Raw genomic sequence first — 57671 nt, 5'->3', positions numbered from 1 at the left:
GAGGACGTGTACAAGACGATCAGCGTGCTCGCGCAGTCAGGCATTGCAGTCGTGTATGCGACCTCGGAACTGGACGAGGCAATGGCTGTTTCCAATCGGGTCTTCGTGATGGCCAGCGGCAAGCTGACGGCGATCATGGAACGTGCACAGTTTGACAGCGAGCGCATCGTGCGCGCGTCAACGCCCGCGACAGCCGTAGTGTGAAGCACCTTGAGGTGGAAACCATGACTACTCAGAACAGCAGCACTCCTTCGATTCAACCGGTTCACGGCAAGCACAACCGGCAATCCGCTTACATGGCTTCGCGCATGGCGGTGAACCTGCTCAAGCTGCGAATCTTCATTGCGCTCTTTGCGATCATTATCGTGTTCTCGCTTGCAACCGAGAACTTCCTGTCGACAAGCAACATGCTGATCATGGCGAAACACGTGACTATCGTCGCGATTCTGTCGATCGGCATGACGCTTGTGATTCTGACGGGCGGCATCGACCTGTCCGTGGGTTCCATTGTCGGAATAAGCGGGATGGCGGCGGGCTATCTTCTGCTCGAAGGCGTGAAGATCGGTCATCACGTCGTGTTCTTCAACCCGTGGGGCGTGACGCTGATTGCATGCGCGCTCGGCGCGATCATCGGTGCGGTGAATGGTTATCTGATAACGGCGCTCAATGTCGCACCGTTCATCGCAACCCTCGGCATGCTGTATGTCGTACGCGGCGCAGCACTGCTCGTGAATAACGGCAGCACGTTCGCCGATCTCGGAGGCAATCCGGCTCTGGGCAATACGGGCTTCGAATTCCTCGGCAACGGCACAATTCTCGGCCTTTCCATGCCCGTGTGGATTCTCGTGATTCTTGCTGCCATCACCATCTTTGTTGCGAGGCGCACGCCGCTTGGCCGGCGCATCTATGCGATCGGCGGCAACGAGCAGGCGGCGCGCTTCTCGGGAATCCGGACCAACCGCGTGAAGCTGTTCGTGTACATGTTCTCGGGATTCTGTGCGGCGATCGTCGGACTGGTCATCACTGCGCAGTTGCAGACCGCTCACCCATTGACCGGCCAGACGTTCGAGCTGAACGCGATTGCCGCGGTCGTATTGGGAGGAACTGCGTTGATGGGTGGCCGCGGTACGGTCTTCGGTTCGGTCGTCGGCGCCTGTGTGATCAGCATTCTCGGCGACGGCATGGTGATGTGCGGTATCAGCGATTTCTGGCAGATGGTGATCAAGGGCCTCGTGATCATCTTCGCTGTGGTCATCGATCAGTTGCAGCAGCGCCTGCAGAGCCGCATGGTTTCGCTCACCGCGTGAGCGTCGCGAGTTGAGCCGTCTTCTGGAAAGCAACATGCAATATGTTCTGGCAATCGATCAGGGCACGAGCGGTACAAAAGCACTCGTGTTCGATGCGGAAGGGCAGGTGCACGCTCGCGGTTTCGTGGCCGTACCGTGTACGCATCCTCGCAACGGATTCGTCGAGCAGGACCCGCAGCTGATTTATGAGTCGGTACTGCAAGCGGTCTCCATTTGCCTCGGTGAATTCAAAGGCGACCGGAAAGAGATAGCAGGTGTCGGCATCTCGAATCAGCGTGAGACGGTCGTGCTGTGGGATGACGAAGGTCGCCCGATCGTTCCGGCAGTGTCGTGGCAGTGCCAACGTTCTCTCGCGATATGCGAGCGTCTGAAGCAGGAAGGCAGGGCACAGGTCATTGCAGAGAAGACGGGACTATTGATCGACCCGTACTTTTCGGGAACAAAGCTCATCTGGCTTGACGAAAACGATGAGCGGGCGCGCACGCATATTGCCGCCGGCACAGCTCGCTTCGGCACGGTCGATAGCTGGCTTCTGTACCGTTTGACAAACGGCGACGTGTATCGCACCGATTACACGAACGCGTCGCGAACCATGCTGTTCAATCTTGCAGGACTTGAATGGGATCGCGAACTGCTCGCCGATTTCGGTTTGCAAAAGCTGCGGCTGCCTGAATTGCGTCCGTCGGCATCCGATTTCGGCGCGAGCGATTTCAACGGCATTTTCGATCGACCCGTGCCGATCGTATCGATGATCGGCGATTCCCACGCTGCGGCCGTTGGCGAAGGCTGCCTCAGTCCCGGATTTGCCAAGGCGACAATGGGAACGGGCTCCTCGATCATGATGAACGTGGGCGGCAAGCCCTTGCCCGCGGACCACGGTCTCGTGTCGACGCTTTGCTTTGCCACCGAACAGCGGGTGGATTACGCGCTGGAAGGCATCGTCATTAGTGCGGGGTCAACGCCTTCGTTCCTCAAGGAAAAACTGCGCATCGTCAAGGATTTCGCGGAAGCAGAAGAGGCGTTCACGGAATACGATAACGGCGGCGTGTTTCTTATTCCGGCTTTTTCGGGAATCGGTTGCCCGCACTGGAAATATCCAGGCGGCGCGCAAATCGTCGGGCTGAATTTCTCGACGTCCTGGCAAAACGTCGTGCGCGCAGCTTATGAATCGATCGTCTATCAGATCAGGGACGTGATCGCAGTCATGGAGCGGGCTGCCGACGTCCCGTTGCGCGAACTCTTTCTCGACGGAGGACTGGTTCAGCGGCCATTCCTTCTTCAATACCTTGCGGACACATTGAACCGGCCGGTGAGCACGCTGACGCTGAGCGAGATATCGGCCGCGGGCGCAGCAGCGCTTGCCGCGTTGAAGCTCGGATTAATCAACTCGCTCGATGCCTATCGCGAGACTCGGGTGGTGGCACGACGCGTCGAACCAGGGCCAGGCGTCGAAGCGGCTGCAAGAAATCACGAGCAATGGTTGCAATGGATACGACGGCTTTAAGCTCCGTCGATTAGTGGAGATCGGCATATGGCATTCCAGCAGCGTTTCGAAAACAAGGTGGTGGTTGTCACTGGCGGCAGCCGGGGTATCGGATTGGGCATTGCCAGGCGCTTTGCGCAGGAGGGCGCGAAAGTGTGCGTGTCGGCGAATGAAAAAGCCGTGCACGACGCTGCCGCGCAGCTACGCGATTCCGGCTTCGAGGCCATCGCCGTGCAAACCGATGTCACGAGCAAGGAACAGGTTGTCGCGCTCTACGAGGAAGTGGCGGCCACGCTAGGTGAGGTTGATGTTTCAGTCCAGAACGCGGGCGTCATTACGATCGCGAAGCTGGAAGATCTGACTGAGAAGGAATGGGACAACGTACTTGCGGTGAACACCAAAGGCGTTTTTCTGTGTTGCCAGGAAGCGGCGAGACGGATGCTGCGTGCCGGGAAAGCGGGCCGTCTGATCAATACGGCATCGGGACAGGCCAGACAAGGTTTCGTCTATACCCCGCACTATGCAGCCAGCAAGTTTGGCGTTCTGGGCATCACGCAGAGCCTCGCGAAAGAACTGGCGCCAACGGGCATCACAGTGAACGCGTTCTGCCCCGGCATCATCGCGACTGACATGTGGTCGTATAACGACGAAGCGTGGGGCAAGCTGCTTGGCAACTACAAGCCTGGCGAACTCATGGCCGAGTGGGTCGAGAACATTCCCATGAAGCGTGCAGGTAGCGACAAGGATGTAGCAGGTCTGGTCGCGTTCCTGGCGTCCGATGACGCGTCGTACATCACGGGGCAGACCGTGAACGTCGATGGCGGAATGTTCATGTCCTGAGGCCGCGTTCGCAGGTCGCGAGACACGTTGCCTCGCGACTTTCTATCGGAATCGGTCCGCGAGTCTCAAGCAGTCTGCAATAGCGAAAGCTTATTCACTGTCTCGCCGCAGGCGCGCGCCACTTCTGCGCCCTTCACGACGAAGTGCTCAGTGAAGAACTTCACATGCTCTTCCCCGTGGTGGAAGTGGTGCGGCGTCAGCACGGCAGAGAACACAGGAACACCTGTTTCGAGTTGAACCTGCATCAAGCCTGAAATGACTGCTTGAGCGACGAATTCATGGCGATAGATGCCCCCGTCGACAACAAGTCCGGCCGCAACGATGCCAGCGTATCGACCGCTCAGTGCCAGCCGTTTCGCGTGCAGCGGGATTTCGAACGCGCCGGGTACTTCATAAAGATCGATGTCGCCGCTCGCATAACCAAAGTCCTCGATGACCTTAAGGAAAGAGGTTTTGCATTGGTCGACGATGTCGCGGTGCCAGCACGCCTGGACAAAAGCGATGCGACCGCGGTTGCTGCCGGAAACGAATGCTGCTTGTGCTTCGATCGAGTGAGATGTGTTCATGGAGTTCAGCCTGTTTTGTGTGAACAGGGCGAAGAACAGCCGTCTCCCGCCAGTGCGGGCATTGTGGCTGTTCTGTTCTCTTTCATCCGGACTATACCGTCGGCCCCGGAATCCAACCGGGTCTGCTGACCTCTGTTATCGCAGCAATATCGAAACAGAGCGCTCGCGGGCTACGTCTGCAAAAGACGATTACCGCCGGTGGGGAATCGCACCCCGCCCCGAGAACGTGTTCTTGAAGAACGGTGCGTAAATTACCACGTATCCGGCAAATCTGCTGCGTCACCCGCACCCCATTTCACTGCGTGCCTGCCTGAAATTGTTGCCCTCCAGGCAACATGGTGTACGCATTCGCGATGCTACTGGCGCTCGTCCCCGCTGACTACTATCTGTCACACGCTCCCTCCAAATGCAGGCAATACGGAGCGCGTGACACTCGTGGTCGTGCTCGTGAACCGCGTCGCGCGGTGCAGTGCGGCTCACCCCACTTAATCAATTGGACTATTGAACATGAGCGAAACAACTCGCAATGTGCGGCCGGTTATCGCCAACGTCGGCAAAGAAGGGTCAGGCGAACTCGTGTCTTCCCGCTACGGCGTGCGCGTGGGCGACGTTGACGTCGTGCTGATCAGCGATGGCGTTCTGCCGCTGCCCACCTCCACCATGTCGACTAACGTGAGCGAAGCTGACCGCAACGAATGGTTCGATGGTCGCTTCCTGCAGCGCGACATGTTCGACTGGGCGCTGAATATTGCGCTCGTGCGCAGCGGCGACCGCCTGATCCTGATCGACTCGGGCGTGGGCGACGGTTTCGAATACTTCACGCGCGCCGGCCGCTCGGTAATGCGCCTGGAGTCGGCGGGTATCGACCTCGCTGCGATTACCGACATCGTGATCACGCACATGCACATGGACCACGTCGGCGGCCTGAACGTTGCCGGCGTCAGGGCCAAGCTGCGCCCGGACGTGCGCATTCACGTGTCGGCGAAGGAAGTAGAGTTCTGGAAAAATCCGGACTTCAGCAGGACGGTGATGCCGGAAACTGTTCCTCCGGCGCTACGCAAGGCTGCTGCGACGTTCGCGGAACTCTACCGCGAAAACATCGTGCAGTTCGATCAGACCGTGGAAGTTGCCAAGGGCGTGTCGGCGCGCGTGACGGGTGGACACACGCCGGGGCATTGCGTCGTGGACGTCGCATCGAACGGCGAAAAACTGACGTTCGTGGGCGACGCGATTTTCGAGGTCAACTTCGACCATCCCGACTGGCAAAACGGCTTCGAGCACGATCCTGAATTGGCTGCGGATGTGCGTATCGCGCTACTCAACGAAGCCGCGGAAACCGGCGCTTTGCTGGCCGCAGCGCACGTCGCGTTCCCATCCATCGGTCACGTTGCGAAGACGGACAACGGCTTCCATTTCGTGCCGGTGGTGTGGGACTACTGATCGGTGCCCGACGATCAACCATCGCCGTATAGATTGCACTGACGTTTGTCAGAAAACCGCCACGAGCGCACAAGGCTCACGGCGGTTTTTTGCAAACGGTCACTTGCCCTGGTGTGACCGCGGCAGATCAATGCGGTGCCGTTGATACCGGTTGCACGCATCTTTCATCCTTCAACGGAGCGCATCATGAGAGTGAAGAGTTTGTTGCCCGCAATTTTATGCACGTCGATGGCGCTGGCGGTCATCCCCGCGATAGCCGGCGCCGAGCCGTTCACGATCAGGGTCGATGACCTGCGTGACGGGCACTTTTCGAACGAGCAGGTGTACGGAGGCTTTGGCTGTCACGGTAACAACGTTTCGCCGCGCATTTCATGGGCTCACGTTCCGCGCGGCACGAAGAGCATTGTCGTGACCATCTTCGACCCTGATGCGCCGACTGGCGGGCTCGGCTGGACGCATTGGGAGATCGCCAATATTCCACCTTCCGAGTCGTCGCTCGAAAAAGGCGCTTCCGGCAATCCGAAGCTCTTGCCGGCAGGCGCCATTGAGACGTTGACGGACTTCGGCGAATCCAGATACGGCGGACCGTGTCCGCCTAAAGGGGAATCGCATCGATATGTCGTGACGGCGTCTGCTCTCGACGTGGCGCAAATCGATGTCGCCCCGGCGGCGAGTCCCGCAGTCGTCGCCTATCAGATGCATGGGAAAGTCATTGCTCAGGCGAAGTATGTCGCGAGATATCATCGCGCGTCGACTAACGATTAACGACTGACGGGTGCAAGAACCAGGATATCGGCAACCGTTCCTGGCAGCTCGGCTGCCGGTGGAACGGTTGCCGTATTTCAAATACAAATCCTCTGCACGCCGTTCAATTGCACGATGCTCCGCTTATCGAGCGCAGGCTGATTGAGTTGTTCTCGTGCATAGATTCTTTCCGAAGCCGCGAGCCGATAGCGAGGCAAGTCGTCCGGTCCGGGCTGGATATGCAGCATGTGCTTTGCAACCAGACCTTCAACTACGTCTATCGCATTCGAAAGATCGCCCGTTCCATTCGTTCCGTTCGCCACCGCCGCGAGAACGGCATCGAGCGTTGCCGGCTGTTCAAACGACGACAACCGGCGGAAAGCGCACCTCTCCTCGTCCGACAGCAGCGCGTAACTCCATCCAATCGATGCGGCGAGACTCCGATGCCTCGCAGGCGCATTGCGGCATCCCTGCCATTGAAGACGTGAGCGGGTTCCGAGCAGCGTCATGGTGCCGGCCAGTCCAAACGTCGCGACGCGCGCCGCAGCAAGTTCGATTGCAAGCGCAACGCCTTCCAGTTCGCGGCACATCTCCGAAATGGCTGCATAGCTCTTGCTGGTCTGCGGGAATCTCGCGCCCGCTTCCAGAGCGCGTTGAATGAATACCTGCACGGCGGGATAAGTATGCGCATGTTCGATCGAAATCACCTCAGGTCCCGGCGGGACTTCGAGCGCAGGCAGGCGGCAGACGTGTTCGTATTTCACTCGTAGCGCCTCGCGACTTGTCAGCACGAAATAGGTCGCGGATGAGACCGCGAGGATTTGCGTTGTGAGCGACGTCACCTCGTCGATGACATGCTCGCAGTTATCCAGAATGATCAGCGCGCGCCGGGTGCAAAGATAATTGGCGATGCATGCGACGGGTATGTGGTGAAGATCGCCTAACCCAAGCAGACGAGCGAGCGTGAGCGCTACCGTATCGCCATGAGTAACTTCGCTCAAATCGGCGACGTGGATCTCCGAAGGAAACACTCCGGACAGTCTCTTCGCGAGAGCAATGGCGACTGTCGTTTTGCCGATGCCTCCCGGTCCCACAATAGATATGAGCCGATGTCTGCTCAAGTCGGACGCAAGCGTTCGCAAGACCTCGTCGCGACCTTGTGGGCACGCGGATCCTGGTGCGAAGTCGCCGGAATGTACTCGGGGACAAGGTTCAGCAAACCGGGAGCTGGATTCGACAACGATCCGTTCACGCGTAAGCTGACCAACAAAGCAGTAGCCGATGCCCTGAACGTTTTTAATGTAGCGCACACCGTCTTCGCCGTCGCCTAGTGCTTTGCGTAATCCAGCAATGTTCACGCGCAGGTTGCTTTCGTCCACGACGATATTCCGCCACGCATGCGACATCAACATGCGCCGCTCCACGACCTGTCCGGCGTTCTGAATAAGCGCAATAAGAATATCCAGCGCGCGGCTGCCTATTTGCACGAATGAACCTGACCGTTCGAGACGCCTCTCCGCCGGAAACAGTGTGAACGGACCAAACGATATGGCCTCGCCGTAGTCCTGCCGGTCGGTATTTGTCATCACGCCGGAACGCAAAAAATCTTCCTTGGCATTCATCTTCTCAGCAGACTCCGGATTGCGCGATTCAGGTGCATTGGAATAGACCCATCACCCCGGTCTCTCCGCGGCGAAACATTGCGTCACAAGCAATCCTAGTTGCGCCGCCCAGAACATGGAAGACGCCGGCGGGATATCACAGTGTTGCCGCCAGGACAACATCGGACCATCGAATGATTAGCGTACTAGCCCATTCACCGGACCTCATCTGCAGAAGCTGTTGATTGGGCATAGAGTGCCAGCGAGACCTGGTTTCGAACGAGGTTTGCGCCTCCGCGTGTGATCTGCTGGTGAAGCGAGAAGATAAGAGAAGAGAAGAGTTGATGCGGCGAGAAGCGAGAAACAACATCCAACTGTGAGACATGCCATGACAAAGATATCGGTTCCCATTATTTGCCTCGAATGCAACCCGGACGGAAGCTCCGTAGGGAATTCCGTTCTTTCTTCTGTTTTGCTGGATCTTCGACCCGACGGCGACGGAAGGTATAGATCCGAGTGCTCGCGCGGTCATCAGCAGATCGTGGCATTGCGGCAGCAGAAGTTCGAGATTCTTTTTGAACTCGCCGCTTACGCGATACGCGATGGACACTATCGACAATCGGTATCGTCCTGCACCGCGAGTCTCGAAGCCTTTCACGAATTCTTTCTGCGCGCGATGGCGTACGAGAACGGAATAAAGAAAGAGCGTTTCGATGCCGCGTGGAAGCTGCTGGGCATTAGCCCGCAGAATCGCCAGGAAGCCTACTTGCTGAACTACCGGAACTTCTGCGCGCGGCGTCCCGTTCTACTCAGCCACCAACAGAACGACTGGAAAGACTCGGTCATGCAGAAAGGAAAAATGCCGACGCGCGAAGAATGCGTGAAGTTTGGCCAGGCCGTATTGCATGTATTGCAGACGGCGGTGGGAGACACGAGGGTTGCCTTTCCCAATGGCGTAAAGCAGGCAATGCAGGAACACGCGGCTGCGGCTGAACAACACGCGTCCAGATCAGAAGCGCCGTGGAGCATTCGCACCATCGTGAATCTTGCCAAGGAGGATGGCGAACATCCCCATGCGACGCTCGAAGCCGAGCTCGCCAGAATGAATTGACGACATTGAAGTCGTCGATTGTTGTCCCCGAGACAACACGGTGATCTCCTTTGCGTGCCTACTGCCATTCGAACACCAAGTCTACGATTTGTCGTGACGGCGGGCGGCAGATGAGTCGGCCGCCGCGATCATTAGCGATCGTCGCGCAGCGCAGCAGGGCTCGGTTTGTCGTGAGTTCCGGTGCACATCGTCAACTTGGCAATTTAAAAACTTAGGGCAAGAATCATGTCGCAGAAGATCTTGATTGTGGGTGCCGGCTTCGCCGGAGTGTGGGGCGCGCTTGGCGCGGCTCGCGTGCGCGACCGTGCGGGCGCAACGGCTGGCGACATCGACATTACGCTTATCTCGCCGAAACCCGAGTTGGAGATCCGGCCACGGATGTACGAAAGCGAGCCGCATCTGATGTCCGCGCCGCTTTTGCCTCTCCTTGACGCCGTCGGTGTGAACTACGTCGAGGGCAGTGTCGACGAAATCGCTGTCGGCGAGAAGACCGTGCGTGTGATAGCCGCGAGCGGCGCAACCCGCACGCTCGGTTACGACCGGTTGCTGCTCACGAGCGGCAGCAAGTTAAGCCGGCCGGCGATTCCAGGGCTCGCCGAGTATGCATTCTCGGTCGATTGCATGGAGGACGCATCGGCACTTGAAGAGCATCTGAAGGAACTCGCGAAGCTGCCCGATTCAAGCGCTCGAAATACCGTTGCCGTGGTGGGATGCGGCTTTACCGGCATCGAGATCGCCACCGAATTGCCTAAACGGATGCGCGCGCTATTCGGCCCCGATGCGGCGATCAAAGTGATCGTCGTAGGTTCGCAGGCCGACATCGGTCCCGATCTCGGACCTAACCCGCGGCCTTTCGTCGCCGAGGCATTCGCTTCGCTGGGCATCGAAGCGGTATTGGGCTCGAGTGTCGTATCGGTCGACCCGAGTGGCGTCCGAACCGCCTCGGGTACACATATCGAAGCGCACACGGTGGTATGGGCGGGCGGCATGCGAGCGAGTACGCTCACAGCGCAGGTTTCGTCGCGACTCGACCCGCTTGGCCGTGTCGAAGTCGCACCTGACCTGCGCGTGGAAGAGGCACCCGGCGTGTTCGTCGCAGGCGATGTGGCGCGAGTGCGTAGCGACGATCAAGGGCACTACGCGTTGATGTCCTGTCAGCACGCAATGGTGATGGGCAAATTCGGCGGCCACAATGTCGCGGCCGATCTGATCGGCGAATCGACGCTTGCGTATACCCAGCCGTTTTATGCAACTTGTCTCGATCTGGGCGAGTGGGGCGCGGTCTATTCAGAAGGCTGGGACCGCCAGATCAAGCTGACGCATGCAGAAGGAAAAGCACGCAAGCAGATGATCAATACGCAGTGGATCTACCCACCGGCGCCGAATCGCGCCGATGCGTTCGCGGCAGGCGACCCGCTCGCGTCATTTGGCTAATGCGTTAGTACGTTAGTGCGTTCGGGCATCGCGGTTAGTCGTTCACAATGGCTCCGGGCGGGGGCGGCATGAGTACTCGTCAGGCGCGTTTTTCCCGTCGGAGCGTCCGTGAGCGATTCGCTGGTGTTCGGTTATGCCGTCGTTCTGATAGACGTGGCACTGTGGCGTTTCAAAGTGCCGAAGCAAGACGTTTCGCGTCTATTGCTTCGGCTCGCGATCTTTGCCGTGTTCACGGCGAGCATTTTCACCGCGGGCCTCAGCCCCTTCCGACAGGCTACGCATCTTGAAGCGTCGCTGCTTCACGAAGCGGCGCAGGCCCTGAAGATATTCTGGTGGCTGACAGGTGCCCGCCTGTTCACGCTTGCTCTCGACGCCCTTCTGCTGCCGCAGACCTGGCGCAAGCAGAGACTGTTTCAGGACGTATTCGGCGCCGTGGTGTTTCTTGCCGCGGCAGTAGCCGCGACGGGATTCGTTCTGGAAATACCCGTTCGCGGCCTGATTGCGACGTCGGGAACATTGGCCGTTATTCTCGGTTTGGCTATTCAAAGTACTTTGCACGATGTCTTTGCGGGCATCGTACTGAATTCCACGGAACCGTACCGCGTGGGTGACTGGATCTCGATTGATGGCGCCGAAGGCAAGGTGATCGAGATGAATTGGAGAGCAACGCATCTTCTCAATTCGCACGGCAATGTAACCATCGTTCCCAATGCCGCGGCGGCAAAGGCAAATATCACCAATACGAACCGGCCGCACGCTTTGCATGGCGTGACGGTGTCTCTGGAAATTTCGCCGGACGAGCGCCCCGCAACGGTGATTGCAGCGCTTGAATGCGCACTGGCTGCGGCGCGTTCCATTCTGCCGACACCGGCTCCCATCGTGCAGGCGAGAAAATCGACGATACATTCCATTCAGTACGAAGCAACGGCTTTCGTGGATGACACCGCGAAAAAGACGCCATTGACGAACGAACTGTACGACCTCTGCTATCGACACCTCACCGCCGCGGGAGTCGCTTTGCGGCCACCAGGCGTGCCATCTGTCACGGCCATTGTGGCAAACGCCGAGGAGCGCCTGCTTAGACGCATCGAACTGTTCGCCGCCATCGGCGACGACGAGTTGAAGATGCTTTCCAGTTGCATGGTGCGGCATGAATACGACGCGGGGCAGGTGATCTTCACGCCGGAAGTGGTGCCCGACAGTCTCGCAATCGTCGACTCGGGCGTGCTGAGTGTTTCAACGGAGCAATCTACCGGGGCCGTCGAAGTGGTGCGTCTCGGACCTGGCGATACGATGGGCGAGACCGGACTACTCGCGGGTTTGCCGGTTCAGGTGAAGATCGTGACGCTCACCCGGAGTGTCATTTACAGATTGAGTAAAGACGCTGTGACGCCTCTATTGAGGGATAGCCAGGAAGTGACTCATCGGATGTGCCGGCTGCTTTCCCAACGGCAAGACATGTTGCACAAGATGGCGATGAAGAACGCCGCTCATGCAGACGATGAGCACGCCAGCTTCCATTGGCTTCTGGATAAGATTCATCGGCTGCATGCGTTGAAGTTCTGATTGTTAAGCGTCGTTAAAGGAAACGGCTATTTTTAGTTGGGTGTACGTAGAAAGATAAACGGAGTTTTGCAGCGCTTAACTGGGCCGATAAACGCGTCGTCGTTACTCTGAATACTCGACCGGTAAGCAAGCCAATTCCCTTATCTCCCGGTCGAATAATTCCTGGACTTGAGCCATGACTAAAGACTTGGGACACGTTTCCCCCGACGCAAAACGCCGCAACCTGCTGATTGGCGGAGTTGCCGCAACGTTGACGACAACGGTGGCATCGGCCGCCGGCAAGCAGTCAGGACCCGGCGCGGCGGTCGCGCACATGTCGTCCGCAAACCATACCGGTGACGTTATCCGCACCCGGGACGGAGTGAGCCTGTACTTCAAGGATTGGGGCGCGAAAGACGCTCCCGTCGTCACGCTGAGTCACGGTTGGCCGCTCAACTCGGATAGCTGGGAAAACCAGGCCTTCTTTCTGGCGTCGCACGGGTTTCGAGTCATCACACATGATCGCCGCGGTCACGGCCGCTCGAGCCAACCGTGGGACGGCAACGACATGGACCACTACGCGGACGATCTCGCGACAGTCATCGACACCCTCGGCCTGCGCGAGATAGCCGTTATCGGGTTCTCGACCGGCGGGGGCGAGGTCGCGCGTTATGTGGGCCGGCACGGTACGTCACGCGTATCGAAGATCGGATTGATTTCAGCCGTGCCGCCGCTGATGGTTAAGACGCCCGGCAATCCGACAGGTGTACCTATTGAATCGTTCGATAGCGTTCGGGCTGCGATGATCGCCAACCGCTCGCAATTGTTCAAGGACATTCCCGCCGGTCCGTTCTACGGCTTTAACCGGCCGGGCGCCAAGGTGTCGCAAGGTCTGATCGACGCGTGGTGGCGTCAGGGAATGAGCGGTGGTTTCAAGAACGTCTACGAATCGGTCAAAGCCTATTCCGAAACCGATTTCACGGCGGATCTGCTGAAGTTCGACCGACCGACGCTGATCATTCACGGCGACGACGACCAGGTCGTTCCCGTGGATGTTGGAGCCCGTTCGAGCAAGAAACTCGTCCCTCACGCGATCCTGAAGATTTATCCCGGCGCGCCGCATGGATTGACCGATACCCACAAGGACCAGCTCAATCAGGACCTGTTGTCTTTCCTGCGAAGCTAGTTTGCGGAAAGCGTGATTCAAAGCAACCAAGGAGTGAGTCGTGACAAAAGACGATATCCGCAACCATGCTTTTTCGATGCCGCTGCACAATCCGGCATACCCGCGTCCGCCGTTCCGGTTCGTCGACCGGGAGTACTTCATTATTTCCTACGAGACGGATATTGAGGCGCTAAGAGCCGTCGTTCCCGAGCCGTTGAAGGTCGATAACGCGATCGTTCATTACGAGTTCATTCGCATGCCCGATTCGTCGGGGTTTGGCGACTATACGGAGAGCGGTCAGGTCATCTCGGTTCTGGACGAGCAGGGCAGAAAGGCGAACTACACGCACTCGATGTATCTGGACGACGAAGGTCCGATCGCCGGCGGCCGTGAGATCTGGGGATTTCCCAAGAAGCTCGCTTCGCCGCGGCTTTCGATTGATGGAAAAGACACCTTGCTCGGAACGCTCGACTACGGCACGCAGCGAATTGCCACCGGCACGATGGGCTATAAATATCGTCCGCTCGACGCCGCTGCCGAGCAACACAAGCTCGCCGACACACCTAACTATCTGCTCAAGGTAATACCGCACGTCGACGGCTCGGTTCGAATATGCGAACTCGTCCGCTTCTTTTTGCGCGACGTTCAGGTAACCGGCGCCTGGGAAGGGCCGGCCGCGCTCGAACTTCATCCGCACGCGCTGGCTTCGGTTGCGGACCTGCCCGTTCGCAAGGTAATCGGCGCGCGTCACGTCGTCGCCAATCTCACACTCGATGTGGGCGAGGTGGCGCACGACTACCTTGCCTCCGTCGATCCGATGAAACTCGTAGTGAACCAGTAACTCTCCCGGAGGATATATGGCATTGAAAGACAAAGTGGCGCTCGTGACGGGCGCGGCGAGCGGAATTGGCGAGCAATGCGCACGCAAGCTGGCCGCGGACGGAGCGACGGTCGTCGTAGCGGATCTGAATCTCCCGAGCGCAACGAAAGTGGCCGAAGACATCGTCCGCAGCGGTGGCCGCGCGGTTGCTCTCTCCATGGACGTGACGAACGAAGAGGCGGTCAATGCGGGCATTGCCGATACGGTAAGCCGATTCGGCAGCATCGACGTATTGGTGTCGAACGCCGGTATTCAGATCGTCAACCGGATCGAGGACTACTCGTTCTCCGACTGGAAAAAGATGATGGCTATTCATCTCGATGGCGCATTCCTCACTACTAAGGCAGCGGTGAGGCATATGTATGCATCGGGCAAAGGCGGCGCGGTTATCTACATGGGTTCGGTGCATTCGCACGAGGCATCGCAACTGAAGTCGGCTTATGTGACGGCCAAGCATGGGCTGCTTGGGCTTGCACGTGTTGTCGCGAAGGAAGGCGGGCCGCACGCTGTGCGCGCGAACGTGGTGTGCCCGGGTTTCGTCAGAACGCCGCTGGTCGACAAGCAGATTCCGGAGCAGGCGAAAGTGCTGGGAATTTCAGACGCGGAGGTCGTGAAAAACGTGATGCTGAAGGACACGGTAGATGGCGAGTTCACCTCGCTGGCCGATGTCGCCAATACGGTCGCGTTTCTCGCCGGCTTCGAATCGAATGCGCTGACCGGCCAGTCCGTCGTGGTGAGCCACGGCTGGTTCATGCAGTAAGGGGATAACCGTGAGATCGAGTCAGCGCAAAGAGTTGCAGCAGCCGTCTCCTTTCAGGCTGCCCCGGTACGATGAAATCGGACTTGTGCTCCAGGGTGGCGGAGCCCTGGGTTCGTATCAGGCCGGCGTATACGAGGGGATTGCCGAAGTAGGTATTGAGCCGACCCGGATCTCCGGCATATCGATCGGCGCGTTGAACACCGCGGTGATTGCGGGGAACGCGCCGGAAGACCGGGTGGAGGCGCTACGCGGATTCTGGAACACGATAAGTCAACCCGCGGATGTTTTCTCGCATGTCCGTTCCCTGCTGCCCGTCTATCCGGGCTGTGAAGACATGGCGCGCAAGTGGTCGAGCGCGTGGGCGGCAACGCGCACGCTGGTGGAGGGACAGCAGGGATTTTTCTCGCCGCGTATGCGCACGCTTGCGGCCGATCTCGTGAAGAGGCGTCCCGACGAAGTCAGCTATTACGACACCACTGCGTTGCGTGAAACGCTGATGAAGTACGCCGACTTCGACCGGATCAACGATGGAGGCATCCGTGTTTCGGTGGGCGCTGTCAACGTACGGAATGGCAATCTCGTGTACTTCGACAACTCGACGATGCGACTGAAGCCGGAGCACTTCATCGCGTCCGGCTCGCTGCCGCCAGGGTTTCCCGCCGTCGAGATCGATGGAGAGTTTTACTGGGACGGAGGGCTCGTCTCCAATACGCCGCTGACGGAGATTATCAGGGAGAGTCAGCACAGAGACACGCTCGTCCTGCAGGTCGATTTGTGGAGTTCGCGCGGCAAGTTGCCAGGTGATTTTCTCGACGTCAACGAGCGTGTCAAGGACATTCAGTATTCAAGCCGTACGCGGGCCGTCACCGCCTTCATGGCGCAGAACCAGAAGCACGCTCAATTGATCAAGGCACTGCTCGAACATATCCCCGAGTCCGCGCGTCGCGATCATGCGGTCATTCAGGAAGCGCAGAAGACGGCGGATGGCAGCGCGGTGAATGTGGTGCATCTGATCTACAAGAACAAGTCGTTCGAAGGGCACTATAAGGACTACGAGTTCAGCAAGGACACAATGAAGGAGCACTGGGCGAGTGGATTAGACGACATTCGCAATTCTTTCTGTTATCCCGAGTGGTTCGATATTCCCAGCCGTGAAGTCGGCTTTATCAGTCACGACGTGCATCGATACAGGCCGGGTGCGAAATCGTGACGCGGCCAATCCACTGCGGCTCGCTCGACGCGGGCCTGATCGCGCTTCTCGAGTTGCGCGCATCGCAAATCAACGGTTGTTTGCTGTGCGTTCAGCACGGCCTGCGCCTCGCACTCCAGGCAGCCGTCGCCACATCGAAGATCGAGCATATCGGAAGCTGGCGGCGCGCCGATGTTTTCTGTCATGCGGAGAAGGCCGCGTTGGCCTGGACCGAACATCTTTCGGGTGTCAGCGAACAATCGGCGTCCGATGAAATCTGGTCGCGCATGCGGAAGTACTTCAACGAGACGCAAATCTCAGAGCTGTTCAGGTACTGGAGCAGCAGCGCATTGTGGTCGACCGGCGAGGTCATCCGTTGTTGCACCGCCGGTATCGCGGTCAATTCCGCTGTTCCCTGGCACGTCCAATAGCACCCGGCCGTTCCCGGGTCAGGAGGCAACGTGTTTTCCCATGAACTCATCGCGCAATACGGCGCGCTCGTCGTATTCCTGAGTGTGCTTGGCGCGTCACTCGGTCTGCCTGTGCCCGCTATGCCAACGTTGATTACCGTCGGCGCCAGCATCACGATTGCAACCGGTGCTCAGCAATCGGCAGTGTCGCATTTCGCGTCGACGTTAGGGGCTGCCGCGTTGGGCGGAGTGCTTGGCGACCTCGTCTGGTATGAAGGCGGAAGACGATTCGGCGAACGCACGCTTCGAACGGTTTGTCTCTTATCGTCGTCGCGTGATAGTTGTGTGAGAAAAACCGAGCGGTTCTTTGGGCGCTGGGGCGTGCGAGTTCTGATCGTCGCCCGTTTCGTCCCCGGCCTGTCGCTCGTTGCAGTGCCGTTGTGCGGGGCAATGGCGGTGAGGTTGCGGTACTTCATCGCCTGCGATTGCGCCGGAGTGGCCTTGTGGGCTTCCATCGCGCTCGCTATTGGCGGAGCGTTCGCCGCGCAGATCGACCTGTTATTCGCGGTGATTTCGCATCTCGGCTGGCGGGCATTGGGTATCGTCGCAAGTGCACTCGCGCTGTATTGCTGCTATCGCTATTGCCGGCATCTCATGCTGTCCAAAGCGCTCGAAACGTCGCGGATCGATGCAGTGGAGTTGCACGGTTTGCTAACCGACGAACCGCGGCCGGTCATCTTCGACATTCGTTCTCCCGAGAGGCGGACGCTCGATCCGTTCGTCATCCCGGGCGCCGTATTCGCCGACGAACGCAAATGCAGCGAGATAGTACGGGCGTACGACGCGAACCGGACATTCGTCATTTACTGCTCGTGCCCGGGAGAAGTGTCCGCCGCATGGATGGCCGGCCGTTTGCGTCGCGCCGGAATCAGACTTGCGTTGCCGCTGACCGGAGGCATCGACGCATGGCGCGATGCGGGTTTCAACGTTGCCCCTGTACCAGCAGCCGGCGGCGAGCGCCGTGCGCAGTAAAGATTGGCGGAGGTGTCGGATTTCATGACGGTATACTGATCGGCGCGAATGATCGCGCGGGCGTATGTGCGCGGTTTGGTCATGCGTTTCTGCCACGGAAACGCAACAGATCCCATGTACTGTGCACAAGGACCGCTCCATGGACGACACCAGCGTTTTTGACAAGCTACGCCCGCGTTTGCAGGGCATTGCATATCGGATGCTGAGTTCGGTCGCAGAAGCGGAAGACGTGGTGCAGGACGTTTGGTTGCGCTGGCATTCGACCACACGGGAGACCATCGAGAACGCGGAAGCGTGGCTTGTCGCCGTGACGACGCGGATCTCCATCGACCGTTTGCGCGCCGCGAAAATCCAGCGCGAGCATTACACCGGCATCTGGCTTCCTGAGCCGCACGTTACCGACTATCCCGCAACGCCGGAGCAGGCGAAGGAGCGCGCTGACGATGTGTCCGTCGCGTTTCTGATGCTGCTCGAACGGCTGAGCCCGGAAGCGCGTGCGGCCTTCCTGCTGCGCGAAGTATTCGATGCCGACTACGATGAAATAGCAAAAGCCATCGGCAAGAGCGAAGCGGCCTGCCGGCAACTGGTGAGCCGCGCGAAGGCGCAGTTGCGCGACGATCGTCCGCGCTACGTCGTGTCGCGGGAGACGCATCATCGGTTGTTGCAGACTTTTGCGCACGCTTTGCAGCGCGGCGATTTTGCGGCGATCAATTCAATGCTGGCCGAAGATGCCGTGCTCATGGGCGATGGCGGCGGCCGGGTGCAGAGCTTTCCAAAACCGATGGTGGGCGGCCGGCGCATCGCGCAGCTTTTTTATGCGGCTGCGCTTCGCTACAAAAGCGGACTGCGCGTCGAACTCATCGTCCTCAACAGCCAGGCGGCACTGTTGCGCTTTTTCGACGGCGCACTCGAATCGGCGCAGACGTACGAGACGGATGGCGAGCGCATTGTGCGCATTCAGGTGCAGCGAAATCCCGACAAGCTGGCGCGCATCGCGGCCAGATTCGACGGCCGATGATTCGCGACCCCGCAAGGTCTGGACAACGTTCATACGATCAATTGCAATAGCAGCGAAATCGATGCCGCAACATTGCTGAACGGGAAGGGCGCGCCCGCCATCGCGCGGCTGAAATTGCGGGCGGACTGGCAGATTGTCTATCCCAGCGGATTCGTGAGCCCGGTTTGTCACAGATGACCGGGTTAAAACGTCTTGTCGAGTACGAAACCTTTAAATCGTGCCCGCCCATGTCCGACGATCATTCCGCCCGCCCCTTGACCGACAATTCGCTCGCGAGCAGCTTTGCCACGAGTTACGCCGGTGTCGTTTCGTTTCTCGCCGTGGCCAATGAAGGCAGCTTTGCCAAGGCGGGTGACCGCCTCGGCATTGGCCGCTCCGCCGTCAGCCGAAACGTGCAAAAGCTCGAAGCGCAGCTCGATGCGCGGCTTTTTCTGCGCACCACGCGCAGCACGTCGCTGACCCGCGAAGGCGAACTGTTTTATCAGAACTGTCATCCGGGCGTCGAACGCATCGTGCAGGCGCTCGAGGACATGCGCGAATTGCGTAACGGACCGCCGCGCGGCCATCTGCGTATCTGCTCGACACCCGGATTCGGCCGCAAGATCGTCGCGCCGCTGCTGCGCGGTTTTCGCTCCCGCTATCCGGACATAGCGCTCGAACTGTTGCTGAACGATCGTCCTGCCGACTTCATCGCGGATCGCGTCGATGTCGGGTTTCGCGACGGGCGTATGGAGGACAGCGAAGTCGTGGCAAAGCAACTGATACCCATGCAGATGATCGTCTGTGCGTCGCCCCAGTACGCGAAAAAACACGGTGTGCCGCGTCATGTCGACGATCTCGCCCAGCATCGGTGCATCAACTTCCGCAGTGCGTCGGGGCGCGTAAGCGATTGGGAGTTCAAGGTCGACGGACTCATACAAAAGCAGTTGCCGCGAGCGCAGCACACGTTCAACGACATGGACCTCATCGTGCAGGCCGTGCTCGACGGCGAGGGCATCGCTCAATTGCCGGCCTATCAGGTCTGCGATCTGTTGCGGAAAGAGCGCCTGGTTTCCTGCCTCGCCCAATATGCGCCGGACGACCGCGGTCACTATGTCTGTTATCTCAGCCGCAAGCATTTGCCCGCCAGAATCCGCGTGTTCATCGACTACATGGCGGAACAAACGCGCGCGCTCGACCTGCAATGCCTGAGCACCATGCTGGCGGTGCCGGCGCTCTGATTGGTGCTTTGGAGGCAACACGGTGCGTCGCCGCACAAGCCTTCCCGACGGGCGGCCGCGCACCTACGATGCACTCATACGCTGACGGCGCATCCACGCCGGTCCGGCGCACTACCTACAGAGTCGCGAACTCGCGCGCATGGTTCGACTGGTTGCGAGCCTCGGCGTGAGCCAACGGCTGTCGGACATACATGATGAGCCCTTTGCATCCGCCGCCCCTCACGCTGCTCGATAAGTACTTCGGGCCAGACTTTCAGTCACTGTATTCGACGACCGTGACCGCCACGGGCGGCGAGACGAGTCATGGCCGGGCATCCGGCGTAGTCCAGTCGGACGACGGCCAACTCCACCTCGACTTGCGCCTGCCCGCAGCGCTCGGCGGCCCGGGCGGCGGGACGAATCCCGAGCAGTTGTTTGCCGCCGCCTATGCCGCATGCTTTCACGGCGCGTTGAACCTGCTCGCCGCCAAGGCGGAGATAGCGATCGTCGACGCGAAGGTGGAAGTGACGGTCGATTTCGGGCGAGACCCCGTCGATGGCCTGTTCAGGCTGATTGCGCAGGTCCGCATTCATTTGCCGGGCGTTGAGCCGGCCATTGCGGAAGCACTCGTGCGCGACACCGAACGTTTCTGTCCGTACGCGAAGATGGCGCGCGAGGGGATCGTGAGCGTCGTCGCACTCGCGCGGCCGGACAGCGCGCCAAAGCGGTAAGCCGGCAGCGTCAGCCCGCAGCCATGAGACTCTAAAGCCAGAGGCGAAGCATTGTGCAGGCGATCGCCGCTGCAAGTCGCAGGAGAACCGGAGATGTGTGGACCCGACCCCTGGTCGCAAATTATCGGACGGCTGAGCGCGCATTGGCATGAGACTGCATCGGCGGTTTGCGAGGCGTCGGGGCGCCGCAACCGACGCAGCCGCCCGATGGCTGCGCATGCGGTGTTCAACGGCCGCCTGCCTACGATTCGAAGCATCGAATGGCAAACCGACACGACGGTGCTCGTTTCGTGGAGCGACGCCACGCGCGGCAGCTATCTCGATCAGACCTGGCGCGCCGGCTATGCGCGCGTCAGAGGTGTTTGCGCGCTGAGCGGCATGTCCGTCAAGCGGGGCGATGTGGTGTTCCGGCCGTTCCACCGCGGCACCGCACCGCCGTCGAATGCGCTCGAGATGATCCTGGCTTCGGTGCTGACGGGGTATGCGGAGAGGCTGCTTGTGCTGGGGTGATGTGTGGTGCGATCGGCGCTGCATCGTTCGATCCCGGCACCAACGCCGGCACGAAACCTTGCCGGGTGCCGCCGATACAGGTATCGACACTACCACCCAACTCCCTGTTTTTTATCGCTTTTTTGCATGGTTGCGCGGCCCACGGCGTGACTTCGCGTGGCATAATCGACCGACACAGTCAGCCCGCAGTCATTACTACCCCCGCATACCATGGCACAGACTCTCTACGACAAATTGTGGAACACGCACGTGATCCACACGGAAGAAGACGGCACGACGATTCTCTATATCGACCGTCACCTGCTGCACGAAGTCACCAGCCCGCAAGCGTTCGAAGGCCTGAAGCTGGCCGAGCGTCCGGTGTGGCGCATCAGCGCGAATCTGGCCGTGTCGGATCACAACGTGCCGACCACCGACCGTAGCCACGGCATCGCCGATCCGGTTTCGAAGCTGCAAGTCGACACGCTCGACTCGAACTGCGACGCCTACGGCATCACGCAGTTCAAGATGAACGACCTGCGCCAGGGCATCGTGCATATCATCGGACCGGAGCAGGGCGCCACGCTGCCAGGCATGACGATCGTGTGCGGCGACTCGCACACGTCCACGCACGGCGCGTTCGGCGCGCTCGCGCATGGTATCGGCACGTCGGAAGTGGAACACGTGCTCGCCACGCAAACGCTCTTGCAGAAGAAAAGCAAGAACATGCTGGTCAAGGTCGAAGGACCGCTGCCGCGCGGCTGCACGGCGAAAGACATCGTGCTCGCGATCATCGGCAAGATCGGCACGGCGGGCGGCACGGGCTACGCCATCGAATTCGGCGGCTCGACCATTCGCGCGCTCTCCATGGAAGGCCGCATGACGGTCTGCAACATGGCGATCGAAGCAGGCGCGCGCGCCGGCATGGTCGCTGTGGACGACACCACGATCGAATACCTGAAAGGCCGTCCGTTCTCGCCCGAAGGCGCGGAGTGGGACATCGCAGTCGATTACTGGAAGCAGTTCAAGTCCGACGAAGGCGCGCACTTCGACCGCGTGGTCGAACTGAACGCGGCCGACATCGTGCCGCAAGTCACGTGGGGCACGTCGCCGGAAATGGTCACCGCCGTGGACGGCCGCGTGCCCGATCCCGAGCGCGAGAAGGACCCGGGCAAGCGCGAGGCGATGGAGCGCGCGCTCAAATACATGGCGCTCGAACCGAATGCGCCGATCGAGTCCATCAAGCCGGATAAAATCTTCATTGGGTCGTGCACCAACGCGCGCATCGAAGACATTCGCGCTGCGGCTTACGTCGTGAAGAAACTGGGCCGCCGCGTCGCGCCGAACATTCGCCTCGCGATGGTCGTGCCGGGCTCGGGTCTGGTGAAAGCGCAGGCCGAACGTGAAGGCCTCGACAAGGTGTTCACCGACGCCGGTTTCGAATGGCGCGAGCCGGGCTGCTCGATGTGCCTCGCGATGAACGCCGACCGGCTCGATCCGGGCGAGCGTTGCGCGTCCACGTCGAATCGTAATTTCGAAGGTCGTCAGGGCGCCGGTGGCCGTACCCATCTCGTGAGCCCCGCCATGGCCGCAGCCGCGGCTATCGAAGGGCATTTTGTCGATATTCGCAAGCTGGGATAAATCGCATGATGAAGAACATGAATCGCACTACTCTACTGCGCCGCTTCGCGCTCGGTACTCTGGCTGGGTTGCTGCTCGGCCTGACCGGCTGCAACACGGTGCACGGATTTGGGCAGGACATGTCGCACCTCGGCAATTCGATCAGCAATCACGCTGAGAAATAACCGGTTTTTGATTTTTTGCCGGCGACGCAGCGAGCGGCTTTCGTGCCGCCACGCGCATCGCCGGTCCTGAAACAGGCGCAAGCGTCATGGATAAATTCATCGTACACACCGGCGTCGTGGCGCCGCTCGATCGCGAGAACGTCGACACGGACGCGATTATTCCCAAGCAATTCCTCAAGTCGATCAAGCGCACGGGCTTCGGTCCGAACGCGTTCGACGAGTGGCGTTACCTCGACCACGGCGAGCCGGGTCAGGACAATTCGAAGCGTCCGCTGAATCCCGACTTCGTGCTGAACCAGCCGCGTTATCAAGGCGCGTCGGTGCTGCTCGCGCGCAAGAACTTCGGCTGCGGCAGCTCGCGCGAACACGCGCCGTGGGCGCTTCAGCAATACGGCTTCCGCGCGATCATCGCGCCGAGTTTCGCCGACATTTTCTATAACAACTGCTTCAAGAACGGCCTGTTGCCGATCGTGCTGACCGAGCAGCAAGTCGATCACCTGTTCAACGAGACGTATGCGTTCAACGGCTTTCAGTTGACCATCGACCTCGACAAGCAGGTCGTGCGCACGGCGGACGGCGGCGCCGAGTATCCGTTCGAAGTGGCGGCATTCCGCAAATACTGTTTGCTGAACGGTTTCGACGACATCGGCCTCACGCTGCGTCACGCCGACAAGATCCGCCAGTTCGAAGCCGAACGCATCGCGAAGCAGCCGTGGCTCGCTCACCGCATCGTCGGATAAGACTCGAAGTCTCGAAGAAAATCACCAAGGAATTCGCATGAAGATCGCAGTGTTGCCGGGCGACGGCATCGGCCCCGAAATCGTCAAGGAGGCCGTCAAGGTTCTCAACGTGCTCGGCGAAAAGTTCGAACTGGAAGAAGCGCCGGTTGGCGGCGCGGGCTACGAGGCGAAGGGTCATCCGCTGCCCGATTCGACACTCGCGCTCGCAAAGGAAGCCGACGCGATCCTGTTCGGCGCCGTCGGCGACTGGAAATACGACAAGCTCGAACGCGCGCTGCGCCCGGAGCAGGCCATTCTCGGCCTGCGCAAGCATCTGCAACTGTTCGCGAACTTCCGCCCGGCCATCTGCTATCCGCAATTGACCGGCGCTTCGTCGCTGAAAGAAGAGATCGTTTCGGGTCTCGACATCCTGATCGTGCGCGAACTGAACGGCGACATTTACTTCGGCGCGCCGCGCGGCGTGCGTGAGGCGCCGGACGGTCTTTTTGCGGGCGCGAAGGAAGGCTTCGACACCATGCGTTATTCGGAGCCCGAAGTGCGCCGCATCGCGCACGTCGCGTTTCAGGCAGCGCAAAAGCGCGGCAAGAAGCTGACGTCGGTGGATAAAGCCAATGTGCTGGAAACGTCGCAGTTCTGGAAAGACGTGATGATCGACGTCTCGAAGGAATACGCGGACGTCGAGTTGTCGCACATGTATGTCGACAATGCCGCGATGCAGCTCGTGAAGGCGCCCAAGTCATTCGACGTGATCGTGACCGGCAACATGTTCGGCGACATTCTCTCCGACGAAGCCGCCATGCTCACGGGTTCGATCGGGATGCTGCCGTCGGCCTCGCTCGACAAGAACAACAAGGGCTTGTACGAGCCGTCGCACGGTTCCGCGCCGGACATCGCCGGCAAGGGCGTGGCGAATCCGCTCGCGACGATTCTGTCGGCTGCCATGATGCTGCGTTATTCGCTGAACAAGGCGGAGCAGGCCGACCGCATCGAAAACGCGGTCAAGAAGGTGCTCGAACAGGGCTACCGCACTGGCGACATTCTCACGCCGGGTTGCAAGCAGGTCGGCACGGTGGCGATGGGCGACGCAGTGGTCGCAGCACTGTAAAAGAGGCTCGTGCATGTGGGGCGTAGATGGCCGCGCCCCGCGTTCAAGTCGGCGGTAATCAGGTCGTTAAAATGATCTTTAATACGCGAATCGGCCTGCAACAGGCCGATTCGTGCGTGTAATACGGGCGGCAGCGACGGTTAGGGACGTCGCCGGATTCCGGTTTTCGTGTATATTGTAGCGATGGCACAGATGGCTCAAATCTCCTCGATTTCGAAACTGCACGGCAAAACGGCCCGTGTGGTTGAGCTCGCCATTACCACCAAAGCGCTGATTAAAACGATTACCCCGAAAACGATCACGAAACGCTGATCGTCCGTCGTGCCCGCTCATCTTCCCCGCGCGGTCACTGCGGGCAAAGATGCGGGGAAGTTTCCACTCGAAGGGTATGAAGTCATGAACGTAGGTCTCGTAGGTTGGCGCGGCATGGTCGGCAGCGTCCTGATGCAGCGTATGCAGCAGGAAGGCGATTTCGACTTGATCGAACCGGTGTTTTTCAGCACCAGCAACGCGGGCGGCAACGCGCCGTCGTTCGCCAAAAACGAGACCAAGCTCAAAGATGCGACAAGCATTGACGACCTGAAGAAGTGCGAAGCAATCATCTCCTGCCAGGGCGGCGACTACACGAACGAAGTGTTCCCGAAGCTGCGCGCGGCCGGCTGGAACGGCTACTGGATCGACGCGGCTTCGTCGCTGCGCATGAAGGACGACGCGGTCATCATTCTCGATCCGGTTAATCTCGACGTGATCAAGAACGCGCTGGTCAAGGGCCAAAAGAATTTCATCGGCGGTAACTGCACGGTCAGCCTGATGCTGATGGCGCTCGGCGGCCTGTTCCGCGAAAACCTCGTCGACTGGATGACGGCCATGACGTATCAGGCCGCCTCCGGCGCGGGCGCGCAGAACATGCGCGAACTGCTGTCGCAAATGGGCACGCTGCACGGCGCGGTGAAGAACGAACTCGCGGACCCGGCTTCGGCGATTCTCGATATCGACCGTCGCGTGCTCGAAGCGATGAACAGCGACAGCATGCCGACCGATCACTTCGGCGTGCCGCTCGCCGGCTCGCTGATTCCGTGGATCGACAAGGATCTCGGCAACGGCATGTCGAAGGAAGAGTGGAAGGGCGGCGCCGAAACCAACAAGATTCTCGGCAAGCCGGCCATGGGCACGCCGGGTTCGATCCCGGTCGACGGCCTGTGCGTGCGGATCGGCGCGATGCGTTGCCACTCGCAGGCGCTGACCATCAAGCTGAACAAGGACGTGCCGCTTGACGAAGTGAACAGCATCCTCGCTTCGGGCAACGACTGGGTGAAGGTGGTGCCGAACGAACGCGAAGCGTCGATGCGCGATCTGTCGCCGGCAGTGGTGACGGGCACGCTGACGGTGCCGGTCGGCCGCGTACGCAAGCTGGCCATGGGCGGCGAATATCTGTCGGCATTTACTGTCGGCGATCAGCTGCTGTGGGGCGCGGCCGAGCCGCTGCGCCGCATGCTTCGCATTGTGCTCGACAAGTAAAGTAAACTACGCGCTCACGACGCGTAGAAAACTCAAGAAGCGTCGCGCTTGCGCGGCGCTTTTTTCATTTGTGTGCTCCGATTATCTTGTCTCTTTATAACCGCAAAAAAGGGCCGCGCGCTGACGCGCCAGGAGTCCCGATGAAACCTCGACTCTCTTCCCTTCGGGCCATGTTTGCGCGCCCACGTACCGGCCGCCTCGCGGCCACAGCCGCTTTGGCGCTGATGCTGACGGGCGCCGGTTTGGGCAGCGCGATGGCTGCGCCCGGCGACGCCGCGAGCGCGCCCGAAGGCGCCACGGCATCTGCGGCTCAAGCCGCGTCGGCCTCTTATTCGGCGGGTGGGCAATACACGGTCAAGCCGGGTCAGTCGCTGAACGATGTCGCGATTGCTGTCACCCAATCACACGATCGCGCCACGCTCGCACGCGCGGCACGCGCTGTCTTCGACGCGAACCCGAACGCCTTCATGGGCCACGATCCGAGCCGCATGCGTCTGGGGGCGGTGCTGACGGTGCCGCCGCTGGACGCGTCGGGCGCAGTGGTTGTGGCGGCGGGTGCAACGCCAGCGGCTGCTGCTTCGGGGCCGGCGGCTGGCAGCGGATCGTCGTCGAATGCTTCGGTCGCGGCGGCCGCGAGCGGCGCCGCGCAAGGCAATGCGGCGGTGAGTGCGGCGGCGAGCGCGCCAGGGGCGGAAACTCCCGCGACGCAGGCTGCGCCGTCGGCAGCGCCTGCGGTTCAGGCCAACGCCAATGCGGCATCGGACGCGGGTTCGGCAGCGTCGGCCGGGGCCGGCGCCGCGTCGTCGGAGGCTGCTGCTGGTGCGCAGCCGACGTCCGCCGCGAGCGGCACGCATGTGTGGGCGGGGTCCGTGCAGCCGTCAGCGAGCGAAGCCGCCAGCGCGGGCACGGGTGCATCGCAGCCGCGCGCGCAGGTGTCGAGCTTGCAGCAACTGCTCGCGCTCAAGAATCGCGTGCTGATGGAGTTGCAGAAGCATGGCATCGGCGGCTCGCCCGCGGCGCCGGCTGTGCAGTCGTCGGCGAGCGGCGTGCAACCGGCGGCGGGCGCATCGGCCCCGGCTGTCGTGTCGGGTCATCCGGGCGCTGCTGTGTCGACGTCGAACCAGGCCGGCCTTTCGCAGACGAACCTCGCCGTGGGCGCGGCGGTCGGCGCGGCGCTGGTCGTGCTGCTGACTGCGTTGCGGCTCGGTCGGCGCAAGCGCGAGCGTTTGGCCGACGCGCAGCGAGCGGAGGCGTCGGAGGCATCCGAGAAGGCTGCGGCGGCCAATGACGCCGCGCCGGTAGTTCCGGCTGCTATTCCCGTTGACATCGCCAAACGCGAACCCGAAGCCGACGCCGAAGACGCCGCGACCGCGCGCCACGCCGCAACGATGGCCGAGGCGGAGCGCGAAGCGGCTGAAGGCGACGCCGCCGCACGCGAAATGTCGGAGCGCATCGCGGCCGAGCGCGAGGCGGAAATCCGCACCGCAACCGCACGCGAGGCAGAGGCGAGCGAAGCGGCGGAGCAGGCGGCTGCGCAAGGCGCCGTCGAGCGCGAAGCGGCAGAACGCGCGGCAGCCGACGAGGCTGCGCATGACCGCGTCGCGGCTGAGCAGGACCTCGACGCAGCACGCCTCGCGGCCGAGCGTTCGACAGCGGAAAACGCCGCGACTGGCGCTAGCCCGAGCGAGGAAACCGCAGCCCCGCAAGCCGCAGCAGACGAGGCAACTGCAAGGCAAGTCCAACTCGCGTCGGAGCAGCCCGCGGCTGAACGCGTAGCGGCGCACGAGCCTGCATCGGAACAGGCAGATCGAGCGGCGCCTCATGAACCATCGGCGGCTTTCGAATCACACTCGCCGGAACAACGCGCTGCCTTCGACCAAAGCGGCCTCGCATCAGAAGAACATCGCCACAACCTGGACGACGCGACGACAGCCGCGAGCCTCGACGCCGCCGCCGAACTAGGCGCCGACGCGTTGCCGCGAGCGCCGCTTCAGCCGTTCAACGAGGCGTGGGAGCCCGAGCCGGTGTCCCATCGTCTGGAATGGGATGACGAGCCGTTGCCGCCCGAGCCGATGGAGCCGTCGATCCCAGAAGCACCGGCAACGCGCGCCCAAGTCGATCACGACCAGCCGCGCGCGCCCGCATCGGCGGAATTCCCGCGCGACGCGCTCACCGCGTTCGGCAGCCTCGATATGCCGTTGCCGCCGCGCGTCGGATCGGCAGCCGACACCGTGAGCGCACCGCAGTCGCTGAGCAGCCAGCCTGTCGCGTCGCCGGAAGCCACCGCGCGTCAAGCGGTGCCGCCGCCACCCAACGCCGAACAAGCGCCGCATGCCGCCGACGAAATCGCGGCCGGCACCGCCGGCCGTGGCGCCGTAGCGGGTCTCGGCGCGGGCACCTTGGGCGCAGCGGGTTTCGGCGCGCTCAAGCTCGACTTCGACCTGGAACTCCCGCCGAGCCCCGCGCAGCCGCTGCCCGCGTTCACGCCGGCGGATCTTGCACGCATCGCGCGAAACAAGCTCGATCTGGCCGCCGAGTACATCGAACTGGGCGATCTGGCGGGCGCGCGCACGCTGATCAACGAAGTGATCGAAGCCAACGATCCGGCCACGCGCAACGATGCCCGCGCGTTGCTCTCGACGCTCGCTCCGTTGTCGTGAAGCGCATTGCTTTAGGCATTCAGTACGACGGATCGGCGTTCTGCGGATGGCAGTCGCAGCCGCATGGCAACACGGTTCAGGACGAACTGGAACGGGCGCTGCGCGAGTTCGCACAGACGCCTGTGCATACCGTCGTCGCGGGCAGGACGGATACGGGCGTGCATGGCCTCGGCCAGGTCGTGCACTTCGATACCGAACTCGAGCGGGCCGACGTCTCATGGGTCCGCGGCACGAATACGTTTTTGCCCAAGACGATTTCCGTGCAATGGGCCAAGCCGATGCCCGAGGCGTTCCACGCGCGGTTTTCCGCGTTCGAGCGCACTTATTACTATCTGCTGTACGTGCATCCGGTGCGTTCGCCGATGCTGGCGGCGCGGGCGGGTTGGGTGCACACGCCGCTCGACATTGAAGCGATGCGGGCGGCGGCGGCTCATCTGATCGGCGAGCACGACTTTTCGGCGTTCCGCTCGTCGCAATGCCAGGCGAAGACGCCGATCAAGCATCTGCATCAGATCGACATCGAACAGCACGGCGACTTCGTGCATTTCCGTTTCCGGGCGAACGCGTTTTTGCATCACATGGTGCGCAACCTGATGGGATGCCTGGTGTATATCGGCAAGAAGCGTCGTCCGGTCGAGTGGATGGCCGAGGTGCTCGCGAGCCGCGATCGCGAGTCGGCGGCGCCGACCTTCATGCCGGACGGGTTGTATCTCGCGCAGGTGGGCTATCCTGAGCACTTCGACGTGCCCGCGCCGCAGACCGGCAGCGTGCCGTGGAGCACCGTATGGAACGAGCAGGCACACACATGAGTTCGACTGAAAACCTCGCAGCAGCGTCAGAGTCAGATACGGGCGCCGCACAGCAAGCCGTGCCCCGGCGCACGCGCATCAAGCTGTGCGGCCTGTCGAATCCGGCCGACGTCAACCACGCGATAGAGTTGGGCGCGGACGCCATCGGCCTCGTGTTCTATCCGCCAAGTCCGCGCTCGGTGAGCGTCGCGCAGGCTGTCGAAATCATGCAGGATGTGCCGCCGTTCGTGTCGGTAGTCGGCTTGTTCGTGAATCCGTCGCCGGAATGGGTGCGCGAAGTGGTCAGCAACGTCGGGCTGTCGCTGTTGCAATTTCACGGCGACGAGACCGCTGAACAGTGCGAATCGCTCGCCGGCATTGCGGGTTTGCCTTGGTTGCGCGCGCTGCGCGTTGCGGCGGATACTCGACCGGCCGATTTGGTAGAATCGGCTCTCAACTATTCAGGCGCCAATGGCTTTCTGTTCGACACTCACGTCGAAGGCTATGGCGGCGGCGGGAAGGTTTTCGATTGGTCACTTATTCCAGCAGAGCTCGCGCGTCGGGCCGTTTTGAGTGGTGGGTTGAACGCGCAAAACGTCAGTGATGCGATCCATCGCGTGCGCCCGTACGCGGTCGATGTCTCGAGCGGCATCGAAGTGCCGGGCGCCAAGGGCGTGAAAGATCACGCCCGGATGGCGGCGTTCGTACGCGCAGTGCGCGCGGCGGACGCCGGATGATTCCGCGGCGCGGCGCTCCAAAAAGCTCGCCGCGCGCCACGAAAAGAGTGATCCACATGTATAACTTGCCTGACGAAAGAGGCCATTTCGGCCAGTTTGGCGGCGTGTTCGTCGCCGAAACGCTGGTTCACGCGCTCGACGAGCTGCGCGCAGCCTACGAGAAATTCCAGAAAGATCCTGAGTTTGTCGCCGAGTACGAGCGCGAGCTGAAGTACTTCGTCGGCCGGCCTTCGCCGATTTATCACGCGCAGCGCTGGAGCGAGATGCTCGGCGGCGCGCAGATTTTTCTGAAGCGCGAAGACCTCAACCACACCGGCGCGCACAAGATCAATAACGTGATCGGCCAGGCGCTGCTCGCGAAGCGCATGGGCAAACCGCGCGTGATCGCTGAGACCGGCGCCGGGCAGCACGGCGTTGCCACCGCGACCATCGCCGCGCGTTTCGGCATGGAGTGCATCGTCTACATGGGCGCCGAAGACGTGCGCCGCCAGGCCGCCAACGTCTACCGCATGAAACTGCTGGGCGCGACCGTGGTGCCGGTCGAGTCGGGCTCGCGCACGCTGAAAGACGCGCTGAACGAGGCCATGCGCGACTGGGTGACCAACGTCGAAAACACGTTCTACATCATTGGTACGGTGGCGGGGCCGCATCCTTACCCGATGATGGTGCGCGACTTCCAGCGCGTGATCGGTGACGAGTGCAAGGTGCAAATGCCCGAGCTCATCGGGCGGCAACCGGACGCGGTAATTGCGTGCGTCGGCGGCGGTTCGAACGCGATGGGCATCTTTTATCCGTATATCGACGACACTTCGGTGCAGTTGATCGGCGTCGAAGCGGCCGGCGACGGCATCGAGTCCGGTCGTCACGCCGCTTCGCTGATCGGCGGCAGCCCCGGCGTGCTGCACGGCAATCGCACGTATCTGCTGCAGGACGAGAACGGCCAGATCATCGAGACGCATTCGGTGTCCGCCGGCCTCGACTATCCGGGCGTCGGGCCCGAGCACGCGTGGCTAAAAGAGAGCAACCGCGCGCAATACGTCGGCATCACCGACGAAGAAGCGCTCAAGGCGTTCCACGACTGCTGCCGCATCGAGGGCATTATTCCGGCGCTGGAGTCGAGTCACGCGCTGGCTTACGCCACGAAGCTCGCGCCGACGCTGGCCAAAGACAAGCACCTGCTGGTGAACCTGTCCGGCCGCGGCGATAAGGACATGCACACGGTCGCGGAGCGATCGGGCATCCAGTTCTGAGCGCCGCCACGATGCGCGACGAGTTCGACGAGCCGCAGCCGGCGACCAGTGAAACGACGCCGGCCGGCGAGCTTCTGGCGCCCGAGGCGCCTGCGCTGCTGTTGCCGCAGGTGCCCGCGGGCATCCAGTTGTTGAACCGCGATTTCTTGACCGATGTAGCGAATATTCCCGACGCGTCGATCGACCTGATTCTTTGCGACCCGCCATATGGGCTCGGCAAGGACTACGGCAACGACTCCGACATGCGCACCGGCGACGACTTCCTCGCCTGGACGCGTGGCTGGCTCGAGCTGGCTATCCCGAAGCTCAAGCCGTCGGGCTCGCTCTACATCTTCTGCACCTGGCAGTACGCGCCGGAAATCTTCAGCTTCCTGAAGACAAAGCTCACGATGATCAACGAAATCATCTGGGACCGGCGCGTGCCGAGCATGGGCGGAACGACGCGCCGATTTACCTCGGTGCACGACAACATCGGTTTCTTCGCGGTGTCGAAAGATTATTACTTCGACCTCGATCCCGTCCGCATCCCGTACGATGCCGTCACGAAGAAGGCGCGTTCGCGTAAATTGTTCGAAGGCAGTAAGTGGCTGGAGCTTGGCTATAATCCGAAGGACGTCTGGTCTGTATCGAGGCTGCATCGGCAACACGCCGAACGCGTCGATCATCCCACGCAAAAGCCTTTGGAGATTGTCGAGCGAATGGTGCTGGCCAGTTGTCCGAAGGGCGGCCGCGTGCTCGACCCTTTCATGGGCAGCGGCACCACCGCAGTCGCTTGCGCCCGCCAGCAGCGCGAATTCGTCGGCTATGAGATCAATGAAAGTTACTGCGCGATAGCGCGGGAACGCGTCAGCGCGGCTGCTGCCGCGCCCGCCGCGCGTCGGCCGGCCAAAGCCAAAATGCAACGGCAAGCCGAAGTGCAATGACGCGACGCGCCGAGCGCAGTAGCTCAATCGAGAACAACTCCATGTCCCGTATCAAGAACACGTTCGCCGCACTGTCCGAGCAGGGCAAAAAAGGCCTGATTCCTTTCATGACGGCCGGCGACCCCGACCCCGCCCGCACGGTCGAATTCATGCATGCGCTCGCCGCCGGCGGCGCGGATGTCATCGAACTCGGTGTGCCGTTTTCCGATCCGATGGCGGACGGCCCCGTGATCCAGCAATCGTCCGAGCGGGCACTCGCACACGGCGTGTCGCTGCGCCATGTGATCGCCGATGTGAAACGCTTTCGCGAAACCAACGACACGACGCCGGTCGTGCTGATGGGCTACGCCAATCCGATCGAGCGCATGGGCACCGAAGCCTTCGCGCAGGCGGCGAAGGAAGCCGGCGTCGACGGCGTGCTGGTGGTCGACTATCCGCCCGAAGAATGCGCTAACTTCGCCGAAAAGATGCGTTCGGCGGGGATCGATCCGATCTTTTTGCTGGCGCCCACGTCGACCGACGAGCGTATCGCCGAAGTCGGCAAGATCGCGAGCGGTTACGTCTATTACGTGTCGCTGAAAGGCGTGACCGGAGCGGCAAATCTGGACGTTTCCAGCATCGCGAGTAAAATCCCGGCGATCAAGTCGCGCGTGCCCCTACCGGTAGGCGTCGGTTTTGGCATCCGTGACGCGGAAACGGCGCGTCTCGTGGGCGAAGTTTCCGATGCCGTCGTGATCGGTAGCCGTATCGTGCAATTGCTCGAGCAGGCGGCCCCCGAAACCGCTGCCGAGACGCTCACGCGTTTCATCGCAGAGGTGCGCGAGGCGCTCGATAGCGTCGCGACTGCCCGATAACAGTGATTTTGTCGTCTGTAGTGTGAGCGGCGGGTTCGTCCCGCCGTTTGCGCAACCGTTGACCCCAGAAGGATTCAATATGAGCTGGCTCGATAAGCTGCTGCCGCCAAAAATCAAACAAACCGACCCGAAGAGCCGCAAGGGGATTCCGGAAGGCCTGTGGATCAAGTGCCCGTCGTGCGAAGCCGTGCTGTATCGCAACGACGTCGAGGCGAATCTGCATGTTTGCCCGAAGTGCGACCACCACATGCGCATTGGCGCGCGCGAGCGGCTCGACGGCCTGCTGGACCCGGAAGGACGCTATGAAATCGGCCAGGAGATCGTTCCGGTCGACGCGCTCAAGTTCAAGGACAGCCGCAAGTACCCGGACCGCCTGAAAGAGGCGATGGACGACACCGACGAAACCGACGCGATGGTTGTCATGGGCGGCGCGATTCACACATTGCCGGTCGTCGTGGCCTGCTTCGAGTTCTCGTTCATGGGCGGCTCGATGGGCTCGGTGGTTGGCGAGCGCTTTGCGCGCGGCGCGCAGAACGCGCTCGAGCAAAAGGTGCCGTTTATCTGCTTCACCGCATCGGGCGGCGCGCGGATGCAGGAAAGCCTGCTCTCGCTGATGCAAATGGCCAAGACCACGGCGATGTTGACGAAGCTGGCCGAGGCCAAGCTGCCGTTCATCTCGGTGCTGACCGATCCGACCATGGGCGGCGTGTCCGCGAGTTTCGCGTTTCTCGGCGACGTCGTGATCGCCGAACCCAAGGCGCTGATCGGCTTCGCCGGCCCGCGCGTGATCGAACAGACCGTGCGCGAAAAGCTGCCTGAAGGCTTCCAGCGCGCGGAGTTTCTGCTGACGAAGGGTGCGATCGACATGATCGTGGACCGCCGCAAGCTGCGCGAGGAACTCGCTCAATTGATGGCGCTGTTGAGCCATCAACCGGCGGACGCCGTCGCGTAAGCTACGAAGGCCAACGACAAACGTCTTCGTCGTCGGGGAAAACGCAAAAAAACAGCGCGCCGCTTGAGCAATCAAGCGGCGCGCTGTCATTTCCGGGATAATCACGGTCTCACATACTGCGCGAGGCGCTGCGCCGCGCATGTTTGCCACACCGCTCAATGATTTTCTCGCGATTCACCCGATGACCACATTCCCCACCCTCGACGCGTGGCTCACGCATCTCGAATCCGCGCATCCGGTCGGCATCGACATGGGTCTCGCGCGGATCAGCCAGGTTCGCGACGCGATGCAGTTCTCGTTTGCGTGCCCGGTCATCACGGTTGGCGGGACGAACGGCAAGGGCTCGACCTGCGCGATTCTTGAATCGATCCTGCTGCGCGCCGGTTTCACGGTGGGCTGTCACACGTCGCCGCATTTGCTGTCGTTCAACGAGCGCGCGCGGATCAACGGCCAGATGGCGAGCGACGCCGATCTGCTCGAGCACTTCGAGAAGGTCGAGGCCGCGCGTTCAAGCCTCGCCCAACCGGTGTCGCTAACGTATTTCGAATTCACGACGCTCGCGATCATGAGCCTGTTCGCGTCGCGCGGACTGGACGCGGTGATCTTCGAAGTGGGCCTCGGCGGGCGCCTTGACGCCGTCAATATTCTCGACACCGACTGCGCGATCATCACCAGTATCGACATCGATCACACCGAATATCTCGGCGACACGCGCGAGAAGATTGCGCTCGAAAAGGCGGGCATTTTCCGCCCCGGCAAGCCGGCGATCTGCGCGGACCCGGTGCCGCCGCAAACGCTGATCGACCACGCGGAGCAGATCGGCGCTGAACTGTGGCTATTTGGCCGCGATTTCCGCTACGAAGGCCAGGCCGGCAGCGAGCGTCAGCAATGGAATTACGTCGGCCCGACGCTGCGGCGCTCGGCGCTTGCCTATCCGGCGTTGCGCGGCGCGAATCAATTGATCAACACGTCCGCTGCATTGGCCGGACTCGAGGCGCTGCGTGATCGCCTGCCGGTTTCGGCCCAGGATATCCGGCTTGGGCTCGCGAACGTCGAGTTGCCTGGCCGTTTCCAGGTCCTGCCGGGCAAGCCGGCGGTCGTGCTGGACGTCGGCCACAATCCGCACGCGGCCGCGGTGCTGGGCCAGAATCTCGGCAATATGGGCTTTTTTCCGTACACCTACGGCGTGTTCGGCATGATGGGCGATAAAGACATCGCCGGCGTGCTCGCGCATCTGAAGGGCGAAATCGATCACTGGTGCGTGACCGATCTGCCCACGCCGCGAGCGGCCTCGGCCGGGCAACTGGAAGCCGCGTTGCGCGAGCAGGGCGTGGAAGACAGCGCCGACAGCAGCGTCACGCGTTACGCCAACCCCGCCGACGCGTACCAAGATGCGCTAAAGCGGGCGTCAGAGAATGATAGAATCGTGGTTTTCGGCAGTTTCTATACGGTAGCAGGCGTGATGGCCTACCGTAAATCGCAGCAACACTGAACGGGCGCCACGCTCGAACCAAGCGATTCATGGGAATTTTCTCGTTCGGCAAGAAAGACGACGCGCCAAGCCGGCGCGGCGCAAACACCAGTTCCACCCGGGCCGCCCGTAGCGAGCGCGTGGAGCGGCGGACCCGCCGCACCGAGCGCACCGTCGATGCCGATGCGATGCTGCTCGACCCCACGTTGCCGGAAAAGCAGCGCGCGCGGCGGCGGCTTGTCGGCGCCATCGCGATGGTCGTCGCGGCAGTGGTCGTCCTGCCGATGGTGCTCGACTCGCATCCGAAGCCCGTTACCGACGACATCTCCATCGACATTCCCAGTCGTCCCGCACCGAAACTCGCAAAGCACGAAATCGACACGCAGGCTGGCGTCGCGCCGGACAATCCGACGCCGGACGCGGCACTCGCCGCTTCGAGCCTCGCGCCGGCCACGCAAGCGCCGTCGAAGGACACCAGGCGGGCCGACGCGAACGCAGCTTCGGCGTCCGCCGCGAAACCTGCTACGAAGCCTCAGGCGCCCGCCGTCGCAGCGAACACCGCGCCGGCACCGGCGCCCGCCACATCGACAGCGCCTGCCGTGACGGCCAAGCCGACCAGCAAGCCGGCAACCCGCAGCAATGCCACGGCCGCCGCGCCATCCGCGGATGAAAGCAACGTCGCCGCGAGTGCAGACGCGAATTCGGGCACGCCAGCCTCGCCGCCAGGCAACCGTTTCGCCGTCCAGCTCGGCGCTTTTGCAAACGAAGCCAATGCGCGCAACTGGGCAAGCAAGTTGAAAGCGGCGGGAGTGCCCGCATATACCGAACATCGGAAGCAGGCTGACGGCTCGACGCTCACGCTGTTGCGCGCCGGACCATTCGCGGATCGCGCGGCGGCAGGCGCCGCCATCGCGAAGGTTCGCGAGGCAGGTCTGGGTTCGGGCACGAACAACGGCGCTAGCCAGTAAAGCGAGCGATGTTCACTGCCTTCGACTACGCTGTAATGGCGGTGATCGGTTTGTCGGCCTTGCGCGGCACATGGCGCGGGTTTTTGTCCGAGGTGTTCGGGCTGATCGGCTGGATCGCGGCGTTTTTCATTGCCTGCCGCTTCGTCGGTTATGTCGTGCCGTATATCCCGTCCACGTGGCCGGGCGGCGCGCTGACCCAGTGGCTGTTGGCCTTCGCGCTGGTGGCGATCGGCGTGGTGCTGGTGGCGAGCGTGCTGAATGCGCTCCTGAGCCGCATCGTGCAGGCTTCCGGCTTGAGCGGCGTGGACCGCTCGCTCGGTTTGATGTTCGGCCTCGTACGAGGGGTCGTTCTGGTGCTGATTCTGGTCGCCCTCGCAGGCCTGACCGAACTGCCCCAACAGGAATTCTGGCGCAACGCCTTGCTGCGGCCATATGCGGTAGAGGGCGTGCACGTAATGAAACCGCTGCTTCCGGAAACGCTCGCTGCGTACGTCCGCGTGTGACGATCAGTTAAGCGAAAAGGGAACGCGGCAGGACTCCGGCTCAAACCGGTTGCCTTGTCATCATGTCGCGAACCGTCGCGGCATATCGCGCGCGCTTCGCGAGGCACCGGCCGCTCTGACGAATTTCGTACCTTTGAAGGACATGCCATGTGCGGCATCGTAGGCGTAGTTTCCCATTCTCCGGTCAACCAGCTGATCTATGACAGCCTGCTGCTTTTGCAGCACCGCGGTCAGGACGCCGCCGGCATCGCGACAGCGAACGGCAGCAATTTCCACATGCACAAGGCCAACGGCATGGTCCGCGACGTGTTCCGCACGCGCAACATGCGCAGCCTGCCGGGCAATACCGGCATCGGCCAGGTGCGTTACCCGACGGCCGGCTCGGCGTCGAGCGAAGAAGAAGCGCAGCCGTTCTACGTGAACGCGCCGTTCGGCATCATCCTCGCGCACAACGGCAATCTGACCAACTGGCAGCAGTTGAAAGATGAGATGTTCCGCATCGACCGCCGCCACATCAACACCAATTCCGACACGGAAGTCATGCTCAACGTGCTCGCGCACGAATTGCAGCTTTCGAGCTCGGGCCTGCAGCTCGATCCGGCGGCGCTCTTCAAGGCGGTGTCGGGCGTGCATCGGCGGGTGCGCGGTTCGTATGCGATTGTTTCGCTGATCGCCGGTTACGGCCTGCTCGCTTTCCGCGACCCGTTCGGCATTCGCCCGCTGTGTCTCGGCAAGCAGGAGACGGCGGAAGGCGTCGAATGGATTCTGGCGTCGGAGTCGGTGGCGATCGAAGGTATCGGCTTCGAATTCGTACGCGACGTGGCGCCGGGCGAAGCGGTGTTTATCGACCTCGACGGCAACCTGCATTCGCAGCAATGCGCGACGAGCCCGAGCCTGAACCCGTGCATTTTCGAACTCGTGTATCTCGCGCGTCCGGACTCGGTGCTCGACGGCGTGCCGGTTTATAACGTGCGTCTGCGCATGGGCGATTACCTCGCCGAGAAAATCAGGCGCGAACTGCCCGATGTCGCGATCGACGTCGTCATGCCGATTCCCGATTCGTCCCGTCCGGCCGCGATGCAGGTCGCGAAGAAGCTGGGCGTCGAGTATCGCGAAGGCTTCTTCAAGAACCGTTACGTGGGCCGCACCTTCATCATGCCGGGCCAGGCGGTGCGCAAGAAGTCGGTGCGCCAGAAGCTCAACGCAATGGGCATCGAGTTCAAGGGCAAGAACGTGCTGATCGTCGACGACTCGATCGTGCGCGGTACCACCTCGCATGAAATCGTGCAGATGGCGCGCGATGCCGGCGCGAACAAGGTGATCTTCGCTTCGGCGGCGCCGCCGGTGAAGTTCCCGAACGTCTACGGTATCGACATGCCGACGCGCGGCGAACTGGTCGCGCATGGCCGCTCGGACGAAGAAGTCGCGCGCATGATCGGCGCGGATCATCTCGTGTATCAGGACGTCGACGCCCTCAAGCAGGCCGTGCGCGACATCAATCCGGCGCTGAAGGAGTTCGAGGCTTCATGCTTCGACGGCAACTACGTGACCGGCGACGTGACGACCGAGTATCTCGACCGCATCGAAACCGCGCGCCTTGCGCCGTCGTCGCAATCGGATCGCGACGCCGCGAGCGAAGCCATCGACGGCGGCGGTCCCGCTCGCTCGCAGTTGCACTTGCAGTTGTCGGTAGGTTAAATGCCGACCGCGCGTTCGCGGCATCGCGTGCGTCGCTGCACGCCGCGCCGCGAGCGTGTTAGCATGATGGCTTGCGTCGATTTGATCTCAGCTTGCGGACGCGGGGCAACCCGAAACAGCTAAAGCGAATGGTGGAAAAGCCGCACTTGTCCGCCTCCGCTCCAGCTTTCCCCGCACATGAAGCCCGTTTGTACCGACGCAAAAAGCGCCGGCGCAAAGCGGGCTTTTTTGTTACTGCCGTTCGACCACGCGGTCTGGTTGCATGACGCAAACCGCGCGCCGAATGCAGTCATGGAACTTTGGAAACCACAACGACTATGGACGACTCCCTGAACTTCGATACGCTGGCAGTCCGCTCCGGCACGGTGCGCAGCGACTTCAACGAGCATTCCGAAGCGATCTTCCTCACTTCGAGCTTCGTCTTCGCGAGTGCCGCGGACGCGGCCGAGCGCTTCAAGAAGTCCGAGGACTATTACACGTACTCGCGTTTCACGAACCCGACCGTCTCGATGTTCCAGGACCGTCTGGCCGCGCTCGAAGGCGGCGAAGCCTGCATGGCGACGGCTTCGGGAATGGCCGCGATCATGTCGGTGGTGATGTCCACGCTGCAGGCCGGCGACCATCTGGTCAGCTCGCAGGCGCTGTTCGGCTCGACGCTCGGCATGTTCTCGCAAATCTTCAGCAAGTTCGGCATCACGACCACGTTTGTCGATCCGACCGATCTGGATGCGTGGAAAAACGCGGTGCGTCCCGAGACGAAGATGTTCTTCCTCGAAACGCCGTCGAATCCGCTGACCGAGATTGCCGACATCGAGGCGATCAGCAAGATCGCGAAGGCGGCGAATGCGCTCTTCGTCGTGGATAACTGTTTTTGCAGCCCGGCGTTGCAGCAGCCGCTGAAGCTCGGCGCGGACGTGGTCATGCATTCGGCCACCAAGTTCCTCGACGGCCAGGGGCGCGTGCTCGGCGGCGCGCTGGTCGGCTCGAAGAAGTTCATCATGGAAAAGGTCTTTCCGTTCGTGCGCAGCGCCGGGCCGACGCTGTCCGCGTTCAACGCGTGGGTGCTGCTCAAGGGCCTGGAAACGTTGTCGCTGCGCGTCGAAAAGCAGTCGGCGAATGCGCTTGAACTCGCGCGCTGGCTCGACTCGCATCCTGCCGTGAAGCGCGTGTTCTATCCCGGTCTCGAATCGCATCCGCAACACGCGCTCGCGATGCGTCAGCAGAAGGCGGGCGGCGCGATCGTTTCGTTCGAGTTGAAGGGCGACACGCCCGAGCAGATGCGCGCGAACGCGTGGCGCGTGATCGACAGCACGAAGATTTGCTCGATCACGGGCAACCTCGGCGACACGCGCACGACCATCACGCATCCGGCGACGACAACGCATGGCCGCGTGACGCCCGAAGCACGAGAAGCGGCCGGCATCACCGAGGGTCTGATTCGTCTCGCGGTGGGATTGGAGAATCCGGCGGATATTCGCGCCGATCTGGAGCGCGGCCTCGCAGGCTGAGTGCTGAGTTATCGCAAAGAGTAGGTACATAGCGCGCTGAGCTTATTGGCCAGCGCGCTTTTTTATGCGGCAAGGTTTGATGCGTCGATGCGGCAGCGCCTGAAGCGTCTGAAGCTCAACGCCCTCGACCCAAAATCGTCAATGCCGCAACGCCCGCCATTGCCCAGGCGCTAACCCGAACCGTCGCGTGAATGCGTGCGTATAAGCGCTCTGATCGCCGAAACCGATGTCGAGCGCGATGTCCGCCAGCGAAAGCCGCGGATCGGCGAGCAGCGTGAGCGACGTATCGAGCCGCAGCCGCTGCAAATAGCGATGCGGCGTTTCGCCGAACGCGTCGATAAAAAGTTGATGGAAGCGCCGCATGCCGAAGCCGCAATGCGCGGCAAGGTCGGCAATACGCAGCGGTTCGGACAGATGCGCGCGCAACCAGCGGTCGATCCGCGCGAAGTCGAGCCCGGCCGCGGGCGCTTCCGCGCCTTGGATGCCGGCGCCGGCAATCAACGCTGCGCCGAGGCGCGCAGCCGCGTCCCAATGAAAACGCCGCACATCGAGATCGTCCGCCGGCGCGTCGTGCGTGTCGTCCACGCCCTGCGCCGCGTGTGACGCAATGCGCTGCACGAGTTCGGTAAACGGTGCATCGACGATAACAGCCCGTGCCCGGTCGAACAATCGCTCGGGCACGGCGAGCGTCGCGGCCGGCAAGTCCAGCACCAACTGCCGGTTTTCGCCGAGCCCCGCGTAATCGTGCCGCGCGCCTGCTGGAATCAGCCACGCGCAGCGCGCGTCGATTCGTTGCGCGACGCCGTCCACCGCCATCACCATCGCGCCGTCGAGTCCGAGCACGACCTGGTGGAAGTCGTGCACGTCCGACGCCTGCGACGCGCCGAAGCGGCGCAGCGAAACGCTAGGTGCGGTAACGGCGGCGTGCGTCATCGAAAATCAGGCAACAGACCAGCGGCGAAACGGATGGCCGAAGCCTCAAACGTCGAGCAGTTCGACTTCGAACACGAGCGTCGCATTCGGCGGAATCACGCCGCCCGCGCCGCGCACGCCGTAGCCGAGTTGCGGCGGAATGGTCAGCTTGCGCGTGCCGCCGACCTTCATGCCTTGCACGCCTTCGTCCCAGCCCTTGATGACCATGCCGCCGCCGAGCACGAACGCGAACGGATCGTTGCGATCCTTGCTCGAGTCGAACTTCTGGCCGTCGGTCAGCCAGCCGGTGTAATGCACGCTGACGGTCTTGCCAGCAACCGCTTCCGCGCCCGTTCCTTCAACGATGTCTTCATACTTCAAGCCGGATTCGGTAGTCACAGTCGACATATGTCGCTCCTTGGTTCACAAACGTAAAACCGACATTGTAGGCGCGTTGACGCAGGCCAGTCGAACAGCGCGGCGTGGCACGCGGATTGCGGCCAGCAATAGCCATCCGGCCAGGCTGGTGGCGTCCGGTGGCATGCCTATAATGGGACTTTCCCAATCATGATGCATTGCCTGAGAGGTCGATCGTGACAACGTCTACAACGGGAACGGCCGGGGCAACCGGGACCCAGCCGGCGGCTTCCACGTTCGCCGTATCCGAACGCACCGCGCATCTGCGCGCCGAAGCCGCGCTTTTCATGCGCGACCATGTGTTGTCCCTGGTGTCGCACGACTTGCGCGGTCCGTTGAACGCTATTCATAGCTGGGCTTATGTGCTGGAACGCAAGCTCGACCCCAACGATCCGAATTCGCAGCGTGCCGTTACCGGCATTCGCAACGGTGTCGATCAACAGGTGAAGTTGCTCGAAACGGTCGTCGACGCCACGCGCGCCGAAACGAAATCGCTCGCGCTCGCGTATGCACCGTTTCCGCTGCATCCGCTGCTGGACGAAACCGCGGAAGAAGTGCGCTCGGGCCTCGCGCGCACGCGCGGCGTCGAAGTCGTCGTCAATTCTCAACTCGGCACCGAGCAACTGAATGGCGACCGCGAGCGCCTCGCCGCCGCGTTATGGATGATGCTCACCTTTGCGGTCGAATCGAGCGCGCAAGACTCGGCTGTCACGCTTGAAGCGCGTGCGGATGCAACGGCCTGGCATGCCGCGGTCACGTACGAGGCGAGCGCCGCGCTGGTCGATGCGTCGCTGCCTCATCTGCTCGAAGCGTTTGCGCGGAAGCAGGCTCGCGAGTCGCGCGAAGCCAATCGCATCGCGTGGGTGCTCGCGCTGTGCAAGCGCGTCGCGGAAGCGCATGGCGGCGGCTTCGAGCAACAGGACGCCACCGACGCCGCTCCCGCCACCCTGTCGTTGCGCGTTCCGTTGAGCGCCCCGGCAGCGCGATGAACGCTTGCAGCGCTTACGGCGCTTACGGCACTTACTCATGGCACGCGTCATCGGCGATTAACTTTTCGACGAGCTTTCACCCTCTATACTGACAACTTTTGTTGCCGGAGCCCGCCGCTTTGATCCAGGTTGTCGCCCTTCTCGGGGCATTGCTTCTCGTCGCCCTCAACGGTTTCTTCGTTGCCGCCGAATTCGGCCTGGTCAAGTTACGGCAGACGCGCGTGCGCAGTCTCGCCGAACACCACGGCATGCGCGGGCGCCTGCTCGCCAAGGTGCATGGCCGCCTCGACGCGTATCTGTCCGCGTGTCAGTTGGGCATTACGCTCGCCTCGCTCGGGCTTGGCTGGATCGGCGAGCCCGCGTTTGCCGAACTGCTGACGCCGCTCTTCAGCATCGCCGGTGTGCAGTCCGAGCAGTTGATTCACGGCATTTCGCTGTTCTTCGCGTTTTCGTGCATTTCGTTTCTGCATATCGTGGTCGGCGAACTCGCGCCGAAGTCGCTCGCAATTCGCGAAGCGGAAAAGGTCTCGCTATGGGCCGCCACGCCGCTCTATGGTTTTTATTGGGCGATGTATCCGGCGATCTGGCTGCTCAACACGAGCGCGAACGCGGTCCTCAAACTCGCCGGCCTGCACGCGGAGCATGCGCACGACTCGCATTATTCGACCGACGAACTGAAGCTCATCCTGCGCAGCCGCCGCAATGTCGCGTCGGAGCGCGGCGCGCCGGAAGACGCGTACAGTCAGGACGAGTGGAACACCATCGCGCATTCGCTGGATTTTTCGCGCATGACGGTGTCGGACCTGATGCGTCCGGCCTACGAAATGATCGGCCTGCGTGTCGATCTGCCATTGCGCGAAAACATGCAGGTGGTCGCGCGGCATCGCTTCAGCCGCTACCCGCTTTTCGAGGATGCGTCCGGCGAACGCGTGGCCGGCATGATCCACCTGAAGGACTTGCTGCTCGCGCGCCATGCCGGCAGTACGCTCGACGATCTGTCGCACTACGCGCGGCCCGTTCAATACGTGAAGCCCGATATGCCGGCACTCGAACTGTTTCGCCGATTCCGCAAGGGCGCGCCGCATTTCGCGCTGGTGGGCCACAAGAATTCGAAGCCCATTGGTTTTCTCACGCTCGACAATCTGCTCGGCGCGCTAGTCGGCCAGATTCACGACGAATTCCGCCAGGGCGACGCCGACTGGTCGCGCATGGACGACGGCACGTTGATGGGCAAGGGCAGCTTGCCGGTCGTGTCGCTCGAACGCGCACTGGGTATCGACATCGACGAAGGCAAGGCCGAATCCGTTGGCGGCCTCGTGATTCAGGCGCTCAACGATTTGCCGACCGAAGGGCAGCGCGTCGAATTCGACCGCTTCGACGTGGTCGTGAAAAAGATGAAGGGACCGCGCATCGTGCTCGTGCGCGTGTACCCCAAGGTGTTCGACGACGAAGGCGGTTAGCGAAAGCGCTAAACCCGCCATCAACTCCGCGGCACGCCGTCCTCAACCAGCACCGCAATCGGCATCGCCGCGAGCGCATCGCGTAGACACAACCAGCCGTTCTCATCGACCTTCGGCGCGGCCGGGCTCAGCCAGTCGAAGAGCGCTCGCGCGGACAGATCGGCGGGCATCTCGACGGCGGTGTCCTGCCACTTGTCAGGCTCCACCATCGGCAGATCGCCTTCGCCGCCGAGCAGCCCGGCCGCAAGCCGGCTCGCGACGACAACCGCCCACGCATTGCCATGCCGCCGCGCAAACGCGATCACATTCGACGCATGCGCGCCGCGCACCGTCAGCGGCAGATAAGTGCCCTGGCTCAGCAACTCCGGCAAATGCGCGCGCAGCGCGAGCACGCGCTGCACGACCGCGAGCTTCACGCGTCCGTTGCGCCACGTCGACAGAAATTCGGACGGCGGCGTTTGCGCGAGCAATGCGGCGCGCGCGTCGAAATCGACGGGCCTGCGATTGTCCGGATCGACGAGGCTGAAGTCCCACAACTCGGTGCCTTGATAAAGATCGGGAATCCCAGGCGATGCAAGCCGCAAGACGGTCTGCTGCAGACTGTTGAGCGCGCCGGCGCGCGAGATGCGTGCGACAAACGCGGCCAGTTCCTGGAGGAACCCGTCGCGCCGCTGCGGCGCGAGAATGTCGAACAGGAAGTCGCGGCAACCGGCTTCGTAGGCTTCGTCGGGCGTGAACCAGTTGGTTTGCAGCTTCGCCTCGCGCAGCGCCTTCAACTGCCATTGCGCGACGCGCTCGGCCAATGCCTTGACGCCCGCCTGGTCGTCGGGCTGCAGGTCGGGCGGCCAGCAACCGACCAGCGTCTGATACAGCATCGCCTCGGCGGCGGGACCGGGCGCCCAGTCGTAGCTCGTGTCCTGCCCGACGCTGCTGACCGGCTTGCCGTCGAGCGAGCGGCGCTGCGGCGCGTTCAATGTCGACCATGCGCGCAACGTCGCGGTCCACTCGTCCGGAATTTCGCTCAGCACCGCGAGCCGCGCGCGCACGTCTTCACCGCGCTTGTGATCGTGCGTGGCGGTGGTCAGCATTGCGTGAGGCAATCGCTGCGAGCGCTCGACGTTGCCCGCGTGAAACTGCTCAACCGACAACGCAAACTCGCCCGGATCGGCGCCAACTTCACACCGCGACAACAGCCGTCCATAGCGATAGCAGGCGGTGTCCTCGACGGCCTTCGCGGCAACCGGCGCGGTCAACTGCGAGAACAGCGTTTGCGCGGTGCGCCGCGCGGAGCCGGCGTGATTGGGCGGCGCGCCGTTCTGGCCTTGCTGCGGCTGACTGTGGCGCGCGCTCTGCGTGTCGTCGACGCCGCCGCCGAGCCACGCATCGACACGTTCGAGCACGCCATGATCGGCGCGCGAAAGCGTCGCGCGCGCGCCCGCCAGCGCCTGTTCGAAGAACACGTTGTCGGCGGCGCTGCGCAAGCCGCTTTGCGGATAGATGCGGTACACGGGAAAATGCACGACCAGTTCGGTCAACACGCGGCGCAGGCTGGTGAACGTGTAATCGCGCGTGGCCAACGAATCGCGCGCAATGCGATGCAGCGCGCGCGCGGCGCGGTCCAGTTCCGCCGACAGGTTCTCCGCGACGATCTTGCGCCGCGCGGCCAATGCTTCATCCGCGAAATTCGGGCTGCGGCCCGTGAGTTCGGCCCAGGCATCGGCAAGCGGCTCTGCACCTGCCGGGTCGTGCAGAAGCGCGCCCACGTCGTTCATGAAGTCATAGCCGGTCGTGCCGTCCACCGGCCAGTCGTCGCGCAGCGGTTCGCCGCGCGCCAGAATCTTTTCGACGACCACATACGGCGTCGTATCGCGCAATTCCGTCAGACGTTGCCGCAGCCGCTGACAGTACTCGCGCGGCTCGGCGAGGCCGTCGACGTGATCGATCCGCAGACCGTCGATCACGCCTTCCTGATACAGACGAAAAACCAGCGCATGCGTTGCCTCGAAGACCTCGGGCCGTTCGGCGCGCACGGCGGCGAGCGTCGAGATGTCGAAGAAGCGCCGCCAGTTGACTTCGTCGGCGGCGGTGCGCCACCACGCGAGGCGGAAATGCTGGCGTTCGAGCAGCCGATGCAGGCGGTCGCGCGTCAGCGGATCTTCGGGCGAATAGGTTTGCAGCGCGAACTGAATCGCCGACTCGCCGTTTAGCGCAACGAACTCGCGCAGCATCTCGCGGCCTTCGGCGGCGCGCGGCTGATCGGTGGGCTGCGTCGTCAGTCCCTGGAAGCGCTCAGCAAGCGCGCTGAGATCGGCGCGATCGGCGCTTTGCAGGATCGACGGGTAATCGACCGGACACACCGGAAACACGTGCGGTCCGTAGCCGACATAAAAGCGCCCGCTGTCCGCGGCGAAATGCAGCGCGATGCGGCCCGACGCCAGTTCGTCGCCATACGGCGCGCCGAGCGTCGGCAGCAGCACCTTGCCGCGCAACGCCGGATCGGGCGAATGCCAGTCCACATCGAAGTGACGTGCGTACGTGCTGTGACGGCCCCATTCGAGAATATCGAGCCACCACACATTGCTCGAGCCGCCGACGCCCATATGGTTCGGCACCATGTCGACGATCAGCCCCATGCCGTGCGCGTGCAATTTTTCGACGAGGCGCTTCAGGCCCGCCTCGCCGCCGCATTCGGCGCTCACATGCGTGTAATCGACGGTGTCGTAGCCGTGCATCGAACCGGGCTCGGCCGTGGTGATCGGCGACGCGTACACATGGCTGATGCCGAGCGCGGCGAAATACTCGACGTGCTTCGCGGCATCGTCGAAAGTGAAGCCCCGATGAAACTGGAGGCGAACAGTGGAGCGTGGGACGGTCATGGCGTATCAGGCTCCGAAGCGGTATTGGCTGAAGGAGTGGAAACGGTTGCGGCGCTGCGCGCCCGGTCGACTGCGAGCAGCCGGTCGCAGAAGGCGTCGTCGAGAAACATTTCGTCGATGGGCAGATTCATGCGGCGGCGCCAGTTCGGATGCTCGTCGATCGAACCGGGCAAGTTCGGCTGTTCGCTCTGCGCGAGCAGGTCTTCGAGCGGAAACGTGACGAGCGGGCCGGGCGTTGCCGCGACAAAGGCGAGGGCTTCGTCGACGGGCGGGCTCTCGAGCGGCGGCGCGTCGACATCCGGCGCGGCCACGCCGGCTTCCTGGAACGCGCGCCACAGGTCGGCGCGGTCGCTCGCGCGCTCTTCCTGCGCGGCTTCTTCGGGATCGCGGCCATCGGGGCGCGCCATCGTCTGGCCGATCTTGTTGCGCCAGCTAATGTCGCTGCCGGCCCACCAGCCGGCGACGGTCGGCAGATCGTGCGTGGTCGTCGTGCCGACCGCATTGCGGTCCCACGCCTGCGGCGGCTTGAAGCCTGTGCCGTCTTCGCCGCGTTCGAACCACAGCACACGGATGCCGGCAATGCCATGCTCGTTGAGCCGCTCGCGAAAGCCGGGCGGCACGGTGCCGAGATCTTCGCCGATCACAATCGCGCGATGCCGCCACGATTCGAGCGCGATCAGACGCAACTGGTCTTCGAGCGGATAGCGCAGATACGCGCCGTTGCGCGCGCTCTCGCCTTCCGGCACGAGCCATAGACGCCGCAAGCCGAGAATATGATCGATGCGAATTCCGCCCGCATGCGCGAACGCGGCGCGCAGCATGTCGATGAACGCGGAGAAGCCTTGCGTGCGCATCGCACGCGGCGAGAACGTGGTGAGGCCCCAGCTTTGTCCCGCCTGATTGAAGAGGTCGGGCGGCGCGCCGACGGACACGCCTTGCAGCATGTCGTCGCGGTAGGACCATGCATGGCTGCCCGCGCTGTCGCATCCCACGGCGAGATCGGCGATCACACCGACGGCCATGCCCGCTTCACGCGCCGCGTGTTGCGCGTGCGACAGACCTTTCGCGGCAAGCCATTGCAGAAAGAGATGAAAGTCGACTTCATGGCGATGCGCTTGCGCGAACGCATCCACTTCCGGGCTGCGCGGATCGCGCAATGCTTCCGGCCAGTCGCGCCAATGACCGTTGCCGCCTTGCGCGAGTTGCGCGGCCTGCAGTGCTTCGAAGCGCGCATGATCTTCGAGCGCTCGTCCCGCGCGTTCGCAAAAGCCGTGAAATTCGAGCGCGCGCGGCGTATCGGGCGTGCCGTCGTGGGCCCGCTCATGCGCGCAGAAATTCTCGAACAACGCGCGCAACACCTTCAGCTTCAGCACGACCGCCTTCGGCCAGTCGATCAGCGGCAAGCCTTCGAGTCCGGTCCACGCATCCGCGGCTTGTGCGGATTCCATCGCGGCGCGCGCAGCATCCGCGCCGAACACCGCTGCCGGATCGATATGCGTGACGTTCAACCACAAACGCGACGACGGCGAATACGGACTGAAGCGGTTCGGCTCCGCGCTGAACATCGCGTGCGTCGGGCTCACGGCGAGCGCATGCGCGCCGCGTTTTGCGCTCTCCGTCGCAATGCGGGCGAGCGCCGAATAATCGCCGATGCCGCCGTCGCCCACGCGGCGCAAGCCATACAACTGGGCGGCCACGCCCCATAGCGGCGGCGCCTCGGCGCGCTCGTCGTCACGCAACGTGCGCCATGCGTCGGCGACGGTATAGCAGCGCGACGGCGCGATCGCGAGCGTCACGCGCTGTTCGTGAATGACGAGCGTGTGATAGCCGGGTTCGTCGATGGGCGCGAGCAACGCCTCTTCGCCTTTGGGCGCGGTAAAGCGTCCGTCGATGATGGAGCCGCTTTCCAGTTCGATGCGGTAATGGCTGCCCGACTTGAGCGCGGTCGCGGGCAACGCAATGCCGCGCCCGACTTCGGCGGTCATCAGCGGCGGCAGTTTGCGGCCCGACAATTCGGCGTCGAGCGCGGCCGCGCTTTGGCGGATTTGCGTCGCGTTGCCGCACGGCAAGCCCATGCGTTCGAGCAGAACCGCGAGCGTCTTCTCGGGCACGCGATGCACCTTGTGATGCGCGTCTTCCCACTCCACCTCGAAGCCGGCGCGCGCCGCGAGCGTGTCGATCGTATCGCCAGAGCGTCGGGTACTCACGAGCGGCGCTCCTCTTTGCCGACGATGCGCGCATCATGACCGATCGCATAGTCGTTGATGTCGCCGGTCAGCCACGCGACGAACGCGTTGGCCGGCAGCACCTTCGCGTCGATCTGCTCGCGCACGCGCGGCGGCGTTTCGAAAATGACCTTGCCGGCAGGCACATCGTTAAACGGCACGCTCTGCTTCGACAGATTGAGCGCGAGCGACAGCGTCTCGCCATCGCCGAGTTTCCAGCGTGCTATTAGCGCATTCGCGTCCGTGCCGTTTTCATCCACAAGCACCGTTGCGTTGAGCGCCTTGCCGTGCTTCAGACGCGGCGTGATCAGTTTTGCGCGTACCGTCAGCGCGGATTTGTAGAAGTGCATCCAGTCGAGGCGGTCTTTTGCTTCGTCATCCTGCGCAGTAGAAGACGAGGCGGTCACGGGCTCGGGCGGCGACGATGCGGCAAACGTCTTCACGTCGTTCGGATCGGGAATCTGCGCGCGACGCTTTTCGTCGCTGAACGACGAGAAACGCGCGAACTCGCGGCGACGTCCTTCGCGCACGGCGTCGGCGAGATCGCCGGTGTAATCGGTGAAGAACAGAAACGGCTGCGTCGAGCCGTATTCCTCGTCCATGAAGAGCAGCGGAATTTGCGGCGACAGCAGCAGCAAGCCGGTGGCCGCGCGCAAGGCGTCATCCGACGTGAGCTTGCGCAGACGCTCGCCGAATGCGCGATTGCCGATCTGATCGTGATTCTGCAAAAACATCACGAACGACGTAGGCGGCAAATGCCCGCTCGATTCGCCGCGCGGCGCGCCGTCGTGCAGCGGCGACGGATCGCCCTGATACGCGAAGCCCTCGGAGAGCACGCGAGCAAGACGGCGGATCGGCTGATCCTCGTACGCGTGGTAATAGCCTTCGGTCTCACCGGTCAGCAGCACATGCAGCGTGTTGTGCGCGTCGTCGTTCCATTGCGCGTTGAAGTGGTTCTCCAGCAGGCTTGCACTGTTGTGCTCGTTTTCCAGCACCAGATGCACATGGCGGCCATGCTGCACATGGGCGCGAATATGATCGGACAGCTCGCGCAGCCAGCGGTGATTGTCGATCGCGTGAACCGCGTCGAAACGCAGGCCGTCTATCCGGTATTCGTTGATCCAGTAGACGGCGTTGTCCATGAAAAAGTCGCTGACTTCACTGCGCTCGAAGTCGATGGCCGGGCCCCACGGCGTATGCGTGCCTTCGCGGAAAAACGAGCGCGCGTATTCGTGCAGATAGTTGCCGTCAGGGCCGAAATGGTTGTAGACCACGTCGAGAAACACCATCAGGCCGAGACCGTGCGCGGCGTCGATCAGCGCCTTCAGTTCCTCGGGGCGGCCGTATGCGGAATCGGGCGCGTAGGGCAGCACGCCGTCATAGCCCCAATTGTGCTTGCCCGGAAAGTCGTTCAAGGGCATCAGTTCGATCGCCGTCACGCCGAGCGCCGCGAGCGCCGGCAAGCGTTTTTGCACGCCCTCATAGCCGCCCATCGCACCGACGTGCAGTTCGTACAACACGGTTTCTTCCCACGGCCTGCCATGCCAGTCGCAATGTTCCCAGCGATAGGCGCGCGGGTCGATGACTTCGCTCGGACCATGCACGTCTTGCGGCTGAAAGCGCGACGCCGGATCGGGCACCGCATTGCCGTCGTCGAGACGAAAGCGGTACAGCGTGCCCGCGCCGCTCTCGACGCTCGCCTCGAACCAGCCGTTGCCGGCCGGCGTCATTTCATGCGCGCCTTGCGCGGCGCCGTTCTCGATTTCGACCTGCACGCTTTTGCACGAAGGCGCCCAGAAACGAAAACGCGTGCGCGGATTCGCGCCCTTGGGCCCGAGCAATTGCGCGCCGAACGGCAGGCAATGCGCGTAATGATGCGCGTGAGGATCGATTGGATGTTCGGACATGACTCTTCACCATTCGGTTTTGCTGTCGGATTGCTCACGCATCGTTCGCAAACGGATGCTCGCCCGGACGCGGCGGCAACGCCGTCAATAGCCGCTGCCCGTGCTGCGCGCCGGCTTTCCAGCCCGCTTGCCAGTCGGCTTCGCCGACCGGGTGCGCGGCGAGTATCACGAGCCCGCGAGCGGCCACTTCCAGATCCATTGCGGCGAGCCGGTGCGGGGCGCCTTGCGTATCCGCAGTGTCTAACAGCACGTGCCATTCCAGGTGCGGCGGAGGCGGTGTAAAACGCAGAGTTTCCGCGCTCGCGTTGAGCATCATCAACAATACTTCGGTTTCGCCGTTCAGACCTGGGCCCGCGCGCCGCAAGGTGAACGCGCGGCCTTCCGGGTCTTCCCATGCTTCGATCGTCAGCGGCTCGCCGTTTTCGTCGAACCAGCCGATGTCGAAAAGACCCGGCAGCACTTCGCGGTCGCCGAACAGAAAACGCGTTTCGCGCAACAGCGGATGCTGCTTGCGCAGCGCCACCACGCGCGCGACGAAATCGGTCATCTGGCGTCCGTCCGGCGAATCGGCGCGTTCCCAGTCGATCCACGATATTTCGTTATCCTGGCAGTACGCATTGTTATTGCCGTTCTGCGTGCGCAACGATTCGTCGCCGGCAAGCATCATCGGCGTGCCGAGCGCGACGAACAGCGTCGCCATCATCGAGCGCGCCACGCGTTTGCGTGTTTCGAGAATCGCGGGGTCGTCGGTCGGTCCTTCGACGCCCCAGTTGCTGCTGCAGTTTTCGTTATGGCCGTCGCGGTTGTCTTCGCGATTCGCCTCGTTATGTTTGTCCTCGTACGCGGTCATGTCGGCGAGCGTAAAGCCGTCATGCGACGCGACGAAATTGATCGACGCCCACGGCTTGCGAAAGCGGCGGTTGAAGAGATCGGCGGAACCCGTCAGGCGCGCGGCCAGGTCCTGGCGCAGGCCCGCGTCGCCGCGCCAGAAGCGGCGCACCGTATCGCGGAAACGGTCGTTCCATTCGCCGAAACCCGGCGGATGGTTGCCGAGTTGATAACCGCCTGGACCGATGTCCCACGGTTCGGAAATCAGCTTGCGTTGCGAGAGGACCGGGTCCTGGCGCAACGCGTCGAAGAAACCGGAGCCTGGATCGAAACCGTGCGGCTCGCGCCCGAGCGTCACGCCGAGATCGAAACGGAAGCCGTCGATGTTGAACGCGGTCGACCAGTAACGCAGCGAATCCATCACCATCTGCAACACGCGCGGATGCAGCAGATTGACCGTGTTGCCGCAGCCCGTGTCGTTGATGTGATGCCGCTCGTCGCCGGGAATCAGGCGGTAGTAGCTCGCGTTGTCGAGACCGCGCCACGAAACGGTCGGGCCCATTTCGTTGCCTTCGCACGTGTGGTTGTAGACCACGTCGAGAAACACTTCGATGCCGGCCGCGTGCAACTGGCGCACGGCAATGCGCATTTCGTCCAGCCGGTGCGTGCTCAGATACGACGGCTCGGGCGCAAAAAACGCCGCCGTGTTGTAGCCCCAGTAGTTGCGCAGGCCGCGCTCGACGAGAAAGCGGTCGTTCAGAAACGCATGAACGGGCAGCAGTTCGACGGCAGTCACGCCGAGTTTCAGCAGATGCTCGATAAATTCCGGCGACGACAGCGCGGCAAACGTACCGCGCTCATGCTGACGCAGATCGGCGCGCAGCATCGACGCGCCGCGCACATGCGTTTCATAGATGACGGTTTCGCCCCAGGGCACATTCGGGCGCTTGTCGTGCGACCAGTCGAACGCTTCGTCGATCACCACGCATTTCGGCATGGCAGGCGCGGAGTCGCGCCGGTCGATGGAAAGATCCGCGCGATTCGAATGCACGCGATAGCCGAACAGCGCGTCCGACCAGCGGAACTGTCCGACCAGTTTGCGCGCGTACGGATCGAGCAGCAGCTTGTGCGGATTGAAGCGATGCCCGTGCTGAGGCTGATACGGCCCATGCGCGCGAAAGCCGTAAGCGGTGCCCGGATGCGCGTTCGGCAGATAGCCGTGCCAGACCTCATCGGTGCATTCGGGCATCGGGTAGCGTCGGATTTCCTTGCGGCCCGTGGGATCGAACAGACACAGTTCGATTTTCTGCGCGTTCGCCGAGAACACCGCGAAGTTGACACCTAGACCGTCCCAACTCGCGCCGAGCGGATACGGCGAGCCGGGCAGAAGCCGGTCGGGCATTGCATGCGACATGGTTCCCCTTCCTTGTTCTGATTCGATGGAGCGCGAGCGCGGTGCTTCATGCGACGAGCGCGCGGCCTGTCATCGCACAGGCCGCGCGCTCGCCTTCTGCGGACTCGGGCGGAATCGGGCGGCGCTGCCGGATTCCGCGGTCAGTGCCGCTCAATCGGCGCGCAGCACGATCGTCGCCAGCGGCGGCAAGGTCAGTGAAGCCGAATGCGGCCAGCCGTGGCTCGAGATCGCCTCGGTGTGAATCACGCCGCCGTTGCCCATGTTCGAGCCGCCGTACACGCCCGCATCCGTGTTCAACACTTCCGACCAGCGCCCTTCGCGCGGCAGGCCGATGCGATAGCCGACGCGCGGCACCGGCGTCATGTTGCAGGCCACGACGAGCTCGCGGCCCGCGCCGTCGGTGCGTCGATACGCGAACACGCTGTTGGCGCTGTCGTCGCCGATCAGCCACCCAAAGCCGCCTGGCTCGCTGTCGAGCAGATGCAGCGCCGGCTCGTCGTGGTACAGGCGATTCAGGTCGCGCACCAGCAACTGCACGCCGTGATGATGCGCGTCGTCGAGCAGATGCCAGTGCGGCGACGCATCGTGATTGAACTCGGCGATCTGCCCGAATTCGCCGCCCATGAACAGCAGCTTCTTGCCCGGATGCGTCCACATGAAGCCGAAATACGCGCGCAGATTGGCGAACTTCTGCCATGTATCGCCTGGCATCTTGCCGAGCAGCGAGCCTTTGCCGTGCACTACTTCATCGTGAGAAAGCGGCAGCACGAAGCGCTCCGAATACGCGTACACCATGCCGAACGTCATGTTGTGGTGATGGTATTGGCGATACACCGGATCTTCGTGCATGTAGTGCAGCGTGTCGTGCATCCAGCCCATGTTCCACTTGAAATGGAAGCCGAGGCCGCCGTCTTCGACGCGCGCCGTCACGCCCGGCCATGCCGTCGATTCCTCGGCGATGGTGATCGCGCCAGGCACGCCGGGCACATAACCGACTTCATGATTCAAACGCTTGAGGAACGCGATCGACTCGAGATTCTCGCGTCCGCCATAGATGTTCGGCACCCACTCGCCGGCGGCGCGCGAGTAATCGCGGTACAGCATCGACGCGACCGCATCCACGCGCAGGCCGTCGACGTGATAGCGCTTCAGCCACGCGAGACCGGAGGCGACGAGGAACGCGCTCACCTCGTTGCGGCCGAGGTTGTAGATCATCGTGTTCCAGTCCTGGTGGTAGCCTTCGCGCGGATCGGCATGCTCGTAAAGCGGCGTGCCGTCGAACTCGATCAGACCGTGCGCGTCGTTTGGAAAGTGCGCGGGCACCCAGTCGAGAATCACGCCGAGCCCGGCTTCGTGTGCCTTGTTGACGAACGCGGCGAACTGCTCCGGCTTGCCGAAGCGCGCGGACGGCGCGAACTGTCCGAGCGGCTGATAGCCCCACGATCCGCCGAACGGATGCTCCGCGACCGGCAGAAATTCGACGTGCGTGAAGCCCATCGTCTTCACATACGGAATCAGGCGCTCGGCGAGCTCTTCCCAATTGAGACCGCGCTGACCTTCTTCGGCGACGCGCAGCCACGACTCCGCATGCACCTCGTAGATCGAGATCGGCGAACGCGGCGTCTGCTTCGCGCCGCGCGACTGAATCCACTCGTGATCGGTCCACGGAAACTGCTCGATCTCGTCGACATGCGCGACCACCGACGCCGTGCCTGGCGGCTTCTCGCTTTGCATCGCGCAAGGGTCGGCCTTCAACGGCAGCGGATGACCATCGCGCGAGAGCAACTCGTATTTGTAGCGCGTGCCCGGCCCGACGCGCGGCACGAACAGTTCCCACACGCCCGCCTGATGACGCAGACGCATCGGATGACGACGGCCGTCCCACGCATTGAAGTCGCCGACCACGGAGACGCGCCGCGCATTCGGCGCCCACACGGCGAAGCGCACGCCGGGCACGCCGTCGATTTCCATCGGACGCGAGCCGAGGCATTCGAGCACCGCATACGGATCGCCGCCCGCGAGACGGCCGAGCGGTTCATCGCCGAGAACGGGGCCGTAAGAGTAGGTATCCTCGATTTCCTGCACGACGCCATGCCAGTCGATGCGCAAGCGATACGGCGCCGCCGAACTCACGCGGCCCGCGAACAGGCCAGGACGCAACTGCGGAAGCTCGCCGAGCAGCGCGCCGTCGGCGCGCGAAATCACGCTGACGTGCGCGGCATTCGGCAACAGCGCGCGCACCACGGGACCGCCGTCGGTGTGATGCGGCCCGAGTTGCGAGAAAGGATCGGGATGGCGCGCCTCGACGAGCGCGTCGATGTCGAGCGGCTGGAGGCCTGCGGCCGGATCGTGTTCACTCATGATCGCCCTCGGCCGGATGAGGCGGTGTGGCGGCGTCTGGCGCCTGGGTTGAGGAATCGTGCGGCGCGCCGGTGTCGCCGAGCAGCCGGCTCGCGAGCGCCGCAAGGCCTCGCACCGGCAAGCTGAGCCACGTCGGACGGTTGGCCGCTTCGTAGCGGATTTCATACGCGGCCTTCTCGATCAGGAACAGATCGAGCAGCGCCTGCTCCGCCTCGGGCGCGACGAGCGGCGTCGGCGCTTCGGCGGTGGCCGCGCGGTATTCCTTCAGGAAGACGTTGGTGGCTTCCGCGCGGAAACGGTCGAACAGCGCGCGCTTGCGGTCCGCGGTCTGTTGCGGCGCGGCTTCCGTCGTGGACTGCGCCGCGGCGCTCGCATACGACAGCGAACGCATCAGGCCGGCGACATCGCGCAGCGGGCTCGACTTCTGCCGACGCTCTTCGAGCGAACGCGCGGGCTCGCCTTCGAAGTCGATCAGATACGCGTCGCCCTGCGCGACCAGCACCTGGCCCAGATGGAAGTCGCCGTGAATGCGAATGCGCAGCGCCTGCGTGTCCGGCGCGATGAGCTTGTCGACAGCTTCGACGAGCGCCGCGCGCCGGTCGATCAGACTTTGCGCGAGCGCCTTCGTGTCCGCATCGAGCAACTGGTCGATGCGCGGCGCGAGCAGATCGAGCGCGCTCGCGAGCATCGACTGCGTGCCGTCGACCCACGCCTTGACCTGCTCGGCGCTCGTCGGTTCGGGGGCGAACGCGGGGTCGTCGGTCGGCGAAGCGAGCGCGACGTGCAACTCGCCAAGCCGTCTGCCGATGATGCCGGCCAACGCCGCGTAGCCTTCGAGCAGAATCGCCTCGTTGCCGCGATCGGGTGCCGACGACGCTTCCGTATCGATCGTGATCGCGAGTTCGTCGACGGAGCGGCGCAGATAATCGAGCGACCAGTTCCACGCATCGCCCTGGTTGTCGACGAAGCCTTGCACGATCGCGAGCGTATGCGGCACGCCCTCGGGGTCGACGCGCACCACTTCGCCAAAGAGCGGCGCCGTGTTCGCATAGCCGAGCTGCGTCAGATAGCGGCTGATTTCCGCTTCCGGATGAATGCCGCTCACGAGACGCCGCACGAGCTTGAGCACCGCGGCATCGGCAATGATCAGCGAGCTGTTGCTTTGCTCGGCAGCCAGCCAGCGGATTTCGGGGCGTTCGCCGAGATTGTCGAGTTCCGCGAAACGGTCGGTTGGAATGAACCTGATCTCGCTCTTTTGCACGGTCGGCACGACCGCGCGTTCGCGCAATTTGCGCAGCACGCCGTGCGCGAAGATCGGCAGCGCGAACGCGTCGGTGAGATGCCCGACGTTGCGGCCGCGCCGCACGCGCGCCAACGCAAGCTGCAGAAAGAGCGGTGTCGTCGTCTCGCCGCCCCACGTGATCGCGATCGGCACCACGTAGCGTTCCGTGTGCTTGCCGACGTCCGCTTCGATTTCGGTGAACGCGAAGCCGCCGTTCGGGATCGTGGTCAACGCGGCGAGCCGCACCGCATGCATCTTTTGATCCTTCGATGCAAACCAGCGGCGCCGGCTCAACCACGAAGGCAGCACTTCCGATTCGAGCAGCCGCACGTTTTCAGGCGTCGGGCCGGCCTGGCCTTCGCGGATCACGATGGTCACGAATTCCGGCAATGGCTCGGGATGCGCCTGCGCCCACGTCGGACGCTGACCGCCTTCACACAGCAGGAACCACAGGAAGCCATACGGCGGGAAGGTCAGCAGATAAGTCAATTGACCGATCGCGGGGAACACGGAATCGGCGGTCATTTCAATCGGCACCGCGCCGTTGAATTCCGACAGATCGAGTTCCACCGCTTG

Annotated in this window: 48 protein-coding genes and 1 riboswitch (2 of these 49 running past the window's edge); of the genes, 38 read left to right on the top strand and 10 right to left on the bottom strand. The window is 62.5% G+C overall.

Annotated elements, in window-relative coordinates:
• The 4 genes in view from C8K18_RS27195 to C8K18_RS27180 are tightly spaced (at most 34 nt apart) and all read left to right on the top strand, a layout consistent with a single transcriptional unit that may run on beyond the window.
• A protein-coding gene (locus C8K18_RS27195; RefSeq protein ID WP_082367130.1) for a sugar ABC transporter ATP-binding protein crosses the window boundary here: on the top strand, window positions 1-204 show its final stretch. 1335 nt of this gene lie to the left of the window's left edge; only the last 204 of its 1539 coding nucleotides appear in the window; its start codon lies off the left edge, out of view; its stop codon occupies window positions 202-204.
• Between the two features lie 20 nt (window positions 205-224).
• Window positions 225-1307, top strand: coding sequence for an ABC transporter permease (locus tag C8K18_RS27190; protein ID WP_107710438.1), 1083 nt, complete (start codon window positions 225-227; stop codon window positions 1305-1307).
• Window positions 1308-1341: 34 nt separating this feature from the next.
• A complete protein-coding gene (locus tag C8K18_RS27185; RefSeq protein ID WP_107710439.1) occupies window positions 1342-2811 on the top strand; it encodes a glycerol kinase in 1470 nt (489 codons plus the stop codon).
• A 27-nt stretch (window positions 2812-2838) separates the two neighbouring features.
• Window positions 2839-3630 (top strand): glucose 1-dehydrogenase, encoded by a 792-nt coding sequence (locus C8K18_RS27180; RefSeq protein WP_107710440.1) that lies wholly within the window; start codon window positions 2839-2841, stop codon window positions 3628-3630.
• 65 nt (window positions 3631-3695) lie between these two features.
• On the opposite strand, the gene C8K18_RS27175 is transcribed toward C8K18_RS27180, so the two are convergent.
• On the bottom strand, window positions 3696-4196 hold the full coding sequence (locus C8K18_RS27175; protein WP_107710441.1) for a 6,7-dimethyl-8-ribityllumazine synthase: 501 nt from the start codon (window positions 4194-4196) through the stop codon (window positions 3696-3698).
• A gap of 70 nt (window positions 4197-4266) precedes the next feature.
• Window positions 4267-4426, bottom strand: a riboswitch (FMN riboswitch).
• 277 nt (window positions 4427-4703) lie between these two features.
• Between C8K18_RS27175 and C8K18_RS27170 the strand changes: the two genes are divergently transcribed.
• Both C8K18_RS27170 and C8K18_RS27165 read left to right on the top strand, forming a co-directional pair.
• The gene (locus C8K18_RS27170; RefSeq protein WP_006047577.1) at window positions 4704-5636 is read left to right on the top strand and encodes an MBL fold metallo-hydrolase; all 933 of its coding nucleotides are present in this window, start codon (window positions 4704-4706) and stop codon (window positions 5634-5636) included.
• Between the two features lie 186 nt (window positions 5637-5822).
• Window positions 5823-6401, top strand: coding sequence for a YbhB/YbcL family Raf kinase inhibitor-like protein (locus C8K18_RS27165; RefSeq protein WP_006047578.1), 579 nt, complete (start codon window positions 5823-5825; stop codon window positions 6399-6401).
• A 77-nt stretch (window positions 6402-6478) separates the two neighbouring features.
• Here C8K18_RS27165 and C8K18_RS27160 read toward each other — a convergent pair whose 3' ends face one another.
• Entirely contained in the window at window positions 6479-8002 is a 1524-nt protein-coding gene (locus C8K18_RS27160) for a winged helix-turn-helix domain-containing protein (RefSeq protein ID WP_107710442.1), read from the bottom strand.
• Between the two features lie 367 nt (window positions 8003-8369).
• Between C8K18_RS27160 and C8K18_RS27155 the strand changes: the two genes are divergently transcribed.
• The 30 genes from C8K18_RS27155 to C8K18_RS27010 all read left to right on the top strand — a co-directional run bounded on the left by C8K18_RS27155 (window position 8370) and on the right by C8K18_RS27010 (window position 40424).
• Complete coding sequence (locus C8K18_RS27155; protein ID WP_107710443.1) at window positions 8370-9092, top strand: hypothetical protein; 723 nt, start codon at window positions 8370-8372, stop codon at window positions 9090-9092.
• Between the two features lie 225 nt (window positions 9093-9317).
• Window positions 9318-10526, top strand: coding sequence for an NAD(P)/FAD-dependent oxidoreductase (locus C8K18_RS27150; protein ID WP_107710444.1), 1209 nt, complete (start codon window positions 9318-9320; stop codon window positions 10524-10526).
• A gap of 108 nt (window positions 10527-10634) precedes the next feature.
• A complete protein-coding gene (locus tag C8K18_RS27145) occupies window positions 10635-12092 on the top strand; it encodes a mechanosensitive ion channel domain-containing protein (RefSeq protein ID WP_107710445.1) in 1458 nt (485 codons plus the stop codon).
• 175 nt (window positions 12093-12267) lie between these two features.
• Window positions 12268-13257: an alpha/beta fold hydrolase gene (locus C8K18_RS27140; RefSeq protein ID WP_107710446.1), complete on the top strand. Its 990-nt coding sequence runs from the start codon at window positions 12268-12270 to the stop codon at window positions 13255-13257.
• Between the two features lie 40 nt (window positions 13258-13297).
• Complete coding sequence (locus tag C8K18_RS27135) at window positions 13298-14077, top strand: acetoacetate decarboxylase (RefSeq protein ID WP_006047584.1); 780 nt, start codon at window positions 13298-13300, stop codon at window positions 14075-14077.
• Window positions 14078-14093: 16 nt separating this feature from the next.
• Window positions 14094-14876 carry a 3-hydroxybutyrate dehydrogenase gene (locus C8K18_RS27130; protein WP_107710447.1) on the top strand — a complete coding sequence of 261 codons (783 nt, stop codon included), beginning with the start codon at window positions 14094-14096 and terminating at the stop codon, window positions 14874-14876.
• Between the two features lie 10 nt (window positions 14877-14886).
• Window positions 14887-16086, top strand: a complete 1200-nt coding sequence (locus tag C8K18_RS27125; RefSeq protein ID WP_107710448.1) for a patatin-like phospholipase family protein — start codon at window positions 14887-14889, stop codon at window positions 16084-16086.
• Entirely contained in the window at window positions 16083-16496 is a 414-nt protein-coding gene (locus C8K18_RS27120; RefSeq protein ID WP_165919864.1) for a carboxymuconolactone decarboxylase family protein, read from the top strand. Before C8K18_RS27125 ends, C8K18_RS27120 begins: the two co-directional genes overlap by 4 nt.
• Window positions 16497-16526: 30 nt before the next feature.
• Window positions 16527-17507 (top strand): DedA family protein/thiosulfate sulfurtransferase GlpE, encoded by a 981-nt coding sequence (locus tag C8K18_RS27115; protein WP_107710450.1) that lies wholly within the window; start codon window positions 16527-16529, stop codon window positions 17505-17507.
• A 139-nt stretch (window positions 17508-17646) separates the two neighbouring features.
• Entirely contained in the window at window positions 17647-18525 is an 879-nt protein-coding gene (locus C8K18_RS27110; RefSeq protein WP_053859698.1) for an RNA polymerase sigma-70 factor, read from the top strand.
• Window positions 18526-18752: 227 nt separating this feature from the next.
• On the top strand, window positions 18753-19745 hold the full coding sequence (locus C8K18_RS27105) for a LysR family transcriptional regulator (protein WP_107710451.1): 993 nt from the start codon (window positions 18753-18755) through the stop codon (window positions 19743-19745).
• 194 nt (window positions 19746-19939) lie between these two features.
• The gene (locus C8K18_RS27100) at window positions 19940-20455 is read left to right on the top strand and encodes an Ohr family peroxiredoxin (RefSeq protein WP_107710482.1); all 516 of its coding nucleotides are present in this window, start codon (window positions 19940-19942) and stop codon (window positions 20453-20455) included.
• A 207-nt stretch (window positions 20456-20662) separates the two neighbouring features.
• Window positions 20663-20965 (top strand): DUF3331 domain-containing protein, encoded by a 303-nt coding sequence (locus C8K18_RS27095; protein WP_244231048.1) that lies wholly within the window; start codon window positions 20663-20665, stop codon window positions 20963-20965.
• Window positions 20966-21175: 210 nt separating this feature from the next.
• Entirely contained in the window at window positions 21176-22585 is a 1410-nt protein-coding gene (leuC, locus tag C8K18_RS27090) for a 3-isopropylmalate dehydratase large subunit (RefSeq protein WP_029971410.1), read from the top strand.
• Between the two features lie 5 nt (window positions 22586-22590).
• The gene (locus tag C8K18_RS27085; protein ID WP_029971411.1) at window positions 22591-22749 is read left to right on the top strand and encodes an entericidin A/B family lipoprotein; all 159 of its coding nucleotides are present in this window, start codon (window positions 22591-22593) and stop codon (window positions 22747-22749) included.
• A gap of 86 nt (window positions 22750-22835) precedes the next feature.
• Window positions 22836-23489 carry a 3-isopropylmalate dehydratase small subunit gene (leuD, locus tag C8K18_RS27080; protein WP_107710452.1) on the top strand — a complete coding sequence of 218 codons (654 nt, stop codon included), beginning with the start codon at window positions 22836-22838 and terminating at the stop codon, window positions 23487-23489.
• A gap of 37 nt (window positions 23490-23526) precedes the next feature.
• The gene (gene leuB / locus C8K18_RS27075) at window positions 23527-24594 is read left to right on the top strand and encodes a 3-isopropylmalate dehydrogenase (protein WP_029971412.1); all 1068 of its coding nucleotides are present in this window, start codon (window positions 23527-23529) and stop codon (window positions 24592-24594) included.
• A gap of 396 nt (window positions 24595-24990) precedes the next feature.
• On the top strand, window positions 24991-26112 hold the full coding sequence (gene asd / locus C8K18_RS27070) for an aspartate-semialdehyde dehydrogenase (protein WP_053859695.1): 1122 nt from the start codon (window positions 24991-24993) through the stop codon (window positions 26110-26112).
• A gap of 140 nt (window positions 26113-26252) precedes the next feature.
• Entirely contained in the window at window positions 26253-28772 is a 2520-nt protein-coding gene (locus tag C8K18_RS27065) for a FimV/HubP family polar landmark protein (protein WP_107710453.1), read from the top strand.
• Window positions 28769-29581: a tRNA pseudouridine(38-40) synthase TruA gene (gene truA, locus C8K18_RS27060; protein ID WP_053859693.1), complete on the top strand. Its 813-nt coding sequence runs from the start codon at window positions 28769-28771 to the stop codon at window positions 29579-29581. The genes C8K18_RS27065 and truA overlap by 4 nt, the downstream gene beginning before the upstream one ends.
• Window positions 29578-30297, top strand: a complete 720-nt coding sequence (locus C8K18_RS27055; protein WP_044020329.1) for a phosphoribosylanthranilate isomerase — start codon at window positions 29578-29580, stop codon at window positions 30295-30297. Before truA ends, C8K18_RS27055 begins: the two co-directional genes overlap by 4 nt.
• 56 nt (window positions 30298-30353) lie before the next feature.
• Window positions 30354-31547, top strand: coding sequence for a tryptophan synthase subunit beta (trpB, locus tag C8K18_RS27050; protein ID WP_029971417.1), 1194 nt, complete (start codon window positions 30354-30356; stop codon window positions 31545-31547).
• A gap of 11 nt (window positions 31548-31558) precedes the next feature.
• The gene (locus C8K18_RS27045; protein ID WP_029971418.1) at window positions 31559-32470 is read left to right on the top strand and encodes a site-specific DNA-methyltransferase; all 912 of its coding nucleotides are present in this window, start codon (window positions 31559-31561) and stop codon (window positions 32468-32470) included.
• A gap of 41 nt (window positions 32471-32511) precedes the next feature.
• Window positions 32512-33324 carry a tryptophan synthase subunit alpha gene (gene trpA, locus C8K18_RS27040; protein WP_107710454.1) on the top strand — a complete coding sequence of 271 codons (813 nt, stop codon included), beginning with the start codon at window positions 32512-32514 and terminating at the stop codon, window positions 33322-33324.
• A gap of 79 nt (window positions 33325-33403) precedes the next feature.
• The gene (gene accD, locus C8K18_RS27035) at window positions 33404-34276 is read left to right on the top strand and encodes an acetyl-CoA carboxylase, carboxyltransferase subunit beta (protein ID WP_006047605.1); all 873 of its coding nucleotides are present in this window, start codon (window positions 33404-33406) and stop codon (window positions 34274-34276) included.
• Between the two features lie 181 nt (window positions 34277-34457).
• Complete coding sequence (folC, locus tag C8K18_RS27030; RefSeq protein WP_029971420.1) at window positions 34458-35768, top strand: bifunctional tetrahydrofolate synthase/dihydrofolate synthase; 1311 nt, start codon at window positions 34458-34460, stop codon at window positions 35766-35768.
• 29 nt (window positions 35769-35797) lie between these two features.
• On the top strand, window positions 35798-36715 hold the full coding sequence (locus C8K18_RS27025; protein ID WP_107710455.1) for an SPOR domain-containing protein: 918 nt from the start codon (window positions 35798-35800) through the stop codon (window positions 36713-36715).
• 8 nt (window positions 36716-36723) lie between these two features.
• Window positions 36724-37218, top strand: a complete 495-nt coding sequence (locus C8K18_RS27020; RefSeq protein WP_053859689.1) for a CvpA family protein — start codon at window positions 36724-36726, stop codon at window positions 37216-37218.
• A gap of 147 nt (window positions 37219-37365) precedes the next feature.
• Window positions 37366-38916, top strand: coding sequence for an amidophosphoribosyltransferase (gene purF, locus C8K18_RS27015; RefSeq protein ID WP_006047609.1), 1551 nt, complete (start codon window positions 37366-37368; stop codon window positions 38914-38916).
• A 317-nt stretch (window positions 38917-39233) separates the two neighbouring features.
• On the top strand, window positions 39234-40424 hold the full coding sequence (locus C8K18_RS27010) for an O-succinylhomoserine sulfhydrylase (RefSeq protein ID WP_053859688.1): 1191 nt from the start codon (window positions 39234-39236) through the stop codon (window positions 40422-40424).
• Between the two features lie 138 nt (window positions 40425-40562).
• On the opposite strand, the gene C8K18_RS27005 is transcribed toward C8K18_RS27010, so the two are convergent.
• Complete coding sequence (locus C8K18_RS27005; RefSeq protein WP_107710456.1) at window positions 40563-41357, bottom strand: AraC family transcriptional regulator; 795 nt, start codon at window positions 41355-41357, stop codon at window positions 40563-40565.
• A 45-nt stretch (window positions 41358-41402) separates the two neighbouring features.
• On the bottom strand, window positions 41403-41744 hold the full coding sequence (locus C8K18_RS27000) for an FKBP-type peptidyl-prolyl cis-trans isomerase (protein WP_006047612.1): 342 nt from the start codon (window positions 41742-41744) through the stop codon (window positions 41403-41405).
• 185 nt (window positions 41745-41929) lie between these two features.
• On the opposite strand from C8K18_RS27000, the gene C8K18_RS26995 reads away from it, so the two are divergent.
• On the top strand, window positions 41930-42742 hold the full coding sequence (locus tag C8K18_RS26995; RefSeq protein WP_107710457.1) for a sensor histidine kinase KdpD: 813 nt from the start codon (window positions 41930-41932) through the stop codon (window positions 42740-42742).
• 119 nt (window positions 42743-42861) lie between these two features.
• On the top strand, window positions 42862-44202 hold the full coding sequence (locus C8K18_RS26990; RefSeq protein ID WP_006047614.1) for a hemolysin family protein: 1341 nt from the start codon (window positions 42862-42864) through the stop codon (window positions 44200-44202).
• A 20-nt stretch (window positions 44203-44222) separates the two neighbouring features.
• On the opposite strand, the gene treY is transcribed toward C8K18_RS26990, so the two are convergent.
• From treY to treS, 6 genes are all read right to left on the bottom strand, one after another.
• Entirely contained in the window at window positions 44223-47078 is a 2856-nt protein-coding gene (treY, locus tag C8K18_RS26985; protein ID WP_107710458.1) for a malto-oligosyltrehalose synthase, read from the bottom strand.
• Window positions 47075-49285, bottom strand: a complete 2211-nt coding sequence (gene malQ, locus C8K18_RS26980) for a 4-alpha-glucanotransferase (RefSeq protein ID WP_006047616.1) — start codon at window positions 49283-49285, stop codon at window positions 47075-47077. The genes treY and malQ overlap by 4 nt, the downstream gene beginning before the upstream one ends.
• Window positions 49282-51210, bottom strand: coding sequence for a malto-oligosyltrehalose trehalohydrolase (gene treZ / locus C8K18_RS26975; protein WP_107710459.1), 1929 nt, complete (start codon window positions 51208-51210; stop codon window positions 49282-49284). Before treZ ends, malQ begins: the two co-directional genes overlap by 4 nt.
• Window positions 51211-51244: 34 nt before the next feature.
• The gene (gene glgX, locus C8K18_RS26970) at window positions 51245-53452 is read right to left on the bottom strand and encodes a glycogen debranching protein GlgX (RefSeq protein ID WP_006047618.1); all 2208 of its coding nucleotides are present in this window, start codon (window positions 53450-53452) and stop codon (window positions 51245-51247) included.
• A 150-nt stretch (window positions 53453-53602) separates the two neighbouring features.
• The gene (gene glgB / locus C8K18_RS26965) at window positions 53603-55813 is read right to left on the bottom strand and encodes a 1,4-alpha-glucan branching protein GlgB (protein ID WP_107710460.1); all 2211 of its coding nucleotides are present in this window, start codon (window positions 55811-55813) and stop codon (window positions 53603-53605) included.
• Window positions 55806-57671 carry the 3' portion of a maltose alpha-D-glucosyltransferase gene (gene treS / locus C8K18_RS26960; protein ID WP_107710461.1) on the bottom strand. The gene runs 1596 nt beyond the window's last position, so 1866 of the gene's 3462 nt are visible here — the last part of the coding sequence; its start codon lies beyond the right edge, outside the window — the gene reads right to left on this strand; it ends in the stop codon at window positions 55806-55808. The genes glgB and treS overlap by 8 nt, the downstream gene beginning before the upstream one ends.

The organism is Paraburkholderia sp. GV068 (genome assembly GCF_003058125.1).
Lineage (GTDB): Bacteria > Pseudomonadota > Gammaproteobacteria > Burkholderiales > Burkholderiaceae > Paraburkholderia > Paraburkholderia graminis.
This window is presented reverse-complemented; position numbering and strand designations above follow the sequence as displayed.

Coding starts and splice junctions, on each gene's coding strand:
- C8K18_RS27190 (WP_107710438.1), top strand. CDS start 225: ATGACTACTCAGAACAGCAGCACTCCTTCGATTCAACCGGTTCACGGC.
- C8K18_RS27185 (WP_107710439.1), top strand. CDS start 1,342: ATGCAATATGTTCTGGCAATCGATCAGGGCACGAGCGGTACAAAAGCA.
- C8K18_RS27180 (WP_107710440.1), top strand. CDS start 2,839: ATGGCATTCCAGCAGCGTTTCGAAAACAAGGTGGTGGTTGTCACTGGC.
- C8K18_RS27175 (WP_107710441.1), bottom strand. CDS start 4,196: ATGAACACATCTCACTCGATCGAAGCACAAGCAGCATTCGTTTCCGGC.
- C8K18_RS27170 (WP_006047577.1), top strand. CDS start 4,704: ATGAGCGAAACAACTCGCAATGTGCGGCCGGTTATCGCCAACGTCGGC.
- C8K18_RS27165 (WP_006047578.1), top strand. CDS start 5,823: ATGAGAGTGAAGAGTTTGTTGCCCGCAATTTTATGCACGTCGATGGCG.
- C8K18_RS27160 (WP_107710442.1), bottom strand. CDS start 8,002: ATGAATGCCAAGGAAGATTTTTTGCGTTCCGGCGTGATGACAAATACC.
- C8K18_RS27155 (WP_107710443.1), top strand. CDS start 8,370: ATGACAAAGATATCGGTTCCCATTATTTGCCTCGAATGCAACCCGGAC.
- C8K18_RS27150 (WP_107710444.1), top strand. CDS start 9,318: ATGTCGCAGAAGATCTTGATTGTGGGTGCCGGCTTCGCCGGAGTGTGG.
- C8K18_RS27140 (WP_107710446.1), top strand. CDS start 12,268: ATGACTAAAGACTTGGGACACGTTTCCCCCGACGCAAAACGCCGCAAC.
- C8K18_RS27130 (WP_107710447.1), top strand. CDS start 14,094: ATGGCATTGAAAGACAAAGTGGCGCTCGTGACGGGCGCGGCGAGCGGA.
- C8K18_RS27110 (WP_053859698.1), top strand. CDS start 17,647: ATGGACGACACCAGCGTTTTTGACAAGCTACGCCCGCGTTTGCAGGGC.
- C8K18_RS27105 (WP_107710451.1), top strand. CDS start 18,753: ATGTCCGACGATCATTCCGCCCGCCCCTTGACCGACAATTCGCTCGCG.
- C8K18_RS27100 (WP_107710482.1), top strand. CDS start 19,940: ATGAGCCCTTTGCATCCGCCGCCCCTCACGCTGCTCGATAAGTACTTC.
- C8K18_RS27095 (WP_244231048.1), top strand. CDS start 20,663: ATGGCTGCGCATGCGGTGTTCAACGGCCGCCTGCCTACGATTCGAAGC.
- leuC (WP_029971410.1), top strand. CDS start 21,176: ATGGCACAGACTCTCTACGACAAATTGTGGAACACGCACGTGATCCAC.
- C8K18_RS27085 (WP_029971411.1), top strand. CDS start 22,591: ATGATGAAGAACATGAATCGCACTACTCTACTGCGCCGCTTCGCGCTC.
- leuD (WP_107710452.1), top strand. CDS start 22,836: ATGGATAAATTCATCGTACACACCGGCGTCGTGGCGCCGCTCGATCGC.
- leuB (WP_029971412.1), top strand. CDS start 23,527: ATGAAGATCGCAGTGTTGCCGGGCGACGGCATCGGCCCCGAAATCGTC.
- asd (WP_053859695.1), top strand. CDS start 24,991: ATGAACGTAGGTCTCGTAGGTTGGCGCGGCATGGTCGGCAGCGTCCTG.
- C8K18_RS27065 (WP_107710453.1), top strand. CDS start 26,253: ATGAAACCTCGACTCTCTTCCCTTCGGGCCATGTTTGCGCGCCCACGT.
- C8K18_RS27055 (WP_044020329.1), top strand. CDS start 29,578: ATGAGTTCGACTGAAAACCTCGCAGCAGCGTCAGAGTCAGATACGGGC.
- trpB (WP_029971417.1), top strand. CDS start 30,354: ATGTATAACTTGCCTGACGAAAGAGGCCATTTCGGCCAGTTTGGCGGC.
- C8K18_RS27045 (WP_029971418.1), top strand. CDS start 31,559: ATGCGCGACGAGTTCGACGAGCCGCAGCCGGCGACCAGTGAAACGACG.
- trpA (WP_107710454.1), top strand. CDS start 32,512: ATGTCCCGTATCAAGAACACGTTCGCCGCACTGTCCGAGCAGGGCAAA.
- accD (WP_006047605.1), top strand. CDS start 33,404: ATGAGCTGGCTCGATAAGCTGCTGCCGCCAAAAATCAAACAAACCGAC.
- folC (WP_029971420.1), top strand. CDS start 34,458: ATGACCACATTCCCCACCCTCGACGCGTGGCTCACGCATCTCGAATCC.
- C8K18_RS27025 (WP_107710455.1), top strand. CDS start 35,798: ATGGGAATTTTCTCGTTCGGCAAGAAAGACGACGCGCCAAGCCGGCGC.
- C8K18_RS27020 (WP_053859689.1), top strand. CDS start 36,724: ATGTTCACTGCCTTCGACTACGCTGTAATGGCGGTGATCGGTTTGTCG.
- purF (WP_006047609.1), top strand. CDS start 37,366: ATGTGCGGCATCGTAGGCGTAGTTTCCCATTCTCCGGTCAACCAGCTG.
- C8K18_RS27010 (WP_053859688.1), top strand. CDS start 39,234: ATGGACGACTCCCTGAACTTCGATACGCTGGCAGTCCGCTCCGGCACG.
- C8K18_RS27005 (WP_107710456.1), bottom strand. CDS start 41,357: ATGACGCACGCCGCCGTTACCGCACCTAGCGTTTCGCTGCGCCGCTTC.
- C8K18_RS27000 (WP_006047612.1), bottom strand. CDS start 41,744: ATGTCGACTGTGACTACCGAATCCGGCTTGAAGTATGAAGACATCGTT.
- treY (WP_107710458.1), bottom strand. CDS start 47,078: ATGACCGTCCCACGCTCCACTGTTCGCCTCCAGTTTCATCGGGGCTTC.
- treZ (WP_107710459.1), bottom strand. CDS start 51,210: ATGTCCGAACATCCAATCGATCCTCACGCGCATCATTACGCGCATTGC.
- glgX (WP_006047618.1), bottom strand. CDS start 53,452: ATGTCGCATGCAATGCCCGACCGGCTTCTGCCCGGCTCGCCGTATCCG.
- glgB (WP_107710460.1), bottom strand. CDS start 55,813: ATGAGTGAACACGATCCGGCCGCAGGCCTCCAGCCGCTCGACATCGAC.